General features: G+C 70.5%; 57 protein-coding genes (2 of these 57 running past the window's edge). 30 read left to right on the forward strand and 27 right to left on the reverse strand.

Annotated elements, in window-relative coordinates; genetic code table 11:
- On the forward strand, positions 1 to 468 hold the 3' end of the coding sequence (locus tag ACFS27_RS19105; RefSeq protein ID WP_377185983.1) for a tetratricopeptide repeat protein. Its footprint begins 2,436 nt before the window's first position; 468 of the gene's 2,904 nt are visible here — the last part of the coding sequence; the start codon falls outside the window, past its left edge; its stop codon occupies positions 466 to 468.
- Between the two features lie 10 nt (positions 469 to 478).
- Here the strand turns inward: ACFS27_RS19105 and ACFS27_RS19110 are convergent, their stop codons facing one another.
- The 6 genes from ACFS27_RS19110 to ACFS27_RS19135 all read right to left on the reverse strand — a co-directional run bounded on the left by ACFS27_RS19110 (position 479) and on the right by ACFS27_RS19135 (position 6,257).
- The gene (locus tag ACFS27_RS19110) at positions 479 to 1,279 is read right to left on the reverse strand and encodes a protein phosphatase 2C domain-containing protein (RefSeq protein ID WP_377185985.1); all 801 of its coding nucleotides are present in this window, start codon (positions 1,277 to 1,279) and stop codon (positions 479 to 481) included.
- 9 nt (positions 1,280 to 1,288) lie between these two features.
- Positions 1,289 to 1,885, reverse strand: a complete 597-nt coding sequence (locus ACFS27_RS19115) for an NUDIX domain-containing protein (protein WP_377185987.1) — start codon at positions 1,883 to 1,885, stop codon at positions 1,289 to 1,291.
- Between the two features lie 280 nt (positions 1,886 to 2,165).
- On the reverse strand, positions 2,166 to 3,959 hold the full coding sequence (gene ggt, locus ACFS27_RS19120; protein ID WP_377185989.1) for a gamma-glutamyltransferase: 1,794 nt from the start codon (positions 3,957 to 3,959) through the stop codon (positions 2,166 to 2,168).
- A gap of 164 nt (positions 3,960 to 4,123) precedes the next feature.
- On the reverse strand, positions 4,124 to 4,729 hold the full coding sequence (locus tag ACFS27_RS19125; protein ID WP_377185991.1) for a response regulator: 606 nt from the start codon (positions 4,727 to 4,729) through the stop codon (positions 4,124 to 4,126).
- A 116-nt stretch (positions 4,730 to 4,845) separates the two neighbouring features.
- Positions 4,846 to 6,108, reverse strand: a complete 1,263-nt coding sequence (locus ACFS27_RS19130; protein WP_377185993.1) for an NAD(P)/FAD-dependent oxidoreductase — start codon at positions 6,106 to 6,108, stop codon at positions 4,846 to 4,848.
- An 89-nt stretch (positions 6,109 to 6,197) separates the two neighbouring features.
- On the reverse strand, positions 6,198 to 6,257 hold the full coding sequence (locus ACFS27_RS19135) for a hypothetical protein (protein WP_377191090.1): 60 nt from the start codon (positions 6,255 to 6,257) through the stop codon (positions 6,198 to 6,200).
- Positions 6,258 to 6,582: 325 nt separating this feature from the next.
- Here ACFS27_RS19135 and ACFS27_RS19140 point away from each other — a divergent pair, with 325 nt between their 5' ends.
- Both ACFS27_RS19140 and ACFS27_RS19145 read left to right on the forward strand, forming a co-directional pair.
- Complete coding sequence (locus ACFS27_RS19140) at positions 6,583 to 7,317, forward strand: 8-oxoguanine DNA glycosylase OGG fold protein (protein WP_377185995.1); 735 nt, start codon at positions 6,583 to 6,585, stop codon at positions 7,315 to 7,317.
- A 52-nt stretch (positions 7,318 to 7,369) separates the two neighbouring features.
- Positions 7,370 to 8,266, forward strand: coding sequence for a hypothetical protein (locus ACFS27_RS19145; protein ID WP_377185997.1), 897 nt, complete (start codon positions 7,370 to 7,372; stop codon positions 8,264 to 8,266).
- An 82-nt stretch (positions 8,267 to 8,348) separates the two neighbouring features.
- Here ACFS27_RS19145 and ACFS27_RS19150 read toward each other — a convergent pair whose 3' ends face one another.
- From ACFS27_RS19150 to ACFS27_RS19160, 3 genes are all read right to left on the reverse strand, one after another.
- Entirely contained in the window at positions 8,349 to 8,876 is a 528-nt protein-coding gene (locus ACFS27_RS19150; RefSeq protein ID WP_377185999.1) for a DUF1062 domain-containing protein, read from the reverse strand.
- 217 nt (positions 8,877 to 9,093) lie between these two features.
- Complete coding sequence (locus ACFS27_RS19155; protein ID WP_377186001.1) at positions 9,094 to 9,864, reverse strand: glycerophosphodiester phosphodiesterase; 771 nt, start codon at positions 9,862 to 9,864, stop codon at positions 9,094 to 9,096.
- Positions 9,855 to 11,105: a hypothetical protein gene (locus ACFS27_RS19160; protein ID WP_377186003.1), complete on the reverse strand. Its 1,251-nt coding sequence runs from the start codon at positions 11,103 to 11,105 to the stop codon at positions 9,855 to 9,857. Before ACFS27_RS19160 ends, ACFS27_RS19155 begins: the two co-directional genes overlap by 10 nt.
- Before the next feature lie 134 nt (positions 11,106 to 11,239).
- On the opposite strand from ACFS27_RS19160, the gene ACFS27_RS19165 reads away from it, so the two are divergent.
- Positions 11,240 to 12,037, forward strand: coding sequence for a hypothetical protein (locus ACFS27_RS19165; protein WP_377186005.1), 798 nt, complete (start codon positions 11,240 to 11,242; stop codon positions 12,035 to 12,037).
- 75 nt (positions 12,038 to 12,112) lie between these two features.
- On the opposite strand, the gene ACFS27_RS19170 is transcribed toward ACFS27_RS19165, so the two are convergent.
- Complete coding sequence (locus ACFS27_RS19170; RefSeq protein WP_377186007.1) at positions 12,113 to 12,619, reverse strand: HAD domain-containing protein; 507 nt, start codon at positions 12,617 to 12,619, stop codon at positions 12,113 to 12,115.
- Positions 12,620 to 13,469: 850 nt separating this feature from the next.
- The gene (locus ACFS27_RS19175) at positions 13,470 to 13,889 is read right to left on the reverse strand and encodes a cupin domain-containing protein (protein WP_377186009.1); all 420 of its coding nucleotides are present in this window, start codon (positions 13,887 to 13,889) and stop codon (positions 13,470 to 13,472) included.
- Positions 13,890 to 13,954: 65 nt separating this feature from the next.
- Between ACFS27_RS19175 and ACFS27_RS19180 the strand changes: the two genes are divergently transcribed.
- Positions 13,955 to 15,784, forward strand: coding sequence for a calcineurin-like phosphoesterase C-terminal domain-containing protein (locus ACFS27_RS19180; protein WP_377186011.1), 1,830 nt, complete (start codon positions 13,955 to 13,957; stop codon positions 15,782 to 15,784).
- Between the two features lie 105 nt (positions 15,785 to 15,889).
- Here ACFS27_RS19180 and ACFS27_RS19185 read toward each other — a convergent pair whose 3' ends face one another.
- Positions 15,890 to 16,228: a nucleotide pyrophosphohydrolase gene (locus tag ACFS27_RS19185; protein WP_377186013.1), complete on the reverse strand. Its 339-nt coding sequence runs from the start codon at positions 16,226 to 16,228 to the stop codon at positions 15,890 to 15,892.
- Between the two features lie 85 nt (positions 16,229 to 16,313).
- Between ACFS27_RS19185 and ACFS27_RS19190 the strand changes: the two genes are divergently transcribed.
- From ACFS27_RS19190 to ACFS27_RS19210, 5 genes are all read left to right on the forward strand, one after another.
- Complete coding sequence (locus ACFS27_RS19190) at positions 16,314 to 16,745, forward strand: ArsR/SmtB family transcription factor (RefSeq protein ID WP_449301674.1); 432 nt, start codon at positions 16,314 to 16,316, stop codon at positions 16,743 to 16,745.
- A complete protein-coding gene (locus ACFS27_RS19195) occupies positions 16,742 to 17,320 on the forward strand; it encodes an SRPBCC family protein (protein ID WP_377186017.1) in 579 nt (192 codons plus the stop codon). Before ACFS27_RS19190 ends, ACFS27_RS19195 begins: the two co-directional genes overlap by 4 nt.
- Positions 17,317 to 17,724, forward strand: a complete 408-nt coding sequence (locus ACFS27_RS19200; protein WP_377186019.1) for a VOC family protein — start codon at positions 17,317 to 17,319, stop codon at positions 17,722 to 17,724. Before ACFS27_RS19195 ends, ACFS27_RS19200 begins: the two co-directional genes overlap by 4 nt.
- Before the next feature lie 200 nt (positions 17,725 to 17,924).
- Positions 17,925 to 20,435: a beta-L-arabinofuranosidase domain-containing protein gene (locus ACFS27_RS19205; RefSeq protein ID WP_377186021.1), complete on the forward strand. Its 2,511-nt coding sequence runs from the start codon at positions 17,925 to 17,927 to the stop codon at positions 20,433 to 20,435.
- Between the two features lie 176 nt (positions 20,436 to 20,611).
- On the forward strand, positions 20,612 to 21,340 hold the full coding sequence (locus ACFS27_RS19210) for a DUF998 domain-containing protein (protein WP_377186023.1): 729 nt from the start codon (positions 20,612 to 20,614) through the stop codon (positions 21,338 to 21,340).
- Here the strand turns inward: ACFS27_RS19210 and ACFS27_RS19215 are convergent.
- The 6 genes from ACFS27_RS19215 to ACFS27_RS19240 all read right to left on the reverse strand — a co-directional run bounded on the left by ACFS27_RS19215 (position 21,283) and on the right by ACFS27_RS19240 (position 27,795).
- Entirely contained in the window at positions 21,283 to 22,239 is a 957-nt protein-coding gene (locus tag ACFS27_RS19215) for an ASCH domain-containing protein (protein WP_377186025.1), read from the reverse strand. The two genes, ACFS27_RS19210 and ACFS27_RS19215, sit on opposite strands and share 58 nt — an antisense overlap.
- Positions 22,240 to 22,303: 64 nt before the next feature.
- Positions 22,304 to 22,921, reverse strand: coding sequence for a histidine phosphatase family protein (locus ACFS27_RS19220; protein WP_377186027.1), 618 nt, complete (start codon positions 22,919 to 22,921; stop codon positions 22,304 to 22,306).
- 26 nt (positions 22,922 to 22,947) lie between these two features.
- The gene (locus tag ACFS27_RS19225) at positions 22,948 to 24,012 is read right to left on the reverse strand and encodes an ABC transporter ATP-binding protein (RefSeq protein WP_377186029.1); all 1,065 of its coding nucleotides are present in this window, start codon (positions 24,010 to 24,012) and stop codon (positions 22,948 to 22,950) included.
- Complete coding sequence (locus ACFS27_RS19230; protein WP_377186031.1) at positions 24,009 to 25,742, reverse strand: ABC transporter permease; 1,734 nt, start codon at positions 25,740 to 25,742, stop codon at positions 24,009 to 24,011. The genes ACFS27_RS19225 and ACFS27_RS19230 overlap by 4 nt, the downstream gene beginning before the upstream one ends.
- Positions 25,739 to 26,911, reverse strand: a complete 1,173-nt coding sequence (locus tag ACFS27_RS19235) for an ABC transporter substrate-binding protein (protein ID WP_377186033.1) — start codon at positions 26,909 to 26,911, stop codon at positions 25,739 to 25,741. Before ACFS27_RS19235 ends, ACFS27_RS19230 begins: the two co-directional genes overlap by 4 nt.
- A 56-nt stretch (positions 26,912 to 26,967) precedes the next feature.
- Positions 26,968 to 27,795 carry a MurR/RpiR family transcriptional regulator gene (locus ACFS27_RS19240; RefSeq protein ID WP_377186035.1) on the reverse strand — a complete coding sequence of 276 codons (828 nt, stop codon included), beginning with the start codon at positions 27,793 to 27,795 and terminating at the stop codon, positions 26,968 to 26,970.
- A gap of 174 nt (positions 27,796 to 27,969) precedes the next feature.
- Between ACFS27_RS19240 and ACFS27_RS19245 the strand changes: the two genes are divergently transcribed.
- Entirely contained in the window at positions 27,970 to 28,431 is a 462-nt protein-coding gene (locus tag ACFS27_RS19245) for an NUDIX hydrolase (RefSeq protein ID WP_377186037.1), read from the forward strand.
- Positions 28,432 to 28,446: 15 nt separating this feature from the next.
- Here ACFS27_RS19245 and ACFS27_RS19250 read toward each other — a convergent pair whose 3' ends face one another.
- Positions 28,447 to 28,977 (reverse strand): hypothetical protein, encoded by a 531-nt coding sequence (locus tag ACFS27_RS19250; RefSeq protein ID WP_377186039.1) that lies wholly within the window; start codon positions 28,975 to 28,977, stop codon positions 28,447 to 28,449.
- Positions 28,978 to 28,979: 2 nt separating this feature from the next.
- Positions 28,980 to 30,836, reverse strand: coding sequence for a polymorphic toxin-type HINT domain-containing protein (locus ACFS27_RS19255; RefSeq protein ID WP_377186041.1), 1,857 nt, complete (start codon positions 30,834 to 30,836; stop codon positions 28,980 to 28,982).
- Positions 30,837 to 31,053: 217 nt separating this feature from the next.
- On the opposite strand from ACFS27_RS19255, the gene ACFS27_RS19260 reads away from it, so the two are divergent.
- Entirely contained in the window at positions 31,054 to 31,569 is a 516-nt protein-coding gene (locus ACFS27_RS19260; protein ID WP_377186043.1) for a GNAT family N-acetyltransferase, read from the forward strand.
- A gap of 12 nt (positions 31,570 to 31,581) precedes the next feature.
- Here ACFS27_RS19260 and ACFS27_RS19265 read toward each other — a convergent pair whose 3' ends face one another.
- Complete coding sequence (locus tag ACFS27_RS19265) at positions 31,582 to 32,703, reverse strand: GTP-binding protein (protein ID WP_377186045.1); 1,122 nt, start codon at positions 32,701 to 32,703, stop codon at positions 31,582 to 31,584.
- A 132-nt stretch (positions 32,704 to 32,835) separates the two neighbouring features.
- Between ACFS27_RS19265 and rpmB the strand changes: the two genes are divergently transcribed.
- Genes rpmB through rpmF form a run of 6 tightly spaced genes read left to right on the forward strand, consistent with a single transcriptional unit; the run spans position 32,836 to position 34,260 of the window.
- Complete coding sequence (rpmB, locus tag ACFS27_RS19270) at positions 32,836 to 33,072, forward strand: 50S ribosomal protein L28 (protein WP_108496538.1); 237 nt, start codon at positions 32,836 to 32,838, stop codon at positions 33,070 to 33,072.
- The gene (gene rpsN, locus ACFS27_RS19275) at positions 33,072 to 33,377 is read left to right on the forward strand and encodes a 30S ribosomal protein S14 (protein WP_377186048.1); all 306 of its coding nucleotides are present in this window, start codon (positions 33,072 to 33,074) and stop codon (positions 33,375 to 33,377) included. Before rpmB ends, rpsN begins: the two co-directional genes overlap by 1 nt.
- A 52-nt stretch (positions 33,378 to 33,429) precedes the next feature.
- Positions 33,430 to 33,552, forward strand: coding sequence for a type B 50S ribosomal protein L36 (gene ykgO / locus ACFS27_RS19280; protein WP_377186050.1), 123 nt, complete (start codon positions 33,430 to 33,432; stop codon positions 33,550 to 33,552).
- 16 nt (positions 33,553 to 33,568) lie between these two features.
- Positions 33,569 to 33,880: a type B 50S ribosomal protein L31 gene (locus tag ACFS27_RS19285; protein WP_377186052.1), complete on the forward strand. Its 312-nt coding sequence runs from the start codon at positions 33,569 to 33,571 to the stop codon at positions 33,878 to 33,880.
- Positions 33,880 to 34,047: a 50S ribosomal protein L33 gene (gene rpmG / locus ACFS27_RS19290; protein WP_377186054.1), complete on the forward strand. Its 168-nt coding sequence runs from the start codon at positions 33,880 to 33,882 to the stop codon at positions 34,045 to 34,047. The genes ACFS27_RS19285 and rpmG overlap by 1 nt, the downstream gene beginning before the upstream one ends.
- 42 nt (positions 34,048 to 34,089) lie before the next feature.
- Complete coding sequence (gene rpmF, locus ACFS27_RS19295; protein ID WP_377186056.1) at positions 34,090 to 34,260, forward strand: 50S ribosomal protein L32; 171 nt, start codon at positions 34,090 to 34,092, stop codon at positions 34,258 to 34,260.
- Positions 34,261 to 34,365: 105 nt separating this feature from the next.
- On the opposite strand, the gene ACFS27_RS19300 is transcribed toward rpmF, so the two are convergent.
- Together ACFS27_RS19300 and ACFS27_RS19305 are read right to left on the reverse strand one after the other, a co-directional pair.
- Positions 34,366 to 35,649, reverse strand: coding sequence for an ATP-grasp domain-containing protein (locus tag ACFS27_RS19300; protein ID WP_377186058.1), 1,284 nt, complete (start codon positions 35,647 to 35,649; stop codon positions 34,366 to 34,368).
- Between the two features lie 277 nt (positions 35,650 to 35,926).
- On the reverse strand, positions 35,927 to 37,387 hold the full coding sequence (locus tag ACFS27_RS19305) for an MFS transporter (protein ID WP_377186060.1): 1,461 nt from the start codon (positions 37,385 to 37,387) through the stop codon (positions 35,927 to 35,929).
- 182 nt (positions 37,388 to 37,569) lie between these two features.
- On the opposite strand from ACFS27_RS19305, the gene ACFS27_RS19310 reads away from it, so the two are divergent.
- The 4 genes from ACFS27_RS19310 (at position 37,570) to ACFS27_RS19325 (ending at position 41,093) form a co-directional block, all read left to right on the forward strand.
- Entirely contained in the window at positions 37,570 to 38,082 is a 513-nt protein-coding gene (locus ACFS27_RS19310) for a PadR family transcriptional regulator (RefSeq protein WP_377186062.1), read from the forward strand.
- Positions 38,079 to 38,915 (forward strand): alpha/beta fold hydrolase, encoded by an 837-nt coding sequence (locus ACFS27_RS19315; RefSeq protein WP_377186064.1) that lies wholly within the window; start codon positions 38,079 to 38,081, stop codon positions 38,913 to 38,915. Before ACFS27_RS19310 ends, ACFS27_RS19315 begins: the two co-directional genes overlap by 4 nt.
- Complete coding sequence (locus ACFS27_RS19320; protein WP_377186066.1) at positions 38,912 to 39,715, forward strand: alpha/beta fold hydrolase; 804 nt, start codon at positions 38,912 to 38,914, stop codon at positions 39,713 to 39,715. Before ACFS27_RS19315 ends, ACFS27_RS19320 begins: the two co-directional genes overlap by 4 nt.
- A 226-nt stretch (positions 39,716 to 39,941) precedes the next feature.
- Entirely contained in the window at positions 39,942 to 41,093 is a 1,152-nt protein-coding gene (locus ACFS27_RS19325) for a sialidase family protein (RefSeq protein WP_377186068.1), read from the forward strand.
- Positions 41,094 to 41,195: 102 nt separating this feature from the next.
- On the opposite strand, the gene ACFS27_RS19330 is transcribed toward ACFS27_RS19325, so the two are convergent.
- Complete coding sequence (locus ACFS27_RS19330) at positions 41,196 to 42,266, reverse strand: LacI family DNA-binding transcriptional regulator (protein WP_377186070.1); 1,071 nt, start codon at positions 42,264 to 42,266, stop codon at positions 41,196 to 41,198.
- Positions 42,267 to 42,406: 140 nt separating this feature from the next.
- Between ACFS27_RS19330 and ACFS27_RS19335 the strand changes: the two genes are divergently transcribed.
- The 7 genes from ACFS27_RS19335 to ACFS27_RS19365 all read left to right on the forward strand — a co-directional run bounded on the left by ACFS27_RS19335 (position 42,407) and on the right by ACFS27_RS19365 (position 50,703).
- Positions 42,407 to 43,648, forward strand: a complete 1,242-nt coding sequence (locus ACFS27_RS19335; protein ID WP_377186072.1) for an amino acid ABC transporter substrate-binding protein — start codon at positions 42,407 to 42,409, stop codon at positions 43,646 to 43,648.
- Positions 43,649 to 43,652: 4 nt separating this feature from the next.
- Entirely contained in the window at positions 43,653 to 44,537 is an 885-nt protein-coding gene (locus ACFS27_RS19340; protein WP_377186074.1) for a branched-chain amino acid ABC transporter permease, read from the forward strand.
- Positions 44,538 to 44,646: 109 nt separating this feature from the next.
- Positions 44,647 to 45,624, forward strand: a complete 978-nt coding sequence (locus tag ACFS27_RS19345) for a branched-chain amino acid ABC transporter permease (RefSeq protein ID WP_377186076.1) — start codon at positions 44,647 to 44,649, stop codon at positions 45,622 to 45,624.
- Positions 45,621 to 46,388: an ABC transporter ATP-binding protein gene (locus ACFS27_RS19350; protein WP_377186078.1), complete on the forward strand. Its 768-nt coding sequence runs from the start codon at positions 45,621 to 45,623 to the stop codon at positions 46,386 to 46,388. Before ACFS27_RS19345 ends, ACFS27_RS19350 begins: the two co-directional genes overlap by 4 nt.
- On the forward strand, positions 46,378 to 47,166 hold the full coding sequence (locus ACFS27_RS19355; protein WP_377186080.1) for an ABC transporter ATP-binding protein: 789 nt from the start codon (positions 46,378 to 46,380) through the stop codon (positions 47,164 to 47,166). The genes ACFS27_RS19350 and ACFS27_RS19355 overlap by 11 nt, the downstream gene beginning before the upstream one ends.
- Before the next feature lie 104 nt (positions 47,167 to 47,270).
- On the forward strand, positions 47,271 to 48,269 hold the full coding sequence (locus ACFS27_RS19360; protein WP_377186082.1) for a ThuA domain-containing protein: 999 nt from the start codon (positions 47,271 to 47,273) through the stop codon (positions 48,267 to 48,269).
- Positions 48,270 to 48,360: 91 nt separating this feature from the next.
- Complete coding sequence (locus ACFS27_RS19365; RefSeq protein ID WP_377186084.1) at positions 48,361 to 50,703, forward strand: PQQ-dependent sugar dehydrogenase; 2,343 nt, start codon at positions 48,361 to 48,363, stop codon at positions 50,701 to 50,703.
- Positions 50,704 to 50,746: 43 nt separating this feature from the next.
- Here ACFS27_RS19365 and ACFS27_RS19370 read toward each other — a convergent pair whose 3' ends face one another.
- On the reverse strand, positions 50,747 to 51,607 hold the full coding sequence (locus tag ACFS27_RS19370) for a phosphotransferase enzyme family protein (protein WP_377191092.1): 861 nt from the start codon (positions 51,605 to 51,607) through the stop codon (positions 50,747 to 50,749).
- A gap of 124 nt (positions 51,608 to 51,731) precedes the next feature.
- On the opposite strand from ACFS27_RS19370, the gene ACFS27_RS19375 reads away from it, so the two are divergent.
- Positions 51,732 to 53,501, forward strand: coding sequence for an ABC transporter ATP-binding protein (locus ACFS27_RS19375; protein WP_377186086.1), 1,770 nt, complete (start codon positions 51,732 to 51,734; stop codon positions 53,499 to 53,501).
- Between the two features lie 7 nt (positions 53,502 to 53,508).
- Here ACFS27_RS19375 and treZ read toward each other — a convergent pair whose 3' ends face one another.
- Together treZ and treY are read right to left on the reverse strand one after the other, a co-directional pair.
- Positions 53,509 to 55,338 (reverse strand): malto-oligosyltrehalose trehalohydrolase, encoded by a 1,830-nt coding sequence (treZ, locus tag ACFS27_RS19380; RefSeq protein WP_377186088.1) that lies wholly within the window; start codon positions 55,336 to 55,338, stop codon positions 53,509 to 53,511.
- Positions 55,335 to 55,848 carry the end of a malto-oligosyltrehalose synthase gene (treY, locus tag ACFS27_RS19385; protein ID WP_377186090.1) on the reverse strand. 2,033 nt of this gene lie beyond the right edge of the window, so 514 of the gene's 2,547 nt are visible here — the last part of the coding sequence; its start codon lies beyond the right edge, outside the window; its stop codon occupies positions 55,335 to 55,337. The genes treZ and treY overlap by 4 nt, the downstream gene beginning before the upstream one ends.

Here is a 55,848-nt window from a genome sequence, read left to right on the forward strand (position 1 = left end):
CTGCATGAGGAGGCCCACGAGATCTGGCTCCGGCTCGCCACCCGGAACCCGGTCCGCTTCGAACCCGGACGCGCGCGCTCCCTGACCAACCTCGGAACCGCGTACGCGGACCTGGGCCGCGTGGAGGAGTCCGTCCGAGCCCACGACGAGGCCATCGCCGCCTACCGAGACCTCACGCAGAAGTATCCGAGCCGGCGCGAGCAGAACCTCGCCTGGAGCCTCGGAAGCTCCGCGGCCTCACTCGCACTGTGTGGACTCGACGATCTCGCGCAGGAGCAGTTCGCCGAGGCGGTCGCGCTGTATCGGCGCCGTTATGAGACGGGCATGCGGGCAGTTCTGTTCGTCACCGCCTACCGGTCCACCTTGAACGGGTACGCGACCCTGCTGGCCAGCGCCGGACAGCATGACCGAGCCCGCGCGCTCCGGGACGATGCCGAACCGATCGATCAGTTCCTCACCGACGTCTGACCTCCGTCGCTCACGTCAGCGGCACGACGACGAGAGTCTTGTCGTCGTGCCGCTTCGAGCGCGCCCACTGAAGCCCGTCCGGGTCGGCGGCCTCAGCGGCATGCAGGTCGTGGAGAACCCTGTCCGGGCCGTGGTCCACAGCCTCGGTGTAGAGGTCCCACCACGTCTCGGCCCGGGGATGCCGGACAGGGTCCACGCCGTCCGTCGCGAGCAGCAACGCGGTCACTGCGGTGCGCTCGACCGTGCCGACGACACCGTGGTAGGCGGCGTCCGGATCCGTGCCAGCCACGTAATAGCCGCCGGGCCGGTTGCGCCACCGTGCCTGCTCCTTCTGAAGTTCGATGAGCAGATCACGATGCGCCTCGTCGTAACCGTGTCCGCGCGCGAGGCGAGCGCGGTACTCCTCCCGCTTCTGGCTGACGGCGTCGCCGACCTCGTCGTCGAAGTAGACGGACTCGGTCCCGTCCCTGTGCAGCACGGCGATGGTGCTGTCGCACAGCGCATAGGTCTCGACGGCGTCCCCTGACCAACGTGCCACCGTCACCGTGCACGTCGGGCTCGTCTCGGGGACGAGCTGGTCCGCGTCGCGGACCTCCGCGATGGCGCCCGCGACCAGGTCAGGGATCGGTTCGCCACCAGGAAGCGTGCGGGCGAGGACCTCGCCGATGCGGCCGGCGAACCAGCCTGGATCGTGCGAGCGGTCCCCCGCGACCGATGTGGCACCGTCGAGCACAACCGCGAAGCCTTCACCGACCATGTAGCGGTCCTGGTTGTGGGAGTTACCGGCGAGGGTTCCTGCGAGCAGAGTCACCCGCAGACCCTAGACGGTCGCGAGATCCCTGGTCGAAGAAACTACAGGCTCGGGTAGTGACTGCTCCACGGGCCTCGGTTCCCCCCTGTCGCAGAAGACAGTCACGTACGCCGGCGGCGTCGCTTGAGCTGCCCGAGCCACTTGAGACGCCGCTTGAGACGCCTGGGCCGCGTCAAACGCGACCCTCAATCTCAACGCCAAGGGCCCGCTCGTCCGCTGGCTGGCTTCGTCGACCGACAGCAGCCTCACCGATCGGACTTCATTCTGATCGGCGCTGCCAAGATGCTCACGCTCGGATTCGCTCAGTGATCCCCCGTCAAAGATCCAGAGCAGCCCTTCGGGCACTCCATCTGGCGTGCGAGGAACGTAGTCAACAAGGAGAACCGGCATATTTTCCCGAACCAGGCCGAGCTCTTCCTTCAGCTCGCGCTCGGCAGCAAACCACGGCGACTCGTCCGCCTCCACCACTCCGCCTGGAATCTCCCAAGCGTCCTTGTAGGTCGGTTCGACAAGAACGATCTCGTCCCCATAGCGAAGGAGCACGCCTGCTGCCATTCTCTTGTGCGGCAATTTCCGCAGGTACTCCTCGCGGGCAAGATCTTTCACAGGGGTTAATGCACCACCCACTGTCCGCCACCGCAACTTGGGACCAGGGCCGCGCACCATCAAGAGACGCGGTGGCGCCAGTCGAGCACGGCTCGACGGCTCAGTCAGGCGTCTCAGCCAACCCATGAAGCGCGCGAGCGTCGCGGGGGGAATCTCTCGTGAGAGTTCAACCACCTGCATGAAGATACTCCCCCATCGGCGCCTCCGAGACCACCGGCCTGACGAATTCAGGAACGACGTCGCCGCAGGTCAGTCCCGGTATCTCGAAGGCGCCGGAAGATCACCGCCCCCCGATACTCCCGTCCCGCCGGTAGTCGGCCCCGCCGACCAGCCCCTCCGACGTCACCTGGATGACGCTCAGACCGCTGGCCTGCTCCGTCACCGTGACGGGATGGCCCCGAGCCTCGAGCGCAGCCCGCAGCGCCGCGACGTCGTAGTCCAGCGTCACGCCAGGGATCGGCGGCTCCAGCGCGGTCGAGCCGTTGTTGTTCTGGACGTGCGGCACGTTGATCGCCTGCTGCGGATCCAGCCCGAAGTCGATCACGTTGACGATCGACTGGGCCGTGTAGCCGATGATCCGGGAACCGCCCGGGGAGCCGGTGACCAGTTCCAGCGAGCCCTCGGCGTCCCGCACGATCGTCGGGGACATCGAGCTGCGCGGCCGCTTGCCGGGCTGCACCCGGTTGGCGATCGGCGTGCCCTCGGCGTCGGCCGCTGCGAACGAGAAGTCGGTCAGCTCGTTGTTGAGCAGGAACCCGCCGCCGTCGACCATGACGCCGTTGCCGAAGCCGCTCTCGACTGTGGTGGTCATCGACAGGGCGTTGCCGTACCGGTCGACGACCGAGACGTGGCTGGTACCCGACTCGTTGGACTCGGTCTGCGGCGCCGTCGGGTCGAACTCCCCCGGCGGGATGCCTGGCTCGGCGGTGCCCATGTCCTCGTCGGTGATCAGCCCGGCCCGCTCGGCGAGGTAGTCCGGGTCGAGCATGCCCTCGGCCGGCACGGTCACGAAGTCGGCGTCGCCGACGTAGAGGTTGCGGTCGGCGAAGGCCAGCCGCCCGGCCTGGGCGAAGAGGTGCACCGCATCGGGGTCGAGCGGGTCGTCGCCGAGGTCGAAGTGCTCGAGGATGCCCAGCATCTGTCCGACTGCCAGCGCGCCGGAGGACGGCGGGCCCATGCCGCAGACCTCGTGGCCGCGGTAGTCGCTGCACACCGGTGACCGCTCGGCTACCTCGTAGTCGGCCAGATCCTCCAGGGTCATGTCACCGGGGAGGTGCGGGTCTCCCTGGACCGCCTCGACGACCGCCTCGGCCAGCTGGCCGGTGTAGAAGCCCTCCGCGCCCTCGTCGCGCAGCGTCTTGAGGGTGTCCGCGTAGTCGGGGTTGCGCATCCGGGTGCCGCCGGGCTTGGCCGCGCAGTCGGTCTCCGACCCGTTGGTGTAGTACTCGAACGCGACCGGGTCGCGGAAGAAGAGCCGGTCGCTGCAGCTGTCGTTGTTGGCCAGGTAGGAGTCGACCAGGGCAGCGGTCCGGTCGGTCATCTCATACCCGCCCAGCGCCAGGCGCAGCCCCGGCGCGAACAACCGCTGCCAGGGCAGCGCGCCGTGCCGGGTGTGGATCTCCTCCATCAGCGCGGGCGTACCCGGCACGCCGGCCGACAGCCCGCTCTGCCAGGCGTCGGTGAACGACAGCCCGGCGAACCGGTCCTCGGTCGCGGCCAGAGGCGCCTTCTCGCGGCCGTCGTAGGTGGTGATCTCGCCGCTCGCGCCGTCGTGCCACACGACGAACGCGCCACCGCCCAGGCCGCTGGACTGCGGCTCGACCAGACCGAGCACCGTCTGGGCCGCGACGGCCGCGTCGGCGGCGGTCCCGCCGTTGCGCAGCACCTGCTCGCCTGCCCTGGTCGCCAGCGGGTTGGCCGTCACCACCATCTCCTGAGCGGTGGTCACCGCCTCTGGAACGGGCACCGCCTCCGGAACCGTCTGTTGCTGCGCGGCCACCGGTGCCGCGGCCGTCGCGGCCAGGGCCACCGCCACGGTCAGCGCGCCCAGGCCTCTCCTCGATCGAACTCGCATGGGTTCCCCTCTCCAGCGGGTGGCGAGCTGATCACGAGGTGAGGGCCTCGGCTCTCCACGTTGGAGAAGAACCTAGATGTGTGGCGCCGACGAAAGATCCTCCCGGAAGGATGATGCGCCGGCGCGGTGCTGGTGGTCGGTGGCGCCTCCGGGGTGGAGCCGAATCACGGGGCCAGCTCGACGAGCAGATCGCGCCGGGTATCGACTCGCAGCTTGCGAAGGACGCTGCGCATGTGGGTCTTGACCGTCGACACCTCGATCGTCAGGCGTGCCGCGATCTCCGGGTTGGTCAGACCGTCGACGACCAGGCCGAGGATCTCTTCCTCGCGCTCGGTGAGCGGTTCCACGGCGTCGAAGCTCGCGGCTACGGCCAGGGGCACCGGGCCGGTTCCCACGAACAGCGCCTGCCGGCCGGCCTTCACCTGCTGGAGGGCAGCGATGAAGACGTCGCTGGTTGCGGTCTTGCTGATCAGCGCGTCGGCGCCGGCCAGCATCGCGACCTGGACGTCGACCGTCCTGGTGAAGGACGTGAAGACCACCACCCGGGCGCTGCACACGCTCTTGATCGACCGGCAGAGCTCGATGCCGCTGCGGGTGCCCCCGAGCCTGACCGGCACGACCGCCACGTCCGGCTGCAGCTCGCGAGCGCACTGCAGGGCCTCTTCCGCGGTCGCCGCCTCCCCCACCACGTCGATCGTGGGGTTGCTGGTGCAGATGGCACGCAGGCCGTGCAGCACCACGGGGTGGTCTTCCACCAACAGGACCCGCATCCGAGCGTTCATATCCTGTGCCCTCTCTCTGGATCAGGCCCTCGTGCTGCTCGCCGGAGCATAGCCGCTGCACGGTTCTTCCGCCCTCGAGCGATGACCTGGCTGCGCGGCAGAGATCAGGTGGGGCTCAACGCGCGGTGGTGCCTCGCCGGCCGGCCGTCGTACCGGTCGGGGCTCAGCCATGCGTCCTCGGCCGGCTCGACGTCGTCGACGATGGCCTCCGTGATCATCCGGGCGGTGACCGGAGCCAGGACCATCCCCCACATCCCGTGCCCGGCGGCGACCGAGAGATTCTCCACCGCCTTCGACCGGCCGATGACCGGCACCCCGTCCGGGGTGCACGGCCGCTCGCCGGCCCAGCGGTCGATGACGGCGGCCCGCTCCAGCCCTGGGAGCACGCGTGCGGCCACGGTCTTGAGGGCTTCCGCTCGGCCCGGATCCATCGGCCTGCGCTCGTCCCCGAACTCGATCGATCCGCACACGCGGACCCGGTCAGCGAGCGGCGTCACGACGACGCGGTGCTCCTTGATGCGGACAGGCATCGCCGGGGCGTGATCACCGGCGGCGACGTCGATGACGTAGCCCCGGCCACCACGCAGCGGAAGGTTCAGACCGACCTGAGCCGCCAGCGTCGCTGACCCGAGCCCGGCCGCGAGGATCACGTGGTCGGCGAGGAGGGTCGTCCCCTCCGCCGCGACCCCGACGACCCGCCCGTGCTCCGTCAGCAACTGCTCGGCCGACATGCCGAAGAAGACGTCGGCGCCTCGGCGGGACGCGTCGTCCAGCATGGCCTTGACGAAGCTGCGGCTCTCCAGCGTCCACTCCTCGGTGTGGTGGGCACCCGCTGCGACCGGCGCCAAGGCCGGTTCGATGGCTTGCAGCCGTTCGAAGGAGAGCAGGTCGGCACGACGGCGCCGCGGTGAACGGAGGTAGACGTCGATGGCCCCCGTCTTGCGCAGCGTCGGGCTGAGGCCCTCGTCGGCCAGCAGGCAGTGGAGCCGAGTGCTTTCGGCCGCCAGCCTGCTCAACCGCTCCCCTGCCAGGTGGGCACGCCGAGGGGTGGCCGATGCCATCAGACTCCCGGCCCACGAGAGGATGCTCGGATCAGGCTGCATCCTGACGGCCGGCGGGCGGCGAAGCATCTGGATCGGGGCCTCGCGGAGCAGTGCGGGCGTCGCGAGCGGCGTCACATGGTGTGGCGCAACGATCGCGGCGTTCGCGTACGAGCAGCCACCGCCGATCCCGGGCGCGCGATCGATGAGCACGACCCTGACGCCGCGGCGGGCTAGCTGTTGAGTGATCATTGCTCCCACCACGCCTGCGCCGACGACGACGCAGTCGACGCGATGGACACGCGGCACGGGACTGTGGGACGCCATGCCCCGACCGTAGATATCAGGTACCTGCCAGCGCCTCCTCCCTCAGTGGGGAGATTTCTGAACGACGCGTCGCGGAGCGGCTGGTGCGCTCAAGTGCCTTCCGCGAGCACCACACGAAAGGTTGCTCCGTCGAAACGGTGCTTCGCCACGGCTTGGTACGCGGGGCTGTCGTACCACGTACGCGCCGAGGATCTTCGCTGGATGCCCCTCGAACGTCTTTCCGACGTTCTTCAGGTACTCGAGCTCGGACTGGTCGTGCGTGCCGTCTTTGTGGAACACGATGTATGCACTCATTGCGAAGCCCTTTTGAACGAGATCTCAGGCAGAATATGGGCGGGCACGGCTGGCCGATGGACCGTTTCTTTCCTACCGGCGATGAGCGTAGCGCCTGGTCACAAGAGAGCTCACGGCATCACCGGGTTATTTCGGGCTGCGCCAGCACCCTACGGTCAAATCGTCCGCTAGCCTCGCGAGATGGCACCCATTCCGCCCGCCGACCTGCGGCTTCCTGCTGACGTCACCGCCGACGTGGTCGACCGCAGGACCGGCATCTTCGACCACGGGCCCGCAGCTGCGAATTTGGCACTGCCCTGGTGGAACCGAACGCTGACGGATGCTGGTCTCGGCCGGTTCGTCGTCACCGCAGATCCGAACGGCACCGCTGAAGTTCAGCTGACTCGGGGGTCCCTGTTCAAGCTTGCAGACACCATCGGGCCAGATGCCGACGATGATGCCTACCTGAACCTGCTGTGGCACGTCCTGGCCTGGGGCTCCGGACCCAGGATCCGGAACAACCGGCGACGTATCGCTGCGTTCATCGACCCGGCTCATGCACGAGCGAACGTCGCACTTCTTCGGCAGTCGGTGGAACACGCCCGATCCGGTAACACTGCTGATTCCTACCGGACACTGGTCCGACCCGGACGGGCCTCGATCCCCTATCTCGGCCCGTCGTTCTTCACCAAGTACCTCTACTTCGCGGGAAACGGTGCAGCGTCACATGCCTGCGTCATTCTCGATGCGCGTGTCGCGACGCGCCTCCACCACGCGGGCTGGCGCAGCCTGCCACCTCGGCGCATGAACTGGTACACCGACACCTACGTCGCCTACTGCGAGCTGCTCGCGCGTTGGGCCGATGAGCTCAGCACGTCGGCAACGCCTGTCGCTCCCGACCAGATCGAGCGTGCGCTGTTTGGCAACTCCGCCTGACAGCTCACGTTCGATGGTGCCTGGCTAACGGTGCCTGACTACCCTCACCACCGTGCCCCTGCCCGACACCATCACCCACCGCCTCATCCAGGCCCGTCTCCTGCTGAACAGCGACCGAGGCCTGGCGATGAACCACCAGGTCTGGGGCCCAGCCACCGAGCCGCCCACCACCATCCACCCGGACCACGCAGACGTCCTCCTAGTCGCCAACGGCTTCGTCCTCGGCGTCGTCCGCCTGAACGACGGCCCCTGGCTCCCGGACTGGAACCCCTTCGCCGCCCTTCCACCGGGCCGGGACACGCCGCCAGGAACCTGGTACGTCGTCGGCGACGTGCACGACGTCGACCTGCTCGTCCTGAACGAGGACGACGGTTCCATCTGGCTGGTCGACGGCGAACCCGGCGGCCACTGGCCGGACGGCACTGCCTACCGCCGCCTCGCCGACAGCCTGGCCACATTCCTCCAGGACTTCGTGGTCGGCCACAGGTACCGCGAGCTGAGCGAGCTTCCCGACGACGACTGGGCACACGTCAACACCCGGCTCGACGAGCTGCAACCCCTCGTGGAGTACGTCCGCTACGAAGCTTCCACGCCGACCCGCCGGATGTCCTACCCCGGCGTCGTCGCTCTGGCCAACGGCCTTGCCCACTCCAAGCGGCTGACGCCCGAGGACCAAGCCTGGTGGCACACCCACAACGACCTGTTGAACGGCACCTACCCGGACCTGACTGCCGCGGACACGCCCACCTACGACCGCGAGCGCCATCCGGACGCCCGGACGTACTTTCGCGCCGACGCCAGGGACTTGCTCGGCATCATGCGCGGCTACCTCGAGCTGCTGGACCGGTACGACGTCGGCTGGCGTGAGGTCCGCACCTACGACCCGGGTCGCATCCTGTACGCCGACGCCGTCCAGGTCGTCGCCGAGCCGTGGGGCACCACCTGCTGACCCCGAACGGGTCGCCTGAAAGGCGCGCGGACACGGCCTGTCCGGCGGATCATGCCGGACAGGCTGCGTTCCCGACGGAGGTTCAGCGCTTGAGCGTGAAGGTGAAGGCGCCGGAGAGCTTGCCATTCAACCGGACTGCCGAGACAAGCTTCCCCGCCACAAGCAGCCTCTCGACCTCACCCCGCGAGAGACCGCAACCTTCAGCGATCAGTCGCACCGGCCGGACAGGGATCCGCGCCGCGAAACGGACCGAGACGTCGATAGCCTCGTGGTCCAGGTGATCCGATCCGCCGGTGTCGAGTCGCCAGGCACCGTCCCAGTCGAGGGTGATGCGATTGCGGCGCTGCACGGCCGAATCCTGGAGCAGTTCAGCAATCAGGCCAGGGTCGTTGTTGTGCAGCCGGTCCAGTAGCTCAGGTTGTATGGAACGCACATTGGCCCGTTCCAGAACCGTGAGTTTTGCGGTTTCCTCGCAGACGGTACAGAGCGCGAGGAGCCAGGCGTCGATGAGCTTGTGGTGTGCGTTGACGCGGAATCTTCCGCTTGCCCGAAAGCGCTCAGACTCGCATCGGTGACAACGGCGGCGAACGAGCGGCAGGCGGGTGGGCACGACTGCCCAGTTTTTGAGCATAGAAGTACACCGGTCTCAGTGAGAGGTCCGCAGCAAAAAGGTGCGCGGCGCACATGCGCGACGCGCGACAAATCAGCACTCGGGAAATCTCACAGGGTGTACAACGGGACGTCCTCGACTCGACGGCTTGGTTCGGCAGCACGCTAATGGCGCACGGCAGCGCTGATCCACTGCTTTTCGAGCGCCCCGACGGGGACTAAGCAGCTTTGACGAGCCCGATCGCCCGCTCCGGATAGTTGGTCGTCACGAGCCATGCAGCATCGGGTGCCAGCCAGTACGCGAGTGCCTCCGGCTCGTCCACGGTCCACACCAGCAGCGGCAAGCCCCGTCGTCGTGCAAAACGCGCCACCGTGTACCGGGCGATCCTCTGGTGGCAGACGACGAGGTTCGCGCGCGAGCCACGGATACGCGCCCCGGGGAAGAACTCCGACAGCCGGGTCCGCACAGCCTCCACGATGGACATCTCCGCCGTGTCCCGCCCGAGGGAGAGCCCGACGAGCAGGTCGAGTCCGGCGGTGTCGGCCCAGTCGCGCACTGCCCGCACTGACTGGTCCTCGAGAGTCGTGATGATGAACTGGCCGGCTCCGAGAATTTCCAGAGCCTGCTTCGCTGCGGCCACTTCATACGTACTCTCGGGGTTCCCGTACGCGGACTCTGGCGAGACGAACTTGAGGTCGATGTGCGCGTGCTTCACGCCCTTGAGCGCGGCGAGCACGTCGTCGTAGCGCATGAAGTGGTCCGCCATGCCGGAGAACTGCTCGAACGTCAGGTCCACCATCGGGACGCGACGACCGTCGAGCTCCACGAAGTCGTCGTGGAAGAGCACGAACGTGCCGTCGCCCAGCCGCTGGACGTCGAACTCGACGTAGTCCACGTCGAGAGTGAGCGCCCTGTCGAGCGCGGCCCTGGTGTTCTCGAGGTCCAGGTCGCTGCCGGCCCCGCACCGATGCGCGCTGATCATCGCCATGTCGTGCTGTCCCCGTTCTTGGTACGGAAGTACTGCCTGAGCGTCATCGCGGCGATCGCCCCAGCGGAGGCCACCGCCAGCGCCCACACCAGACCGTAGACCGTGAGGTCGTAGATCGATCGTTCCGCGGGAATGGTGGCCTCGCTGGAGACGCCGAAGTACGAAAGGAGCAGCGCGACCGGGATCGCGATCCCGGATGCCATGCCGACCCCGAGCTGCCATCGGCGCTCACGCGTGTCGGCGAGCTTGGCCGCACGCAGCTGGATGTCGGCGAGGCTGGAGCCGATCACGTCGCTGAGCGCGTCCATGAGTCCGACCGTCGAATCGGTGAGCTCGCCGAGCCGGAGCGCCTCGGCGAAGCTCGTGCGGAAGCTGTCGATCACCAGCTCGGGCATGAACAGCCCGTCGGCATAGCCCTGTACATCGAGCGCCATGATGGTGCGCTGCCTGCGGACCTCCCTGGCGACCTCGCTCAGTCGTTCCGCGTCGTCCCAGATACCAGCGGCCTCGTCCCGAGTGCGTGATCCCTGCAGCAAGTTCTCGATCTTCGCTCGCGCATGGCGCGCCCGCCCGACGGCGAACAGCAGCTCGCACGCGGTGAGCCGCACGGTCATCGCCGTCGCCCCGCTCTGTCCACCAAGGACGACGACACCGCGCCCGTGACCGGCGAACGCACCCGCCAACGAGTTGAGCGCAGCCGGCATGTGGGCCGGGACGCCGCCGTCGGGCAGCCGCTCAGCAGTGCGGTAGATCATCGCGACGGCGTCCTTGCTGGGCTCGCCCATGTCGGTAGCCAGCCCCGCGGCGTCATCGAGCTCGACGAACTGCAGGACGTCCTGGTCCAGCCGGGGTGCCCGGTCGAGGCCGGCCTTGCCGACGAGCCAATCGACCAGCGCAACGCCGTCGAACGACAGCGAGGTCCGTTCATGGCAGAAGATCGCCAGGTGGTTCGCGACCTCGTGCGGGGACGGGTCGTCGAGCTCGTACGACAGGTGCAGCTGTGCAAGGGACGCCTCGTCCGACCAGAGGCGTGCGGTCATGTCGAGCGGAGCAAGGGTGGACTGCCTGGAGGTGACCAGAACCTCGCGGTGCTGGCCGAGGTTCGTGATCCTCAAGGCGTCACCCGGGCGGTTCACCAGGTGCGGAGTGAACCGCCCGAAGTCATAGGCCTCGGTCAGCGGGACACCGTCGGGGACCGTCGGGAACGCACGGAACGTGAAGATGTGCACGATGCGAGCCATAGGCGGCATCGTGCCACCTGACAGGCCTGGGGGAGCGAGTTTCGTGCTCAGCAGCGCGAGGTCGCCCGGTCGGTGCAGGACAGGATCAGGCGGCGCGACCAGGCCACGCACCGGACACCACCTATGGTGCGAGCGTGACACTGCTGCTGAAGCTCCTGCTGGCGCCCGCCCTCGTCGTCGGCTCGTCGCTGGCGGGCCGCCGTTGGGGTGCCCGGATGACCGGCGTGCTGGTGGGGCTGCCGATCGTCGCGGGTCCGATCCTCCTGATCGCCTGCCTGGACCACGGCACCCGGTTCGGGGCCGCCGCTGCCTCGTCCGCGCTCCTCGGTCTCCTGACGCTCGCCCTGTTCGCGGTGATGTTCGCATGGTGCGCACGGAGAGTGGGCTGGCTAGGTTCGCTCGGCATCGCCTGGTCCGCGTGCCTGATCGCGGACCTGGCTCTCGCCCGGCTGACGGTGCCACCCGTGGTGGGCTTCGTGCTGGTGCTCGCGGGGATGTGGGCCGCGTCCCGAGCCATGCCGCCAGACGGCGGTCCGTGGGACTCGCGGCCCGTCGTGGCCTGGCCGTGGTGGGACCTGCCCGGACGGGCGGCGGCGACCGCCTTGCTCGTGGTGGTGGTCACCAGCCTGGCGGGTGCCCTGGGGCCGGGCATGACCGGAGTGCTCGCGCCGTTCCCGATCGCTTCGAGCGTGGTCGCGGCGTTCGCGCTGGCCCAGCGTGGCCCGACGGAGACGGCACGTCTCCTGCGTGGCGTCCTGGCCGGCCTGCTCGGCTTCGCGTCGTTCTGCCTCCTGGTCTCGCTGCTGGTGGTTCCGCTCGGCACGGGGGCGGCGTTCGGCATCGCATCGGCCGCAACCCTCGTCATCCAGCTCGCCTGGCAGTGGTTGCTCCGACGCCGACCGAACGGGGACGGCCGAGCGCGCCGCCGGTGACGGCGACACCGTCGGACCGGTTCTGGCCGGCCGGCGACGCCGTCGGGCGGAAGCCTTCCTTACGACGCCTCCGGGTCAGCGCTCGAGCTCCCGCACCCACTCAGCGATCCCGACCAGGTCGTCGGCCGTGACCCCGACGTCCGAGTCGACCTTGTGCAACAGCGCCGCCCCAGGATGTTCGGCCTCGACGAACCACCGGTCCGCCTGCCCGATCACGTCGTCGACCCACACGAACGGACGGCCGTCCGCGATTCGCACCAGCGCCTTCGTCTTCCACTTCAGGCGGTCGTGCCCGATGTCGCCGGCGTAGGCGGGCAGGTCGGCAACCGGCAGCCGCGGCAGGTCGAGCAGCGGCGCGATCACCTCGTTGGCGTCGTCCATCCACGCCGTCGCCCACACCAGGTCGCAGCCGAGCCCGGCCAGCAGCGGACCGAGCCCCCGGTCGACCCGCGCCAGGTGCGGGTTCGACGACGCCGTCCACAGCTCCGGGGCGTCCGGGACCACCGGCATACCGGGCCCGCCGAACGGCAGGAGCGTCCCGTCGACGTCGAGGAACAGGAGCGGCCGCGGCGCATCGGTCATCCGGGCACGATATCGAGCGCACTGGTCGTCCAAGAGCACTCCGACGTTCGGACACACGTTCAGCAGGCACGGCGCCGGAAAGAAGATGACAGAGGAATGATCAAGGACGCCTACCCGATCTTGGAGACACCCTGATGGCCTTTCGCGTCGCGTACGACTCCGGTGCTCTTGAGAACACTGGCCACTCATTCGACCTGACCTATGACTACGAGAGCCTTGTCATCGAGCTCTGCCAGGTCCTCGCAGAGGGTTCTCGCCGAACGGTGACAAGCTGACGATCACCTGCTCATCCCGACCCGCGTGGGTACCCGATCCGGCGACTGAGCACATCGGCCACGGTCCGTTACTCCAGATGCTCAGGAAGCTCGCGGCAGACTTCGCGCTCGGAGCACGAACGGTCGACCCAGCCGTCGCTGCCATCGAGCCGTTCGATCAGTGGCTCACCTGGGCAGACGCTGGGACAACCGGAAAGCACTGACCGGCCTGTCCACCGCCAAGAACTGCTTGGCATCGCCGTAGCGACCCAGATGTGATCGCCCCCCGATTCTTGACAGGACGGTCGGGGACAAGGCCTGTACACGCAACCTCAGCGGGCCCGGACGAACTGCAGCTCGTTGCCAGGGTGGCCTTGCGTCCGTCCGTTCCGAACCCCCACGGCGCAGTTCTGACAGTACTCAGATCGGTACGCGCAAATGTGCAGGTCATTCGGACGCGCCGTATTGGTGTGACGACCGGATTTGCTCCCGGCGGGACCCGCCTCACTGGCGTTATGTTTCCCGCGCGAAGAAGGGGTGGCATGGCTGGCCTACGCGACTCTCAGTGAGCGCACTACCGCCCTCGCCGAGCTGTCTCACACAGAACGTCCCTCGGTGACCACCTTGTCGTCGATCGCGGGACCGCGAATGGTCAGGCCCCGTGCTGGGTACTGAACAGCGACCAGAGCATGGGAGACGCCCGCACCGACGGTGACCGCCTCCCCGGCCCCCACCGTGATCCGCGATCCATCGATCTCCAGGTCGATGGCGCCCTCCAGCACGACGTAGACCTCGTCGCTCGCCCGGTGGAGGTGAGTTCCGTCGTCGCCGAAAGGTCCATCGACGCGCCAGTGCAAGACCTGTAGCCGGTCCGAGCAGAAGCCCTCGTCTGACGGCGGCCGAGGGCCGGCGATCACCGTCAGCCGGCCCTCCAGCGAAATCTTGCTGAACGACATCCGGGCAGTCTGACAGGTCAAATTCACCCAGCAATCAACAGAAAGCCGGGTCGGGTTCACGCGTGATCGTCAGAGTGCGACCTGCCGGCCGTACGGGCCGGCCACGCTATATCGAGGAGGTCCCCGTGAATCCGCTGTCCGGATCGCACCCCCGCCCCCCACGTTCGGCTCGGTTGGGCGTCGGCGCCCTGATCGTCACCCTGTCCGGCGCTCTGCTGGCACCGGTGGCCAGCAGTGCCGCACCCGCGAACAGCACGGCCCCGCAGGCGTCGTCGGCCACGGAGGGCTGGAACGAGACCGCCTACCGCGGTGGCGTCGACGTCTTCGAGGGCTCCGACGCGGACCGGAAGACCGTCACGGGCACCGTCTTCGTGGACCGGAACCGCAGCTCGGACCAGGACGGGAACGAGCGCGGCCTCGCCGGCGTCTCGGTGTCCAACGGACGTGCGGTGACCACCACCGACAGCAAGGGCCGCTACGAGCTGCCGGTCGAGGACAACATGACCGTCTTCGTCACGCAGCCCCGTGGCTACCAGGTGCCGGTCGACGACGACAATGTCGCCCAGTTCCACTACCACCACCTGCCCGCCGGCTCCCCCGAGCTGCGCTACGGCGGCCTGGAGCCCACCGGCCCGGTACCGGACGAGCTGAACTTCCCGCTCACCGCCAGCACGGAGACGCGCACACCCGAGCAGCACTGCGCGATCGGTGCCGACGTGCAGACCTACAACGCCAAGGAAGCCGAGTACGCCAGGGCAGGCGTCTTCGCCGACCTGGCCGAGCGTGACGACTACGCCGGCTGCGGCGCCCTCTTCATCGGCGACGTGGTGGGCGACGACCTGTCGATGTTCGACGAGACGCGCGACCTGACCGGGACGCTCAACGGTCCGGCACGGTTCCTCCCCGGCAACCACGACCTCGACTTCGACTCCCCGGCCCGGGAGCACAACTTCGACACCTTCCGCGCCCAGCTCGGCCCGGAGTACTTCTCCTACGACGCCGGCAAGGCGCACGTCGTGGCCCTGAGCACGATCGAGTACCCGGGCACCACGAGCAGCTACACCTACGGCCTCGGCGAGCGGCAGCTCGAGTGGCTGCGCAACGACATCGCGGCCGTGCCGGAGGACCGCGCGATCGTGCTGGCCGGGCACAGCCCGCTGCTGGAGTTCTGGTACAGCGACTCGCACCGCACCAAGCAGCTGCAGGAGATCTACGACATCCTCGAAGGTCGCGAGGTGATCTCGCTCGGTGGGCACACCCACATGTCGGAGAACCTGCGCGAGGGCGACCTGATGGCGGGGTGGAAGGACCTGCTGGGCGAGGACGGCCTCCCGTTCACGCACCTCACCGTCGGGGCCGTCTCGGGTCACTGGTACGCGGGTCGGCAGCTCGACGCCGGCTACCCCACCTCCGTCCAGCGGGACGGGACGCCTCCTGGTGTGCTCACCCTGGACATCAAGAACACGGAGATCACCGAGCGTTACACCGTCCGCGGTGACGACGGCGCGCACCAGCTGTCGCTCGGGCTCAACACCCCCCGGTACCGCGACTGGTTCACCGCGAACAGGAGCAAGGTCGGCTCGGCGCCCGAGCTGGCCGAGCCGCTCTCCGTGTCCAGGGACGAGCTCGCCGGGACCTGGCTGACCACCAACTTCTGGATGGGTTCCACCGGGTCGACCGTGCAGGTGCGGGTCGACGGCGGCAGCCCCGTCGAGGCGGAGCGCACCCAGCAGCTGCGGGGCGAGGACGTGCGCATCGGCGCCGAGTGGTCCGACCCGACGGCCAACCTGGAGACGCTTCCCCACGGGGGCGGCCTCGTGGAGCGGACCATGCACCTGTGGCGGCTGGAGCTGCCCTCCGACCTGGCTGTCGGTGCGCACACCGCCGAGGTGACCGCCACGGACGTGCATGGCCGGGAGTTCACCGAGTCGGTGACCTTCGAGGTCACCGAGTGACGGTCGCTCTCAGGTCATAGCCCTCTGCAGTGCCGACGCCCCCTGGCCATCCCGGCCAGGGGGCGTCGTCGGCGCGGCCCACCCCGTCGCGCCTGTGCGACGAGCTCAGGATTCCTCCGACGACGGCGGGAACCGCCCGTCGTTCCTCGTGATCTTCGCGTGCCCCGCCTGGATCAGGTCCACGCCGCAGATGTCGGCGAGCTGGACCAGGTACAGGAAGACGTCGGCGAACTCTTCCTCGATCCCGTTCCGGGACTCGGGGTCGGCCAGCTTCGCGTGGACCTGGTCGTCGGTCAGCCACTGCATCTCGGCGAGGAGCTCACCGACCTCGCCGCCGAGCGCCATCGCGAGATTCTTGGGCGTGTGGAACTGGCCCCAGTCGCGCGCGACCGCGAAGTCGCGAAGCCGGTCGCGTACGGACTCGATCGTGGCGTCGTCGTTCATGTGGCTCATGATGCCCCGGCCATGGATGCCCCCTTGACAGGTCGCACCCGAGCGAGCAACCATCACCATATGGTTATGAAACTAGATGGTTATGAGCACCGCGACCGCTGAACGGCTCGACGCCACCTTCGCAGCCCTCGCCGACCCGACGCGCCGCGCCATCGTCGCCCGGCTCGCCGCGGGTGACGCGACGGTCACCGAGCTGGCCGCGCCGTTCGCCATCAGCCAGCCCGCCATCTCGAAGCACCTGAAGGTGCTCGAACGAGCGGGACTCGTCACCCGGACCCGGGAGGCGCAACGCCGACCGTGCCGCCTCGAAGCTGGGCCGCTGCGCGACGCCACCGCGTGGCTCGCGAACTACCGCGACTACTGGGGCGAGAGCTACCAGCAGCTCGACGCGCTGCTCGCCGACCTCACGGCCGACGCCGACGCCACGGCCGCCACCGGCCCTCCGGCCGCCGGGGAGAGCACGCCCGACGACGAGGCGGCCGCTCCCCCACCGGACGGCTGGGCATGAGCACCGACCAGCGCCTGCACATCACCGCACCGGGCGACCGCGAGATCGTGATGTCCCGGACGTTCGACGCCCCCGCCGGCCTCGTCTTCGACGCGCTGACCACACCGCACCTGCTGGCCCGGTGGTACGGCGCGCGCGGCTGGCGGCTCGCCGACTGCACGGTCGACCTGCGCGTCGGCGACCGCTGGCGGTTCGTCTCCCGCGGCCCCGACGGCGCCGAGATGGCCCAGTCCGGCACGTACCGCGAGGTCGAGCGGCCGTCCCGGCTCATCTACACCGAGACGTTCGACGACCAGTCCTACCCCGGCGAGACCTTGGTGGCGCACAGCCTCACCGAGGCTGCCGGCACGACGACGCTGACGAGCCACCTGCTCTACCCGTCGCCGGAGGCGCGCGAGATCACGCTCCGGTACCCCATGACCCGAGGCGTCGGCCAGTCGTACGACCGGCTCGACGCAGCCCTCACCGAGATCGCCCACCCCCGAGCCATCCGGCCCGACGTCATCCAGCCCGACGTCATCCAGCCCGACGTCATCCAGCCCAGCGTCACCCACCCGCAGGAGGAGCAGCCATGAAGTGGACACTCGAAGTCGTCGTCGTCCCGGTGTCCGACGTCGACCGCGCCAAGGAGTTCTACAGCGACAAGCTCGGCTTCCAGGTCGACCACGACACGAAGATCGGCGAGGGCCGGCGCATCGTCCAGCTGACGCCGCCCGGTTCGGGATGCTCGATCGTGATCGGCGAGGGAGTCGTGCCGCCGATGACGCCGGGATCGCTCAAGGGCCTCCAGCTCGTCGTCAACGACGTCACGAAGGCTCAGGCCGAGCTGGCCGAACGGGGCGTCGAGGTGAGCGACGTCCAGGTTCTCGGCGAGAACCCGTCCCCCACGCCGGAGCCGCTCGACAACGTGGGGTTCTGCTTCTTCACCGACCCCGACGGCAACGCCTGGGGGGTCCAGCAGATCTCGGCCCGCCCCTGACCGGTGCCGGCCCTCCTCCACCCTGGCGTGGAGCCGGGCCGGCCCGAGGCTGTCCAGGCTGCCCCATTTGCGAACTGGCGATCCACGCCCGTATGTTAGCGCTCACATCGATGGCGATGTTTCTCTTCGACGACGAAGGAGCCAGCATGCATGGTGTTCTGCCCACTCGGTCCGGACCTGATCGGCGACAGATTCTGCAGGTGGGAGGGCTCGCCGCCGCGGCGATCGCCCTGACCTCAGCGCCCGCCTCGGCCCTCGGCCGCGACAGCGCCGTCTCTCCGCAGCCCGGCCAGCGGGTGGTGCCGGCCGGACGGCTCTCCGAGGTGTCGCTCCGCGACGTGGCGCTGCTCGACAGCCGCTACCGGCAGAACATGGAACGCACCGTCGCATACCTGCGGTTCGTCGACCCGGACCGCATGCTGCACACGTTCCGGACCAATGTCGGGCTGCCGAGCTCCGCTGAGCCGCTGGGCGGCTGGGAAGCCCCCGACGTCCAGCTCCGTGGGCACTCGACCGGGCACCTCCTGTCCGGGCTGGCGTTCGCCGCCGCGAACACCGGCGACGCCGACCTGGCCGCCAAGAGCCGCTACCTGGTCGCGGAGCTCGCCACCTGCCAGGCCGCGAGCCCTGCCGCCGGCTACACGTCCGGCTACCTCTCGGCGTTCCCTGAGGAGGCGTTCGTCGGCATCGAGGCCGGCCGTAACTTCTGGGCGCCGTACTACACGATCCACAAGATCCTTGCCGGGCTCGTCGACCAGTACGTCCACCTGCAGAACGAGCAGGCGCTCACGGTTGCCGAGGGCATCGCGTCCTGGGTCGACGCCCGCATGACACCCCTGGCGGACGACCACCGGCAGCGGGTGCTGAAGATCGAGTTCGGCGGGATGAACGAGTCGCTGGCGGATCTCTACGCCATCACGAAGAACCCCGACCACCTCCGGCTCGCGCAGCTCTTCGACGAGGCGGTGTTCTACGACCCGCTCGCCGAGGGGCGCGACGTGCTCAGCGGCCGCCACGCCAACACCGACATCCCCAAGGCGGTCGGCGCCGTCGCCGAGTACGTGGCGACGGGCGACACCCGCTACCGCAAGATCGCGTCCTTCTTCTGGGACCAGGTGGTCCACCACCACAGCTACGTCATCGGCGGGAACAGCAACGCGGAGTTCTTCGGTGAGCCGGACCAGGTGGCGAGCTTCCTGGGCGAGAACTCCTGCGAGAACTGCAACAGCTACAACATGATCAAGCTCTCGCGGCGCCTGTTCCTCCTCGACCCCAGCCGCTCCGACTACATGGACTACATCGAGTGGACCCTGCTGAACCAGATGCTCGGTGAGCAGGACCCCGACTCGGAGCACGGCTTCGTCACCTACTACACCGGGCTGTCCGCCACCTCGAGCCGCAAGGGCAAGGAGGGCCTCGACAGCGCCCCCGGTTCCTACAGCAGCGACCACGACAACTTCTCCTGCGACCACGGCTCCGGCATGGAGACCCACACGAAGTTCGCGGACAGCATCTACTTCACCGAGCCCGACGCCGTCTGGGTCAACCTCTACATCCCGTCCGAGCTGCGCTGGCGCGACGGCACCCTGCGTCTGCGGACGAGCTACCCGTACGACGAACGGGTGGTGCTCGACGTCGAGACGTCCGGCCGGTTCGCGATCAAGCTACGCATCCCGTCCTGGGTCCGGGGGCGCAACGCGGCGGTCGTGAAGGTCAACGGGCGCGTCGAAGAACGGTCCACCGGCGGAAGCTACGTCACCGTCGAGCGTTCCTGGCAGCGCGGCGACCGGGTCGAGGTCCAGCTCCCCATGGACGTCACCTGGCTGACCGCGCCGGACAACCCGGCGGTGCAGGCCGCCACCTATGGCCCGCTGGTGCTGGCCGGCCGGATGGGCACCGACCCCCTGCCGACGATCCCGGTCGTCGACCCCGGCACCCTGCTGCCGCGGGGCGGCCACGACTACACCCTCGACGTCGACGGGCGACAGGTGGTGCTCTCACCGTTCCTCGACGTGCACCACGAGCACTACAACGTGTACTGGGCGGTCCCGCCCAAGAAGCAGGGACCGAAGGTCATCGCGAGCTACGGCTTCGACGAGCGCGACGGCACGGCACGCGAGGCACGACGCCGTCGGGCGGACGCCGAACTCGTCGACGGCGCGGTGCGCGAACCGCGCGGCGGCGGGAACGCCGTCCTGCTAGACGGCGCCGGTGGGCACGTGCGGCTGCCGGAAGGCCTGCTGTCGGGGCTCCAGGAGCTCACCGTCTCGGTCTGGACCCGGGTGGACGTGCTCGTCAACAACTCGCACGTCTTCAACTTCGGGTTCAACCCCAACAGCTACTTCTTCCTGAACGTGCGCACCGGAGCCAACCGGGCGCGTGTCGCCCTCAAGCTCTCGGGCATGGAGCGCGAGGACTTCATCGACGCCGACGGCCCGTTGCCCGAGGCGCGATGGACGCACGTCGCCGTCACCCTGGGCCCGGACGGCGGACGGTTCTACCTCGACGGCTCGCTGCGGGGCCACAACGCGGCGTTGCAGATGTCGCCGTTGCTGCTCGGCGCCACCCAGCACAACTACCTGGGCAAGTCCCAGAGCCCCAAGCACCCGTACCTGACCGGGGCGGTGGACGACCTGCGCATCTTCGGCCGCGCACTGGACGATGCCGCTGTCCAGGGACTCTTCAGCGGGACGAACGGGCGGGACCGCTGACTTGCGCCGCATCCTGCTGACCGGCTGACCGGCTGACCGGTCGCGCCGGCCGCTCAGCGAGTGGCCGGCGCGACCGCCACGGGCGGCGCAACCGGCGCCGGACGGGGGACAGCCCCACTCGTCCGCGGCGGCGTGCACCATTCCGGGCCGAGGCGCCCGGAACCTACGTTCGAACCATGGAGATCAGATCGTCACGCCCGCTCCCGAGGCCGGCGCTCTACCTCGCCGGAGCGGCGCTCCTGACCCTGGTCTGCGTGCACGTCGTCCCCGGATCGGGCGGCGTCCATCCGGTCCGCGACCTCATGTCCGAGTACCCGGTGCGCACCGTGGAGGCAGGCGTGGCGTACACGCTGGCGCTGCTGGGCGCGAACGTCGCCGTCGTCCTGCTGGGCGCGCACTGGGTGCGCGACGGGCTCCTGCGCTCCCGGCCCGTCGCGACGACGCTCCTGGCGCTGTGGTGTGTCAGCCTGCTCGGGCTGACCGTGTTCCTCAAGGACCCCGCCGGAAGCGCGGCCACCTGGTACGGCACCGTGCACCTGGTCTGCACGGTCGTGAACTTCGTGAGCCTCCCCGCACTCTGCGCGCTGCTGTGGTGGCGACACCGCGGTGAGGACCGCTGGCGGGCGCACGCGACGACGGTCGGCGTCGTGGCCGGTCTCATCGTGGCCTGTGTGGTGCCGTTCGCGGTCGTCCTGCTGGCCCGCAGCGAACCGGGGACGCTCAGCGACGGGGCGCTCGGACTGGTGGAGCGGTGCGTGGTGGTGCTCGACGTCGTGGCGATCGCGGCGCTGGCCCGGTGGTCACGGGCCGGCGACGGCCCGGTCGATCCTGCTGAACCGGAACGAGCTCAGGCGACCCGGAAGCGCACGAAGTCGACCATGTCGTCGTCGACGATGTCGGGGTAGTAGTACGTCCGCAGGGCGCTGCGCAGCTCGTCGGCGGTGCAGTCCTCCTGGGCGGCCTGCGCATCGGTGATGTCGGCGAACCGGACCTGCTCGACCGACTCGACGACGCCGGGCAGGGACCGGTACCGGTCGTCGAAGTCGAACAGGAAGGTGGCCGGCCCCGGCGCGGAGGGGTCGTTGAAGCGGGTGGTCGCGGTCTTGACGCCGTCGACCACGTTCTCCCAGTGCCCCGGAGAGAACCGCAGCAGGCGCGGCGGGTCCGCGTCCGGGTGCCGGGACGGGTACGGGAGCAGCTCGCGGGCCGGGACGGAGGACGCCTCATCGCCGTCCGGCACGATGACGCGGCAGTCCGGCTGCTGGTCGAGCAGCACCTGGCGGCATCGTCCGCACGGGGGCATGACGCCGCGGTTCTGGTCACCGGCCGCGACGATCAGGGCGATCGGGCCGGCACCTGCGGCCGCCGCCACCCCGAGCGTGACGAGCTCGGCGCACGGGCCGCCCGTGAAGTGGCCGACGTTCACACCGGTGTAGATGTCGCCGCGGACGTCCATGACGGCGGACGCGACCGTGTTCACGTAGCTGCCGTCGGCCGGGAGGCGGGAAGCGGTGTCGAGCGCCGCGTCGAGGAGGCGTTGCTCGGAAGCGATCAGCATGGGAGGACCCTGGCACGCCCCGTCGCCACGGGTCGAGGTCATTTTCGCCCGGTCCACGCCGAAGGCGACCACGATGGCCGCGACCATGGCCCTCGGCGCACTCGTGGCCGCACCGGCGGCGACGGCGTCAACACCCGAAGGTGCCGCACCGGGCCTGGACCGGGTGCTCGGGGAGGTCGCCGACGCCGGGTTCAGCAACGTCGAGCTGTACAGCCAGCCGTACGACCTGCCGGTCGAGGAGCTCAAGGCACTGCTCGACGAGCACGGCCTGCGTGCGGCGTCGAGCCACACCGCCCGGCCCGCGCCCCGGTCACCGGATGTTGAAGTGCCGCAGCCGCGCTCCGTCCACACCGCTCGGTCCGTTGTCCGGTGCGGCTGCCGTGGGGACGTCGAGCACCGTGAGGCTCGGCGCCGCCACGGGCTCGAGACGTTCGGCGGTGAGCCCCACGCACGCGGCGAGCACGGCGCGGATGGTGCCGCCGTGCGTGACCACGAGCACCGGACCTGGCGCTGCCGCCGTCGACGTCACCGCGGCGACGACCCTGGCCCGGATGCTCTCCCGAGACTCGCCGCCGGGCGGGATGATCGCGCCGGCGCGCCAGCGGGCGTAGTCGTCGCCGATCTCGTGGGGCGTGAGCCCTTCCCATTCCCCCAGGCCGTGCTCGGTCCAGCCGTCCTCGATCACGGGCTCGAGCGCCCTGCCGACTCCCGCATCGCGCAGTGCCGTGGAGAGCAGTGCGGCGGTGCTGCGGGTGCGGCGCAGCGGAGAGACCACGAGGGACCGAGGCGCCCAGGCCGCGATCGCGGGGCCGAGCGCCGCGACGTCGCTACGGCCGGTGTCGGACAGGTCGATGTCGGTGCGCCCTTGGAGGCGCCGGTCGTGGGTCCAGCTCGTTGCTCCGTGGCGAACCAGCAGCAGCGTGGTCACGCCCGGACTCGTCCGGTCCCCCGGGTTCACAGCCGCCCGCCTTCCGCGTGGAACAGCGCGGCCGGGACATCCGGGAGGCGCAGCCGTGTCGCCTCCCCCGGCATCGCGGACCGGTCGCTGACCACGGTGATCCGGTCACGCTGCTCGTGGCCGGACCCGACATGCCCTGTCACGAGGTGCACGCCGGCGGCCGGCGTGGACTCGACGATCTCGAACGGGAAGGTTCCCTCGGGATCGAGCATGACGTCCTGGGGCCGGTACATCGCGTGCGCGGGCGACGACCCGGCGGGAACCGCCGCGATGGGGACCCCGCGGTGCACGAAGGACCCGGCGTCGGCATGGCCGGACAGGAGCACGGCTGGAGGGCTGCCGAGGAAGGAGGCGACGAACGCCGTCGCGGGCCGCTCCAGCAGCTCCGCCGGTGTGCCGAACTGCTCGACCCGTCCGTCGTTCATCACCGCGATGTGGGTCGCGAGGGCGAGGGCTTCCACCTGGTCGTGCGTGACGTACACGCTCGTGGCGTCGTTCTCGCGATGCACCCGTCCGAGCTCGGCGCGGGTCTCGACGCGGAGCCGGGCGTCGAGGTTGGACAGCGGCTCGTCGAACAGGACCACCTCGGGTCGCGGGGCGATGGTGCGAGCGATCGCCACACGCTGCTGCTGCCCGCCCGAGACCTGCGCGGGCGAGCGGTCCGCCAGCTGCGTGATCTCGAGGGACGCCAGGACCTCGTCGACCCGCGCGGTGCGCTCCGCGCGGGACCACCCGGCCACCGAGAGCGGCCATTCGATGTTCTGCCGCACGGTCATGTGGGGCCACAGCGCGTAGCTCTGGAACACCATGCCGAGGTGGCGCTTCTCGGGCGGGAGGCTGTAGGCGCTGCCGCCGTCGGCGACGACACGGTCGCCGAACCGGATGACGCCGCTCGTCGGCTCGTCGAGGCCGGCGAGCATGCGCAGCGTCGTGGTCTTGCCGCAGCCGGACGGTCCGAGCAGCACGACGAACGCGCCGGAGGGCACCTCGAGCGAGATGTCGCGGACGGCGGCGGACGAACCGAACCTCTTGCCGAGGCCCTGGATGCTGATGGTGGTCACGAGGTGCTCCGGTCGGTGCGGTCGCCGAGTCGCCGGGCGAGCAGGGTTGCTGCGACGGAGATGACGGCGATGATGAGGGTGATGGCGTTGGCCTGCTGCGTGAAGCCCTCCGAGGCGTACCGGAAGGTCATCATCGACAGCAGCGGGGTGGCCGGCGTGACGAGAAGCACGACCACGGAGAGGTCGCGCACCATGGTCACGAAGACGAGCACTCCCCCGTTGGCGAGCCCCCGGGAGACGAGCGGCACGGTGATCCGCCCGAACCGGCGCGGACCGGACGCACCGGTGAGCACCGCTGCCTCGTCGAGCTCGGCAGAGACCTGCCCGAACGAGGTGGTGGCCGTCTGGAAGGCGAAGGGCAGGCTGGCGGCGATCCCGGCCAGGACGAGGATCGCGAACGTGCCGTAGAGCGATCCGAACGGTCCGACGGGCGCGCCGAACTGGGCGATGAACGCCGCACCGAGCGCGACACCGGGGATGAGGAAGGGCACGTAGCTGAGCAGCCCGATCAGGCTCTTGACGCGCGGGGCACCAGGCAGGTGCCGCACGACGTACGCGGCGAGAGCGCCGATCAGGACCGCACCGAGCGCGACGGCCACGCCGAGACCGATCGTGCCGCCGAGCGCCTGCACCACGATCGGGTCGCGCAGGATGCCGCGCATCCCCTGCGAGATCGACGGATCGGAGGCCCCCGTCCAGTAGTGCAGCGTCAGCCCACCGTCCAGGCTGTTGGTGCGCCGCAGCACCGTGCTCACCGCAAGGACGATGCCGGGCAGGATGGCCGTGGCCGCCACGATCGCCCAGGCCGCGACGGCCAGCGGCAGACGCCACCCGCCCGTGCGGGTGGTGCGGGCCCGGGCCGCCTTGCCGGTGATCGTGGAGTACGAGCGGTTGCGGGTGATCCGGTTGCCGGCGAAGAGGATGACGGCCGCCACCAGGACGAGCAGGATCGACAGGACGTACCCGCGCACCTCGTCCCCGGTGGAGATCGCGCCGTACAGCCTCGTACTGAGGGTCTGGAAGCGGACCGGCAGGCCCAGCAGAGCCGGCACGGCGAAGTTCGACACGCCCTCGGCGAACGCGAGGAGGAATCCGGACACGACGGCGGGTGCGACGGCCGGGATCACGATGCGCACCGCGACCCGGAGCCGGGACGCGCCCGTCAGCTCGGCCGCGGCGACCAGGTCCCCACCGACGTTGGCCAGAGCGGCCGCTGCGACCACGAAGCTCAGCGAGTAGTAGTGCGCGGCGAGCGTGAGCACGACGGGCACCGGGCCCCAGGCGAGCCAGTCGGGAACGGCCAGGCCCAGCGAGGTGAGCAGGCCGGGGCTCCCGCCGATGTGGTCGTTGCGGAAGACGCTCTCCCAGGCGAGCGCGATCGCGAAGCTGGGCAGCGCGAACGGGATCGTGGCGAAGACCCCGATCACCTTGCGTCCTGGCACGTCGCTCATGACGACGACCCAGGCGAGGAACGCGCCGAGCAGGGTGGACAGCAGACCGGTGCCGAGGCCGACGACGAGCGATCCGCCGAGCGGCTCCCAGAACAGCGCGCTCGACATGGGGCTGGCGAGCACCTCGGACCAGGTGTGACCGGCGCCGTCGGACAGGGTCGCGCGCACCAGACCGAGCAAGGGCAGCGCGACGAGCGTGATCAGGACGGCGAGCACGGCGACGGTCAGCCACGTGAGCGGCCGGCGCGTCGCCGCGCTCGTGCGCGCGACGAACGTCATTGGATGGTCAGGAGGAAGTCGGCGACGGCGCCACGGCGCTCCGCGGAGGTCTCCGCATCGATCTGCCAGGCCCCCAGCTCCTCGAGCGGGAGGGCGTCGGCCGGCGGTGTGACGTCGCTGCGGGTCGGGTAGTCGCCCGCGACGTAGAACGGCTCGAAGCCCGTGCCGCCCGTCTCCGTGTCGTCGCCCATCATGTAGTCGATGAGCAGTCGCGCGGCGGCCGGGTTGGCGGCGTTCGCGGTCGCGCCGAGGTAGGCGGGAAAGACGATGCCGTTGGACGGGGCGACGCCCGAGGCCACCTGCAGCGCCCAGTCCTCGTCCTCGTTGTCGCGGCGGTCGGAGTACGAGGTGAAGCCGACCGGCGGGTCGTCCTGACCGACGACGCCGACGGCGGCGTTGACCGTGTCGGTGTCGTCGACGAGCACCGCTTCGTTGTCGTAGAGGTCCTTGAGGAACTGCAGCCCCGCGTCAGGCACGCCGTCGTCGAGCACGAGCTCCTCGCCGAACTGGTCGGCATAGGCGGCGGCCATCTCGTCGGCGCGGAGCGACAGCTCGGTCGCGAGGTCGAGGTAGTCGCCACGCACGTTCGGGTCGACCAGCACGACCTTGCCTGCCCAGCTCGGCTCGGTCAGCTGCCAGAGGTTCGAGACCGGCGATCCGTCGGGGTGCGCCTCCTCGTTGTACATGAGCACCTTGGTGGAGAGGCGGTTCGCGACGAGCGGCTCCCGGTACTCCTCGGGCAGGGCGTCGGCGAGGCGGGCCGGCAGGTACGGGACGAGCACCCCGTCGGCGAGCAGCTCCGTCACGACGACGGGAGCGTCCGAGACATAGGCGACGTCGGCCGTGCTGGTGCCGGCAGCATGCTCGCTGGCGAGCCGGGTGATCAGCTCGCTGGAGGAGATGTCGCTCGCGACGACGTCGATGCCGGGGTACTCGGCCTCGAACGACTCCTCGATGGCGGCGATGCGGCTGGTGAACGCGTAGACGACGACCTGCCCTTCCTCCTGTGCGAGCTCGACGAGCTCGTCATGACCGAGAGAGCCCCAGTCGGTCGTGTCGTCGGTGCCCGCGCCGGCACCGGGAGTGGTGCAGGCAGCGAGGCCGAAGCAGAGGGTGAGAGGCAGCAGAGCCGCCAGCGCGGGACGGACACGCGTACGGAGAGCGGGCATGGGTGATCCTGTTCTGTCGTTGCCCGGCACACGCCGGGCGGGTCGTACGTGGGAGGTCAGCGGGCGAAGCGCTCGAGGAGCGCGCCGAGGTGGTCCAGCGAGCCGATGGACTGTTCGGGGGCTTGCCGCGCGATCGTCAGGACGAGCGCATTGGCGATGGCCATCGGCACCGTCAGCGACAGGTAGTCGTCGCCGCCGCGAGGCGCGGCGAGGATGACGTCGGGCTGCGGGGTGAGAGTGAGCAGGGTGTCGGTGATCAGCGCCGTGAGAGCGCCACCCGAGGCAGCGATCTCGAGCACCGGGGGCAGCGCGGACGGCACGCGCCGGAACGCGCAGGCGAGCAGCAGGTCTCCCGGCTGCAGCGCGGACAGGCGCTCGGCGAGCTCGCGATCGGCGCCGGTGAGCAACGTCGAGCGCCTGCCGAACCGGCGCAACCTCCGAGCGAGCAGGTCCGCGAGCACTGCGGCATTCCCGTGGGCGAACAGGTAGACGTGCCCGGCCGCCACGATCCGGGCGGCAAGGTCGTCCAGCTCGGCCTGGGTGACGTGCTGCGGCAGCGCGGAGAGGGCCGCCACCTCGTCGTCGACGAAGCCGCGCAGCACGTCGTCCGGATGCCGCTCGAGCAGGCCGCGCACCCGCTGCGACGGTCCGTCGCCGGCGAGGTAGTCCTGCCGGAGCGCGTCGCGCAGCTGCGGGTAGCCGTCGAAACCCAGCCGCTGCGCCATCCGGGTCGCCGCGGACTGGTGCAGCCCCAGCGGCTCGGTCAGCTCGGCCGCGTACCAGAACGCCGCTTCCGCTGGCTGAGCCTGCAGCACGGCGACGAGCCGACGGTCCGTGGCGGTGAGCCGATCGCCACCCGCCTTGACCAGCTGTGTAATGAGCACGCCGTCACGCTAGATGCAAACTCACTTGCATTGAGCGCAAGTGGTGCACGTTCATGTGCTGTTCAGCAGACTGCCGGGCCGCCGTCACCCAGGCGGGCTCCAGGCCGGCCGTCTGGAATCCTGATGGGGCCAGCGCGCAGCGACAGCGACCCGACGAAAGGTGACAGGAGCACGATGCTCAACCCCCGCTCCCCCGGCGAGCCCTACCTGATCGAGCGCGACGCCGGCTACTTCGAGTACCAGCTCCCGGTCTCGCTCAAGGCGGTCATCGGCTGGAAGGGCCGGCTCCCGCTCCTGCGCAACGAGCGCGACGAGTGGGAGCTCCCCGGCGGCAAGCTCGAGCCGGGCGAGGAGCCCGCCGCGTGCCTCGCCCGCGAGATCCGGGAGGAGCTCGCCTGGGACGCCGCCGTCGGCGAGCCCTTCCACACCTGGGTCTACCGGGTGTTCCCGGACCGCCACGTCTTCGTCGTGACGTTCCTCGCGACGTACGACGGCGATGCCACGCCCGCCTACAGCGACGAGCACAAGGAGCTGGTGCTCGTCACGCCCGGCGAGGCCGCCACGCTGGACCTGCCAGAGGGGTACCGGACAGCGATCCGCCGGGCCGTGGAACGAGGGCACTTCCGGCGGGGCTGAACGCCCTCGCAGAAGTCAGGCGTCGTAGCGCCGGAACACCCTGTCGGTACGCAGGAACGTCTCCGAGAAGAACGCACTGCGCACCTCGCCGGTCAGGACGCCGACGAGGAAGTCGGTGGCAGACATGTCGAACCGCTCCCAGCGGTCACCGTCAGCGTCTGCGACATAGACCGGGAACTGCTCGGCGCTCACGTTCGGTGACTGCCTCCAGTAGAGGCGCTCGCCGTTACCCGTTCCGGCCCAGACGACCAGTCGGTCGTCGTCGACCCAGTCCTCCGGCGGCTCCGTGTCCCCGTCCTCCCAGAACGCCTGGAGCTCGTTGAAGACACCGGGTGCCTTGAGAAGGTTCTGGTCCTGGTACCGGGCATCCGGTGCATAGAGCCGGATGTAGTCGAACCAGACCCCGTCGCCGCCGGCGTCGATCAGCTTCTGGTAGTCGACAGGTATCGGAGCCTCGATCTGGCGCTCGGCGCCCGCCCAGTCGAAGGCCGTGCCACTCGGAACCAGGTTCCCGGCCTCTGTCAGCTGTTCGATGTTCGTATTCATCGTCACTTCCCCATCGATCCGAATCGCAGTCCGTTGTCATCCTTCGTCAGGCCCACAGCATCGCGGATGTCGCCGTAGTTCTGAAGGTCGGGCTTGTTCTCGAGGACGACATCGAGCTTGTACCCGTTCGTTCCGTCGGCACGAAAGTGGATCTCGACCGGCACGGGATCCGACCCCTTGTACTTGGGCGTCACCTTGTAGGTGATCTCGGTGCCGTCGGGCGCGGTCTTCAGCACCCGCTTGACCTCGTTCTCGATCCCCTTCTGCCAGGAGTTGTTGACAGCGGGAAACTCCGGGACGAAGTTCCTGATGTTGTCGTTCGCCCCGCCGAGCTGTGCACCGAACAGGTGGCCGTTCTCATGCTTCGCGGAGTCGTAGCCCGCCGGCGTCCTGCTCGGGTTTGTCGGTTCGCCGTTGAGCGGCTTCTTCAGCTTCGCCTCGATCCCGGTCGCCCGGTTGTGCCGGTCCAGGGGCTTGTACTTCGGATTGCCCGGTGTAGCAGTCGTCTTCATCGATCGAGGAGTCGCGCCACCCTTGCGAATGGGAGAGTAGGGCGCCTGGTGGCCAGCATTGTGGACCAGGACTGGCGTGTTGCCTGCCTGGACGTAGTAGTTGCTGTGGGTCTCGACGTGGAAGTTGTAGACGGTCTCCGCGTCCGCCTCGTCCCGGACTTCTGTCTCGATGGCTTCGACCGGGACCGTCGTCCCCTCCGGGGTGACCAGGAGGTCGCCGACCTTGAGGAACGCGGCGTCCAGCCAACCGCGTCCGTGGACCATGAAGGGGTGCTCCGCCGTGGTCGAGACCACGGACCCGTTGACCGTCAGGTGGAGCAGCTCGGTGGTGGTCCGCACGAAGGTCTCAGTGACCAGCTGCAGCTCGTCCGTGCCGGTAGCCAGGTCACGTGCCCACACCTTGTCGCCGACCCGGACGTCCTCGATCGCACGGTCGCCGTCGGGAGTGCGGACCAGGGTCCCGGCGACGAAGCACTTGCCGAACCCGAACTTGCACGACTTGCCCAGGGCCCCCTTGCTGATCCCCTTCGCCAGCCCGGTCGCAGCCTTCGCCGCAGCACCCAGCCCGATCAACGACAGAGCGGCGCCCGCGATCGCGAGCCCGGCTTCGGCCCAGGACCGTTCACCGGTCGCGGCCAGCGTGATGTTCGCGACCGCGCTGACGATCGCCGCGACCGCGGCGATCACGATCAGCACCCCGGCCAGGGCGGTACCGACCACGGGGATGAACGCGACGATGATCGCGAGGATCCCGGCGATGGTGGAGATCATGTCGGCGATGTCCGCGATCGCGGCGACGAGCTTGGAACCCCAGTTGTCCCACCACCCGTCGTTCAGGTCGTCGGAGGAGGTGATCTCCTCGATCCGGTCGATCGCATGCTCCGCCGCCCGGTCCCGGTCCGAGACCGCGGACTCCACCGTCGACTTCGCCGAGGAGATGATCCCGGCGGCCTGGTCCGCGTCGCCGCCGGCCTGCTCGGCCTTCTGCTCGTACTCCCGCTTCTCGGTCTCGTCCTTCGCACTGTCGGCCAGGTCCTGCCACCGGTCCTTGGACCCCGACGCGGCCTGCACCTGATCCTGCGCATCGCGCGCCTTGTCCAGGGCGGCCAGGGTCTCGGACTGCACCCGCTCCAGGGAAGACGCGTACCCGACCAGGGCTTCGCCGGCGGCGACGTACCGGCCGTGCGCCTTACGAACCTCGCCGATGGTGTCTTCCTTGGTCGCCATCAACGCGTCCACCGCCTGGGAGATGGTCCCGTCCACGTCCAACCGGGACATCGAGGAGGCGGCACTGTCGATCGACTCAGCGACCTCCAGATACTCCTGCCCACCCGAGAGGACCAGCACCGGATCACCCGGAGTGGGATCGGCATCCAAACCGACCGGAGACCAATCAGACGGCCTCATACGCACCTCTCCTGCCCGACATGAACGGCATTCCCGAAGAGTCAGAATAAGGGAGAACGCACAGGTCAGACAGCAAAATAGGCACGAACCCGGAGACATCCGTCCCGTCCCGAACCGCCGAGCGCCAGCACCTCCGACGTCGGATACCTTGAGCCCCGTGCCCGACCTCTTGATCGCCCCGCGCCACGCCGCCCACCTCGACCGGGTGGCAGAGGCGCTGTGGCTGGTCCATGAGCGCGACGGCTACCCGATGGTCTGGCCCGACGACCCGACCGCCTGGCTCACGCCTCCCGGCACGATCGACGGCTGGGTGGCTCTGGCCGACGGCGAGATCGTCGGCCACGTCATGCTCATCGACGGCGGCAAGGTCGAGTTCGCCGCGGAGCTGGCCGAGGCCGCCGGTGTCCCCGTGACGGGGCTCGCGGGGGTGAGCCGCCTGTTCGTCACCCCGGCGGCGCGCGGCACACGGGTGGCCGCCGCCCTCCTGGAGCGGGCCGAGGACATGCCGGCCAGGCGCGGTCGCCGCCTCGTGCTCGACGTGGTGGACGACGGCGGCCCCGCGATCCGCCTGTACGAACGGCTCGGCTGGGTACGCGTGGCAGCGGGCCCGGCGAGCTGGACCGACCCAGCCGGCGTCCGCCCACGGGCCGCCGCCTACCTCTGCCCCCGCTGACCCTTTGAGGGATCAGACGGTTCGCGCGCCCAGCCAGGGCGCCAGGTGATCCTCGCGCCACAGCCACTCGACGCCGGCGGCCAGCTCGTCGGGCGTGCACAGCGCGGCATGGAACGCCTCGCGCAGCTGCTGCCGGTCGTCGGCCACTCCCACCACCACGATCCGTGTGTGCGGCGCCGTGCCCGCACAGACCTCCAGCCACGGACCCAGGTCGGCGACCGCGAGCTGCCCGCCCGCGCCGTCCCACAGGCAGGCGAGGCCGGGCCGGTCGGCGACATGGAACACGCCGCGGGCCCGCAGGCCGCCCGTGCTCAGCTCCTCGATGCGGTCCAGCAGCCGCTCCGGGTGGAACGGCAGCGGCGAGCGCAGCTCGAGCGTCCAGCTCCGGTCACCCGGCGCGCCGCCCTGACCCTTGATCACGCGAGCGCCCAGCGGGTGGGCCCTGCGCTCGGCGTGGGCCGGCGAGTGCGTGGCGGCCGCGAGGTCTGCCTCCGACAGCGCGTGCAGGCCGTCGACGCGGCGCGTCCCGGCACCGCGCAGGCGGTCGAGCAGGCCTGACGTCGTCGCTGACAGCGGCTCGCTCCCGCCGACGACCACCAGGTCCGCCTGCTCGATCTGCGCCGCGAGCGCCTCCCCGACCGAGCGTTCGTCGTCGGCGGTGAGCTCGAGGCCGCGTTCGACGAGGGTGGCGTCGCCGAAGAGGTCCTGCTGGAGCGCGTCGGTGTCGACGATGGTGAAGGAGGTGGCGACGCGCGTGTGCTCGAGGGTGCCGCCTGGCGTGGCCGCGGCGGCGAGGGCGCGGGCGGCGGGCAGGGGTTCGGCGCTGACGGGGAGGGCGAGCAGGACGTGGGTCCAGCGGTCGTCGTGGGCAAGGCGGGCGATGGTGGGGACGGCGTCCTCGCGGACGGCGCAGGAGAGGCAGGCGTGCTCGAGCGGCACGAGCACGTCCTCGATGACGCCGGTGGCGTCGAGAACGACGCGCCGGAGGTGGTCGGTGTGGATGTCGTGCCGTACGGCGACGACTCCTGGGGCGTCCATGAGAAGGCCGAAGAGCGCGGAGTCGCGCAGCACGGGGTCGCTGGTGGCCAGGACGCTCACCGGGATGATTCCGCGGCTGTCTCCGGTTCGATACATGCTGCCTCCTCGCCCGGGACCGGCCTGGCCAGCCCGGAATAATTGATAACCGTTCTCAGTTCTGGTTCACTGTAGCGCGATATGAGAATGGTTCTCACCAGCGGCGGCCAGTCCGTCGCAACAGGAGGTCATGTGTCAGCCAGATGTCAGGTGCTGGGCACCGTGCCGGGGTTCGGCCACTCGGTCTCGCACTCCCACGTGCGCACCAAGCGCCGGTTCAACCCGAACATCCAGAAGAAGCGCTACTGGGTTCCGTCGCTCGGCCGCAACGTCACGCTGCGCGTGAGTGCCAAGGGCATCAAGACCATCGATCGCCGGGGCATCGACGTGGTCGTGGCCCAGATCCTCGCCCGAGGGGAGAAGGTCTGATGGCCAAGAAGTCGAAGATCGCCGCCGACGCCCGGCGCCGCGAGGTCGTCGCCCGCTACGCCGAGCGACGCACCGAGCTGCGGGGCATCATCCGCAACCTGGAGCTGCACCCCACGGTGCGCGCCGCCGCCGTCAGCGAGCTGGCCAAGCAGCCGCGTGACGCGAGCCCCACGAGGCTGCGCAACCGCGACGTCGTGGACGGCCGGCCCCGTGCGTACTCGCGCAAGTTCGGCCTGTCCCGCATCCGGCTGCGCGACATGGCGCACCGGGGCGAGCTGCCCGGGGTGACGAAGTCCAGCTGGTGACCGCCGGCTGGCGAGGCACCCGGCGTCAGGTTCAACATCGAAGGAGTGGCACATGAAGGTTCGCGCGTCCCTGCGTTCCCTGAAGAGCAAGCCCGGCGCCAAGGTTGTGCGCCGGCACGGCAAGACGTTCGTGATCAACAAGCTCAACCCGCGCTGGAAGGCGCGCCAGGGCTGAGCGAGAGGAGCCAGTCATGAAGAACATCCACCCCACCTACGGCCCCGTGGTGTTCCGGGACGCGAGCGCAGGATTCACGTTCCTCACCCGCTCCACGCTCGCGGCCGACACGGACTCCGGGCCCGGGCGCCCGACGGCCACCATCGAGTGGTCCGACGGCAACACCTACCCCGTGGTCGACGTCGAGATCAGCAGCGCGAGCCACCCGTTCTGGACCGGCTCGGCCCGCGTGGTCGACACCGCAGGGCGCGTCGAGAAGTTCCGGCAGCGGTACGCCAAGCACGGCAACAGCACCAGCAACACCGACGACAGCAAGGGCGGTAACTGATGGCCTCGCGCGTAGACCTCCGGCCGATCATCAAGCTGCGCTCGACGGCGGGCACCGGGTTCACCTACGTGACCCGTAAGAACCGGCGCAACGACCCCGACCGGCTCGTCCTGCGCAAGTTCGACCCCGTGGCCCGCCAGCACGTGGACTTCCGCGAGGAGCGCTGACCTCAGCGCTCCCGACGGAGCGCCGACAGAAAGGAGGCCGCCGTGGCGGTCCCCAAGAGAAAGATGTCCCGGTCGCGCACGCGGTCCCGCCGCTCGCAGTGGACGGCCCAGGTGCCTGAGCTCGTCCTCGCGACCACCGTGGACGGGCGCCAGGTCAAGGTCCCGGCCCGGCTGGTTCCCGCCGTCCGGCGCGGACTGGTCGTCCCGGACTGACACCGCCCGCACCCGCAGAACGACCCCGCGGGACGACCCCGCGGGACGACAGACGCCCCGGCGCGCACAGCGCCGGGGCGTTTGTCGTGGGCGTGATCGTTGCGGCTATGCGTCCGTTTTAGCCGCAACGGTCACGCCCACAACCACGATGTCCAGGCTTGAGGCCAGGGCGTCGGACCACGTCTTCGCCTGCTGGCCCGTGGGGTCCCCGACCAGGACGTGGCCGATCCGCTCGTTGTTGTCCCCCGGCCGCACCACGCGACCGGCCGACGGCGTCTCGTGGCTGAGCACGCGGTCGTCGTCGGCCAGGCGCTGCGCGCCCCGCACCTCGCGCACGACGCCGTCGGACGCCGGCAGCAGGAACGTGACCGCTGCGCTCGCCGCGACCGCCGGACCGGGCACCGGCTCGCGGCCCAGCGCCAGGTCCACCAGGACCTGCAGCGGGTTGAAGCCCGTCACCAGGCGCACCAGCTCGAAGATGTAGCCGCCGCCCTGGCGTGGGTTCAGCTCGATCAGCCGGGGCCCGCCCGCGGTGACCCGCACCTCCGTGTGGCTGATCCCGTGCGTGAGCCCGACGGCGCGGAGCACCCGCACGACGTGGCGCTCGATCGCGTCGCGCTCGTCGGGCGCGAGCGGGGCCGGGAACAGGTGCCCCGACTCGACGAACCCGGAACCTCCCTCGACGCCCGGCTCGGCCACCGACTTCGCGGTGATGCCCAGCACCCGCGTGACGCCGTCCCGGGTCACCGACTCCACGCTGTACTCGGGCCCCTCCAGCACGCGCTCGAGCAGCGCGAGCCGCTCCAGCGGCTGGTCCCTGGTGTTGCGCTCGGGCGCGGTCGCCTCGGCGAACGCCACGGCGAGCCCTGCCTCGTCGGCCACCTTGCGCACGCCGGTCCCGGAGTTCATGTCGACCGGCTTGACCACCAGCGGGTAGCCGAGGTCGGCCGCGGCCTTGTGCGCCTGGTCCCAGGTCGCGGCCACCGCGAACGGCACGTCCGGGACCCCCGCGGCCGCAAGGACCTGGCGCACCAGGTGCTTGCGCGTAGCGGTCCGCAGCACGTCAGCAGGCGCACCGGGCAGGCCCAGGTCCTCGGCGACCAGCGCGACCGCCGGCAGGTAGTAGTCGCAGGTCGTCAGCACGCCGTCGATCCGCCGTCGGGCCGCCACCGCGCGAGCCGCGGCGAGCAGGGCGGCGGCGTCGTTGGTCTCGGCCACGACCACCTCGGCGGCGAGCGCCAGCACGGGATGCGGCTCACCGCCGGGCAGGCGGTACAGGTCGGGGTCGCGGGTCACCAGGACGTACCGGTGGCCGCCCTCGTGCAGCAGGGGCGGGAGCATCAGGCCGGTGGACTGGAGCCAGCTCTCGATCATCAGCAGGTCGGCCACGTCAGCACGCTCCGCGAACGATAGTCGTTCTCAACATGGCGCCCAGCCTGCCACGGATCGCGTGGAGGTTCTTGTCCGCGCAGGGTCATTGTGTGATGGACGTGGCCCTGCCGGGCTGACCCCGTCCCGGGCGACACTCGTGTCCGGGAAACAGTTGGTCCCGGACCCCTGTTGCCCGGAGTCGACAACGTCTACGCACAGCAACACACTCCGAATCCGTGGCGTCTCCCCCGTACCCCCCGAGCCGCCGGAGCCACGCCACGGGTCGGAACCCGCGCTACAGGACCCCGTCCGGCAACGAGGGGCGCTCGTCCTCCCCGAGCCTCGGCCGCGGGATGAGCAGCGCAAGGACCGTGCACACGAGCGCCGCGAGGAGGCCGAACAGCAAAGCGGTCCGGAACGCGTCGTCGGACGGCACCGGCACCCCGTCCAGCTCGGCACCTCCCGCGGCGAGCACACCGCCCACGACGGCGGCGGCCGACGTCGTGCCGAGGGACCGCATGAGGGTGTTGAGCCCGTTCGCCGCGCCCGTCTCGCGCGCGGGCACGACCTGCATGATCAGTGCGGGCATGGCCGCGAACCCCAGGCCGATGCCGATGCCGACCACGATGTTGACCACCAGGACGTGCCACACCTCCAGGTCGACGGCGACGGCGATCACGTAGGAGAGCGCGATGATGGCCGACCCCGCCGCCAGCAGGGGCTTGGGGCCGAAGCGGTGCTCGAGCCGGCCCGCGACCGGCGACATCGCAAGCATCGCCAGACCGGCGGGCATGAGGATCAGGCTCGCCTGCATCAGGCTGAGCCCCAGCCCGCCCGCCTCGGCCGGCAGCTCGAGCAGCTGCGGGAACACGACCTGCGACGCGAACAGGGCGAAGCCCATCGCTATCGAGGCGAGGTTGGTGAACAGCACGGTGCCCCGCGCCGTGACCCGCAGGTCCACGAGCGGAGCGTCGATCCGCAGCTCGTACCAGCCCCACACGAGGAGCACGGCCAGGCCGCCGAGCAGCAGCCCGAGCGTGCGGGGTGACCCCCACCCCCAGTCGTTCCCCCGCGAGACCGCCAGCAGCACCCCCGTCAGGCCGACGGCCAGGCCGATCACGCCGACCACGTCGAGCTTCCCGCCCGCCCGCATCGTGCTGGCCGGCACGATCCAGGCCACCAGCACCAGCGCGAGCAGACCGATCCCTGCCGCCACCCAGAACATGACGTGCCAGTCGTAGTGCTCGGTCACGAACGCACTGATCGGCAGGCCGAGAGCACCGCCGACGCCGAGCGTCGCACTGACCATCGCGATGCCCGACCCGAGCCGTTCCTTGTGCAGCACGTCGCGCAGGATCGAGATGCCGAGCGGGATCACGCCCATGCCCATGCCCTGCAGGCCGCGGCCGACGATCAGGAGCACCACGGACGACGACAGCGCGGCGACGACCGAGCCGAGGACGAGCAGGCCGAGCAGGGCGAGCGCAACGGTCTTCTTGCCGTACATGTCACCGAGCCGCCCCGATATGGGCGTACAGATCGCCGCGACCAGCAGCGTCACCGTGATGGCCCAGGCGGTGACGTCGCGGGACTCCCCCAGCAGGAGCGGCAGCTCCGACTGGATCGGCAGCAGGATCGTCTGCATGAACGACGCCCCCATACCTGCGAACGCGAGAACCGCGATCACCAGGCCCGGCCTGGGCACGTACGTGAGCCGGGAGCGATCCTGACCGCCGGGCGGAAAGCTGAATCTCATGGGTGGCAGACGTTCCTTCGATGCGGTGGTGCCCCGTCGCGCGCGGAGGTCCGCAGCACGGGCACTGCCAGGGCGGAGACACCTGCACCCTACATAGTTGCCCGCGCGAACGATGTCGCACCGCCGAGCGGCTCAGCGTTCATATATGCACAGTCTCATATATGTGTTGTAGGGTATGAGGCATGGCACTCGACGCCCTGATCCTCGGCCTCCTCGACCTGAAACCCATGACCGGCTACGACCTCAAGAAGACGTTCGACGGCACCGTCGCCCACTTCTGGTCCGCCGATCAGGCCCAGATCTACCGCACGCTCGCCCGGCTCGAACGCGACGGTCTCGTCGACGTCCGGGTCATCCCGCAGCCCGGCAAGCCCGACCGCCGCGAGCACCGGCTCACCGACGAGGGCCGGGCCTCGCTGACGGCCTGGCTCCGCTCCCCGCTGCCCGACGACCGGCCACGGGAGCCGTTCCTCGGCAGGCTCTTCCTCGTCGGCAGGGAGAACGACCCCGAGCTGGTCCGAGTGCTCCTCGCGGAGCGCCGGGACGCAGCCCTCCGCCTGCTCGCCACGCTGGAGGGCATTCCGGTCCACGATGGCGACCTGGCCACCCGGCTCCGGTCGGCGACGCTGCGCAACGGCATCCGCGAGGTCCAGGCCGAGCTCACGTGGCTCGACGAGCTGGAGGCAGCCCTGTGAGCGCCGCGACGAACCGCCCCACGAGCATCCATCTTGTCGAGCAGCGCCCCGACGCCGACGAGTCGGTCCTGTTCCTGCACGGCGGGAACGTCGCCGGCTGGTCGTGGTCCGAGCAGGCCAAGGCGCTCTCCGACCACCACGCCCTCATCCCGGACCTGCCCGGGTTCGGCGCCTCGGCACAGCACCCGTGGACCGACCTCTCGACGACGGTCGACGAGCTGGCAGACCTCGTCCGCGAGCGGGCCCACGGCGGGCGGGCCCACCTGGTCGGGATGTCGCTCGGCGGCGTCGTCGGGACGGCCCTCGCGGCGCGCCACCCGGACGTGATCCGGAGCGTCTTCGTGACCGGGGCGATCTTGCGCGGCGTGCAAGGGTTCACCCGCTGGGCGGGGCTGGCGCAGATCCGCTTCTTCGGCAGCCCCTGGTACTGGAGGACGACCGCCCGGATGTACCGCCTGCCACCGGACGCGATCGACCTGTTCGTCACGACGGGGCTGGGGATCGATCGCGACTCGGTCCGCCGGATGGTCCCGCAGCTCTACGACGGCGTGCCGGCCCGCGACCTCGACGGGCTCCGCCGGCTGACCGCCCCGATCCTCGCGATCGTCGGCGAGAAGGAGTCCCGGACCTTCCGCGACGCGATGGACGAGGTGACCTCCCGCGTGCCCCATGCCGTAGCGCGGCTCGCACCGGGCATGCACCATGTCTGGGACGTCGAGGACCCGGACCTGTTCCACACCACGCTCGCCCACTGGCTGGCGACGGGTGAGCCGTCCCCCGCCCTGCTCCCGGTCGGGACGCGGCGACGAGGGACACCGGAGGCAGCGCTGTGAACCTGCACGTGGCCGAGCTGCACCCCGCCGCCTCCGAGACGGTGCTCTTCCTGCACGGCGGGAACGTCGCGGGCTGGATGTGGACCGAGCAGGCCGCAGCACTTACGGACCACCACGCGCTGGTCCCGGACCTGCCCGGCTTCGGCGCATCGGCGGGCCGCCCCTGGACCGATCTCATGACGGTGACCGACGACGTGGCCGACCTCGTCCGCAGCCGGGCCCACGACGGACGCGTGCACGTGGTCGGGCTGTCCCTCGGCGGTGTCCTCGGGACACTGCTCGCCGCCCGCCATCCCGACGTGGTCCGCAGCGCGTTCGTGACGGGCGCCGCGCTGCGCGGCGTCGGGCGACTCACCCGCTGGAGCGGGCTGGCACAGGTGTCGTTCTGGTCGAGCCCCGGGTACTGGAACGGTCTCGCCCGAGCGTTCCGCCTGCCTGCCGACTCCGTCGACGCGTTCGTCTCGACGGGCCTCGGCATCGACCGCGACTCCGCCCGCCGGATGATGGTCCAGGTCTACGACGGTGTCCCGGCCGCCGACCTCGACGGGCTCCGTGACCTCCGGGCGCCGATGCTCGCGATCGCCGGCGAGAAGGAGCCGCGGACCGTGCACCGAGCACTCGACGACATCGTCTCCCGTGCGCCCCACGCCGTAGCCCGGCTGGCACCCGGCATGCACCACGTCTGGAGCGCCGAGGACCCCGAGCTGTTCCACGACGTCCTGGCCCACTGGCTGACGACGGCCGAGCCGTCCCCCGCCCTGCTCCCGGTCGAGCCGCACAAGGAGGGCACGCCAATTTAGCCACTTTGCACCTTTCCTTGACGTCTCGCTGGGCTCCAAGCAAAGTTAGCGGCGCTGACCTGCACATTCTGCCAGGTCAGCTCCTTCCGATGAGGTCAGTGAGGAATATCCCATGACGTTATCTCGACGAACGTTTCTCGGTGGAGCGGCCGGCGTAGCCGCACTCGGGCTCACAGGCGCGGGGGTGATGTCGCCGCAGCAAGCGTTCGCCCTCGACCCTGACGGGATGGAGAGCAAGATGCTCTTCGGGGACGCACAGGCCGGAGCGGCGTCCATTCCCAAGCCGAGCGGGGACGGCAACTACCACACGTGCCGCATCCCCTCGATCCTCGCGATCCCAGGGACCAACGTGGTCATCGCGATCGTGGAGGGCCGACCGAACGGCAATCTTGATGCCAGCGGGAACTTCAATCTGCTGATCCGCCGGTCGACCGACTCCGGGCTGACGTGGAGCGTCGCGACCGAGCTCGCCGGGGCAACCCTCTATGCCTGGACGAACCCCACCCTGGTTCACGACGGAACGACGGGCCGGCTGTACTGCTTCATGCTGCGTCGGCAGCCGGGCTCGGCCTACCAGGACGACCCCAAGGTCTTTCTGGCGACTTCGGACAACAACGGCGCCACCTGGACCACCCCGGTAGTGCGCAACGATCTGAACCGCCGGTCCGAGAACGGCACCCCGACCAACGACTTCATCGGCCCCGGCAACGGTATCCAGCGCGCCGACGGCACCCTCGTCGTCCCCGCGCGCGGGCGTCTGATCATCAAGGAGCCAGGTGGTGACTGGGCCGGGCATCGCATCCCGAACGGGCTTGCCGGTGGACCGTACGGCGAGGGGACGGTCGCGGAGCGCCCCGACGGGCAGCTGATCCTGAACTATCGCGCCCTCGACTCGGAGGTCCTGAACGGCGGCACCTTTCCGAACACACGTCGGATCGCCATCGGGAATCCCGGGGACTGGCAGCGGTTCGGCCAGGAGTACTGGCGCGCCCAGATCATCGACCCCGGTGCCCACGCTGCCCAGATCTCCCACACCATCAATGGCGACCGGCACCTCATCCACCTGAACTCCGCTAGCCAGCAGGACAACAATCGCTACCAGATGAAGCTGCGCGCTAGCATCGACGGCGGCGAGACGTGGCCCAACGCCTACGAGCGGTTGCTGAGCGACGACCCTCTGGCGAGCGAAGGAAACCGGGTCGGCGACCTGCGTGAGGGCGGCTACTCGGCATTGACATCTACCGGTAGCGGCATCGTTCTCGCGCTGGTCGAGGCACGCCGGGTCCAGACCGCCAACCCGACGATCAGCCAGCTCAACAGATCGCCCTGCGCCGTGGTGCTCCGACGGTTCGCTCCGAGCTGGCTCGTCCCAGCCTGACGCACGGCACCTGAGGACAGTGTTGCTGTGAGTAGACAGCGCCTACTCACAGCAACACACCCACGATTCGTGGTGTCTCCGTGCCGATTCCAGCCGAACGCGTCAGCCCCACGCGCGCCCCGCGTCAACCCCGGACGTTCGACCCCGCGCCCGCGCCGTCGAGGCCCGCACCATCAGCTGCTGCTCCGCCGTCCTGCGCCGGGCGCGCGCGGCCCGCGGCAGCAGCGCGAGCTCGAGCGCCTGGCGCCCCATCTCCTTCATCGGCAGGTGCACCGTCGTCAGCGCGGGCGACAGGTGGCCGGCGACGCTGACGTCGTCGAACCCGGTGACCGACACGTCACCGGGAACCGCGATGCCCCGCTCCCCCAGCACCGACAGCACGCCGACGGCCATGTCGTCGTTGAGCGCGAGGATCGCCGTGACGTCCGGATGCTCGTCGAGGATGCGCCGGGCAGCCTCCTTGCCACCGTCGAGCGTGAACTCCGCTTCGACCACGGGCAGGTCGCGCAGCGTCAGGCCGTACGCGCCGAGCGCCTGCTCGACGCCGGCGAGCCGGTCGGCCATCGTCGCCAGTCCCCGCGCCCCGGCCGTGACACCGATGCGCCGGTGCCCGAGCCGGAGCAGGTGCTCGGCGATCGCGCGGCCGCCCTCGACGTTGGCAGGCACCACGGCGTCGACCCCGAGCTGGGGATGCCGCCCGATCACGGCGACGCGCCCGCCGGCCGCCTCGAAGCCCTGCACCTCGCCCTTCATCCGTGCCTGGATGTCGCGGTCCAGATGCCCGGACCCGGCAACGACGATGATCCCGACGCGGGCGTTCACGAGCGCCCGCAGCTGCGCCACCTCGGTGAACGGGTCCCGGCCGGTATGACAGATCTGCACCATGCGCCCGTGCGTGCTCGCGACCTCCAGCACGCCGCTGGCGATCTCGGCGAAGTACGGGTCGCCGATCTCGTGCACCACGAGCCCCACCCCCGGGCTGGCGCCGCTTGCGAGTGACCGCGCGTGCACGTTCGCCACGTAGCCCAGGTCCGCTGCCACGGTGCGCACGCGTTCGGCCAGTGCCTCGGACACCCCGGCCGCCCCGGAGAGGGCGCGCGAGGCGGTGGCGATCGACACGCCTGCCTGGTCGGCGACATCGATCAGGCGCAGCCCGGCGGTGTGCTTCGGCATGAGGCCTCCTCGCCACGGATGGTGCACGGAACTGATGGATCAGAACTTATGGATCAGGCCAAGACCCTTGTCACCAAGGGTCCCAGGTTCCTAGAGTGCCGTAAGCGGTTACGGAAGCGCTTGCCACAAAGGAGTGGACCATGAGAGCAACCCGACGCCTGACGGTAGCGGCTGTCGCCGCCACCACGGCGCTGACCCTGTCCGCCTGCCTGGCGAGCCCCAACCAGGGCGACGACCCGGGCGGGGAGTCCGCAGGCCCCGACGACCCGATAGTCATCGGCGTCTCCCTGCCCCTGACCGGTGACTTCGCCGAGCCGGGCAAGGGCGTGCAGCGCGGCTACGAGGCCTGGGCAGCCCACGTGAACGAGAACGGCGGGCTACTGGGCCGCCAGGTGGAGCTCATCATCGTCGACGACCAGTCCAACGCCGACCGGGTCGCCTCCGACTACGAGCGCCTGATCAACCAGGACGGCGTCGACCTGGTCTTCGGGCCGTTCTCGACCCGGCTGGTGGTGCCTGCCGCACAGGTCGCCCAGGACTACGGGTTCCTCTTCGTGGAACCGGCCGGTGCCGCCGCCGAGGTGTTCGAGCAGGGCTTCGACAACCTGTTCTACGCCGCGCCCGCCATCGCCGACGACCACTACAACCACCTCGCCGAACACATCCTCGCCCTGCCGGAGGACGAACGGCCCGAGACGATCGCCGTCGCCTCCATGGACGACCCGTTCGCCCAGGGCACCGCCTACGGCCTGCGTGACGCGCTGGCCGCCGAGGGCATCGAGGTGGTGGTCGACGAGGTCTACCCGCCGAACACCACGGACTTCAGCGGCATCGCGGCGAAGATCGCGGACTCCGAGGCCGACCTGCTCGTCGTCGGGTCGCAGTACCAGGACGGCGTCAACCTCGTCGTCGCGCTGCAGCAGCAGGGCTACCAGCCCGAGATGGCCGCGATCTCCGGCGCCCCCACGAACGCCGAGTTCCCTGCCGCCATCGGCGACAAGACGGAGGGCATCCTCGCGCCGACCGGCTACACGCCCGATGCCCCGTACCCCTCGAACGAGGAGTTCGTAGCGGCGTACACGGAGGAGCACGGCGCCGAGCCCGCGGAGGACGAGGCGAACGCCTGGACCACCGGCCAGGTGGTGGCCGCTGCGGTCGAGGCCGTCGGCTGCGCCGACGCGTCGCCCGAGTGCCAGCAGCAGCTCATCGACTGGCTGCACGAGAACGAGGTCGAGACCGTGGTCGGCCCGCTGAGCTGGGACGCGCAGGGCCGCCCGCAGAGCGCGCACCTGATCCAGCAGTACGTCGACGGCGAGATCACGATCGTGCTGCCGGACGACGTCAAGGAAGCCGACCTCGTCCACCCGAAGCCCGAGTGGTGATCGCATGACCGGTGCCCTGTTCGCGCAGAGCCTGGTGCTGGGCATCCTCCTGGGTGGGCTGTACGCCCTCCTGGCCGCCGGCCTGACGCTGTACTTCGGCGTCATGCGGGTGGTCATGATCGCCCACTCCGCGTTCCTGATCCTCGCCGCCTACCTCGCCTGGTACTTCCACGAGCGCTCGGGGCTCGACCCGCTCCTGTCCCTCGTCATCACGGTGCCCCTGTTCTTCGTGGTCGGGTACGGCATGCAGCGGTTCCTGGTGTCGCGGCTGCGGCCCATCAGCCTCACCACCATGTCGGTACTGCTGACCTTCGCCGTGGCGCTGACCATCGAGGGCCTGCTCGGCTTCGTGTGGACAGGGACGCAGCGCCGGATACAGCTCGAGTACTCCGGGGCGAGCGTCGAGGTGGCCGGCGTGAGCATCGCCGTCGTCAAGCTGATCGCGTTCGCGCTCGCCGCGGTGTCGCTCGGGGCGCTGTACCTGATCCTGCGCAAGACCTCCTTCGGCCGGGCGCTGCGGGCCACCACCCAGCACCCTGAGGCCGCGCGGCTGATCGGCATCGACACCGACCGGGTGGCCGGCCTCGGGTTCGGGCTGGGCCTTGCGACGGCCGCCGTCGGCGGTACGGCGCTCGCGCTCGACTACACGATCTACCCGTCGCTGCACTGGCACTGGATCGGGCCGCTGATGGCGATCATCGTCGTCGGCGGGCTGGGCAGCATCCCGGGGGCCGCGACAGCGGCCATGCTGCTCGGCGTGGCCGCGAGCCTGCTGCAGGTACCGCTCGGCACGACCTGGGCCCAGACCGTGTTCTACCTGGCCCTGTTCGTGACCCTCATGATCCGCCCGCAGGGATTCTTCGGAGGTCGCCTTGCCCAGAGATTCTGAGCCGACGACGTCGGCTCCCCCACCACCGGCGCCAACACCGGCACCAGCGCCGCCGGCGAAGCGGCGCGACCTCGCGCGGTGGGCCCGGATCACGGGTCTGCTCGCCCTCGTGGCATTCGTCCTCTTGTTCCCCTCCCTCGCGGCAGACCCGTTCATCCTGTCGGTCGGCGTGGTGATCCTGAGCTACGCGGTGCTCGCGACGTCGTGGAACCTGGTGGGCGGGTTCACGGGCTACATCTCGCTGGGGCACGCCGCCTACTCGGGGCTCGGCGGGTACGCGACGGCGCTCCTGATCCTCCGCACCGGGCTCGACCCGTGGCTCGCGCTGATCGCGGGCGGCCTGATCGTTGCCGTCATCGCGGTTCCCGTCGGCATCGCGTCGCTGCGCGTGCGGGGCGCGTCCTTCGTGATCGCGTCCATCGCGCTGGTGCTCATCGTGCAGCTCGTGTTCCAGAGCTGGCACACGTTCACCGGCGGCTCGAACGGGCTGCGGGTGCCGCGGCCGTTCGGCACCGACGTGCTGCGGCCCGAGCAGCACGAACGCTTCTTCTACCTGCACGCGGTGCTCCTCGCGCTCGCGCTGCTGACCTGGTGGCTCATCGAGCGCTCCCGGCTCGGCGCCGGGCTCAAGGCCATCAGGGAGGACGAGGACAAGGCGCAGGCGCTCGGCGTGCCGACCTTCGCCTACAAGCTCACCGCGCTCGTGGTGAGCGCGTTCTTCACGGCGCTGGGCGGCGGGTTGTACGCGCTCTGGTTCGGCTACCTGGACCCGATCTTCCAGTTCTCGATCCTGATCGGCAGCTACATGGTGCTCATGTCGCTGCTCGGCGGCGTGCGCAGCCTGTTCGGCCCGCTGCTGGGGGCCGTCGTCGTCGGCTACGCCGTCGAGGTGTTCAAGTCCCAGTACGGCGACACGCAGCTCCACCTGGTCGCCACGGGTGTGCTGCTCGGCCTGGTCGTCCTGTTCATGCCCGACGGCGTCATCCCCGCCCTCACCTCGGCCCTGAACCGGCGCCGTCAGGCGGCGTCGATCCGCGAGGTGAGCGCGGAGGAGCTGGCGAACCAGCGCGAGGAGGCGGCCCGATGACCGGTTCGACGAGCAGCTCGACGAGCAGCGAGACGGGCTCCGTCACGACGCGGGACCTGACCAAGTCGTTCGGCGGCGTCCGCGCGATCGACGGCGCCTCCGTCGCCTTCCACGAGGGCGAGATCAACGCCCTGATCGGCCCCAACGGCTCCGGCAAGACGACGTTCTTCAACTGCGTCACCGGCATGATCCGGCCCGACAGCGGCACCGTGTCCTACCGGGACCGGGACGTGACCGGGCTGGCACCGCACCGCATCGCGCGGTCCGGGATCGGCCGCAGCTTCCAGCTCTGCCGCATCTTCCCGCGGCTCACGGTGCTGGAGAACATGCTGGTCGCCGTGCAGCCGCACGGGCTGCTGCAGCGCCTGCGCGGCTCGCGCAACCCCGCCGACATCGCGCACGCCCGCGAGCTGCTGTCCCGGGTCGGCATCGACCACCTCGAGCAGTCAGAGGCCCGCGACATCTCCTACGGCCAGCAGAAGCTGCTCGAGCTCGCCGGGGTGCTCATGGGCGACCCCCACACGATCATGCTCGACGAGCCCGCCGGCGGGGTGAACCCCGCGCTGGTCGACCGCATCGCCGACCTCGTGCGCGAGCTCAACGCCGAGGGCCGCACCTTCATCATCGTGGAGCACAACATGGAGCTGGTCATGGGTCTGAGCGACCACGTCGTCGTGTTCGACCGGGGCCGGCCCATCGCGCAGGGCACCCCCGCCGTCGTGCAGGACGACCCCCACGTCCTGGAGGCATACCTTGGCGTCTGAACCGACCACCGGACCGCCCACCGGACCGGCACCCGCGCCCGCGGCCGAACCCCTGCTCCGCCTGGTCGACGTCCAGGCCGGCTACGGCCGCGCTGCCCTGGTGCTGCGCGGGCTGTCCGTCACCGTCGCGCCGTCCAGCGTGGTCTGCCTCGTGGGCCCGAACGGTGCGGGCAAGTCGACGGTGCTCAAGGTCGCCAGCGGTCTGCTGACGCCGCGCGCCGGCCAGGTGGTGGTCGACGGCGTCGACGTCACCGGGCGCACCCCGCAGCAGCTCCTGGCCGCAGGCCTGTCCCACGTGCCGCAGGGGCACAGCGTCTTCCCCGAGATGACGGTCGCGGAGAACGTGCTGCTCGGCGCCTACACCGTGCACGACCGTTCGGTGATCGCCGAGCGCACCGACTTCGTCACGGAGCTGTTCCCGCTGGTCGGCGAGCGCTGGGCCGCCCTGGCGGGCGCGCTGTCGGGCGGGCAGCAGAAGCAGGTCGAGTTCGCCCGCTCGCTCATGGTGCGGCCCAAGGTGGTGCTCCTGGACGAGCCGTCCATGGGGCTCGACCCCAAGGCGACGGCGATCGTGTTCGAGCAGGTGCAGCGCATGCGCGACGCCGGGACGGCCGTGCTGCTCGTGGAGCAGAACGCGCGGCGTGCGCTGGAGGCGGCCGACGTCGGCTGTGTGCTGGACCTGGGCACCGTGCACATCACGGGCCCGGCCCCCACCCTCCTCGCTGACCCCCGTCTGGCCCAGCTCTACCTGGGCGGCCGCCCGAAGGAGGTGCCGTAACCCTTGCTTGTGGGCGCGATCATTGCGCCTATAACGGACGCGTAGCCGCAACCATCGCGCCCACAGCACACAGCTTTCCGGTGGCAGTTCAAAGGAGAACCGTCATGTCGCTCAGAACCATGCTCGGAAAGTCGCTCGGCGGTGCGGGACAGGTCGTGCTCGGCCTCGCCATCCTGGCCGCACTGCTGGCCGGTCTGCACCTCGCGCCGACGGCACGGAGCGGGCCGCCGTCGGCCCCGGACCGCCAGAACACGTACCAGGACAAGCTCGCCGACTACGGCGTCTGCCGGGGCACCGACCCGGCCTGCTACAACGACTGGGACCTGCCGCGGGCCGACGACGGCGTCGTGCGCGTGCTGGTCCTCACCGCGACGGGCAGCTCCCGGCACGCGCACCTCGGGCCGCTCCTGCCCGCCGGGCTGAACCCGCCGCTCACGTCCGCGCACGTCGCACAGAACGCGGTGGTCCGCTGGGGCCAGGAGCACGGGTTCGACGTCGACTGGACCGAGGACGTGCGCCAGCTCGACGCCCCGGCCAAGCTCGCGCCGTACGACGCCGTCGTGTTCCTCAGCAACTCCCGCACCATGCTCGACGACGCGTCCCAGACGGCGCTGCTCCAGTACGTCCGGTCGGGCGGCGGCTTCGTCGCTGTCCACAACACGCTCGGCGCGATGTACCACTGGCCGTGGTTCCAGGGCCTGCTCGGCGGGACCCACTTCTACGACCACGGGCCGCACCGCGACGGGCAGGTCGTGACCGTCGACCGGCGCGACGCCTCGACGCGCGACCTGCCCCGCCGGTGGGACTTCCGCGACGAGTGGTACCACCTCGAGCCGTTCCCCACGGGCGTGCGGTTCCTGGCCGAGGTGGACACCGGAACCATCGGTGACCACACGGGGTTCAACGGGCACCCCGGGCACGAGGACGACCATCCCGTGTCGTGGTGCCAGTACTACGACGGCGGCCGCGCGTGGATCACCACGCTCGGCCACGACCCGGCGGCCTGGACAGAGGACTCGGCGCTCGCGGGTGCCGGGTCGTTCGAGGCACACGTGGTGGGCGGGATCCTCGGTGCGGCCGGGGCACGACCGTTCTGCCGGTGACGCCGGGGGTCTCGACAGGCTCGACCGACGAGGGCCGGGCTCGACCGACAGCTGCACTCCGCAATGACGACGACGACATTCAGGAGGCACCATGAGCAAGCGACGATGGCGGTCGGCGGTGGCCGCGGTGGCGATCACCGCTACCGCGCTGGCCGGGCTGACCACGGCGACCATGACGATGGCGACGACGACCGCGGCGGCCGAACCCGGCCCGATCGCCGACCCGGCTCCGGAGGAGATCCAGTCCACGCTGGGCCTCGTGCTGGAGGAGTACGCCCAGTTCCCCAAGACCGAACCCATCCCTGCGCCCACCGACCGGCGGCTGATGCGGCACGCCCGCATCAACGGGCTCGGCGAGCTGCCCGACGGGTCGGGCCGCACCTACGTACCGGACCTCAACGGCCCCCTCTACCTCGTCGAGGACGGCGAGCCGCAGGTCTACCTCGACGTCGCGGCGGAGTTCGCGCCGGAGTTCTTCTCGGGGCGCGGCATGGGCAGCGGGTTCGGGTTCGCGACGTTCCACCCGGACTTCGAGGACAACGGCACCTTCTACACGGTGCACACGGAGCGTCCCGGCAACGCGGGGCCGCCGCCGGACCCCACGACGTACCCGCCGCAGAACCCGACGTTCCTGCACTCCGTGGTGACCGAGTGGGTGGCGGACGACCCGGCCGCCGACAGGTTCTCGGGGACGAGCCGTGAGGTGCTGCGCCTCGGCTTCGCCGGCCAGATCCACGCGATCCAGCAGATCGACTTCAACCCGACGGCGCGGCCAGGGGCGGAGGACTACGGCCTGCTCTACCTCGCCGTGGGCGACGGCGGCCGTGGCGTCGGGACCGGTATCCCGCAGGACATGGGCACACCGGCGGGCAAGATCCTGCGCATCGACCCGGCCGGGAACGACGGGCCGGGCGGAACGTACGGGATCCCGCCGTCGAACCCGTTCGTCGGGACGCCCGGTGCGCTGGGCGAGATCTATGCCGTCGGCATGCGCGACCCGCACCGGTTCAGCTGGGACAAGCAGGGTAGGCGCGGCGACACCCGCATGTTCCTCGGCCACATCGGCGAGCACGCGATCGAGGCCGTCTACGACGTGCAGGCGGGCGACAACTTCGGCTGGGGCGACCGCGAGGGCAAGTACGTCTTCGACCCGGCCGACCGCTGCAACCTCTACCCCCTCCCGGAGAACGACGCCGAGCTCGGCTTCACCTACCCGGTCGTGGCGTACGATCACGACCCGCCGCCCGGCTGGCCGTGCACGTCGGACAGCGGCTACGCGATCAGCGGCGGGTTCGTGTACCGCGGGCACGACCTGCCGGCCCTTGACGGCAAGTACCTGTTCACCGACCTGGTCGAAGGGCGGGTGTTCTTCGCCAAGGAGTCACAGATGCGGCGCGGCGGGCCGGAGGCGCAGATGTACGAGCTCGCGCTCTACGACACCGACGGCACCCGCAAGCGGATGCCCGACTTCACCGGCGACGAGCGGGCCGACCTGCGCATGGGCCGCGACCGCGCGGGCGACCTCTACCTGGTCGCCAAGGCGAACGGGAAGATCTGGAAGGTGGTCGACACGATCAGCGCGCCCGTGCCGCGGGACGTCACCCGCTCGCTCGAGCCGAACCAGGTGAGCCTGTACGACTTCGAGCACCCGTTCCAGCAGGACGGTGCGGTGGAGATCGACCGCGGCGCGTCCCGCACCTACCTGAACCTGGTCAACGGCGGCGAGGGCATGCGCGTGGCCGACGGCGCCCACCCGGGCAGCAACAACTCCATCCAGCTCAAGCAGGTGAACCCGTCGGCCGCCGGCAACGACGACTGGAAGGCGGGCATGTTCGACGCCGACGGGGTGGACACCTTGTCCGCCCTGAACGGCGTGGACGGGATCACGGTGATGGGCTGGGTCAAGATGACCGGCCAGAACCCGAGCCCGAACACCACCACCGCCAACCCGGACGACCTCTACAACGCCATCGGCCTGGCGGGTGTGCTCAGCGGCGACTCGGACGGGCACGGCGTGCGGGCGCTCCTGGAGATCATCCAGGTGGACGGCGAGCTCCGGCTCGTCGCGCTCGGCCGGCGGGTCGACGGCGGCGCGTCGCAGACCTTCGCCGCACACGAGGACTGGCGCACCCTGCTGCCGCAGGACGAGTGGGTGCACCTGGCCGCGACGTTCGACTACACAGAAGGAAAGATGGCGCTGTACCGCAACGGTGAGCGCGTGCCGGGCTTCTACGTGGTCGACGGCGACCCGTGGCAGGTGGACGGTTCGGGCTCCTCGGCGACGACGCCCCGCGGGATCAAGATCGGCGGCAGCTTCCCGCAGGACACGCAGGAGCGGAACCCGTGCAACTGCAGCATGGACACGATCCAGCTGTTCGACCGCGCGGCCACGGGATGGGAGGTGGCGGCCCAGTACCGCCAGATGACCCGCTGACTGTGACTGTGACTGTGACTGTGACCGAGGGTGGCCGGCGTTCCTACGGTTCGTCCGGCCGCCCGATCACCGTGTCGAGCGTCGGCCACGGAGGCCCCTCCCGCAGCACGCGGAGGAGCTCCTCCCCGAACTGCCTCCCGTCGGGGAACTGGTCGCCGGCATCCCAGCGCCACGCGGCGACCATCGCGAGGACGAGCTGCCTGCACTCGTCCAGCAGCCCGTGGTCGACGCCGGGGTAGTGCGCGCAGACCGCCTCGGGAACGTGTGCGAGGTCGAACTCGACGGGCCCGCGGCAGCACGTCTCGAGGTCGATGAACAGTGGACCGTCCTCCGTGCCGAGCACGTTACCCGGATGCGGCTCGCCGTGGACCAGCTGCTCCGCGGCGCCGCGGTCCGCGATCGCCCGTCGCAGGCGTGCCAGCCTGCCGCCGAGGAACGCGCGGTCCGCGTCGGCGAGCTCCGGCGAACGTTCCGGGTCGGCGACGATCTCTTCCGCCTCGGTGACCCGGTCCGTGAACCGCGGGCTCGGCAGATCGACCGTGCGCATGCCGGCGTGCAGCTGCTCCAGCGCCCTGGCGTAGTCGACCGGTGCGAGGTGCGGCGTCACGGGCTCGTAGTAGGTCCACAGCGTCACCGCAAAGCCGTCGCGCGTGTACACCTGCGCGCCCGCCCGCGGTTCCGACCGCCCTGCCGGGCTTCCGGCGTCGGCGAGCCGCTGGGCGAGGTCGACCTCGAACCGGGCGACCTCCTGCCCCACGGGGGCGACCCGGGCGACGACGTCGCACGGCGTCAGCCGCAGCGCCAGCTTGTTCGAGTTGTGGAGGACTACCGCGTCCTCCACCAGCAGGTCGAGCGACACGGCGACCGAGGTCGCAGCCTCGATCGCACGCGTGACGTCGGTCATCTTCACCGTCGAAGCGTGCCACGGACCAGCAAGGACAATTTCGCCGTCGGTGTCGCGGGCAGGATCGGCACCCGGCGCCGGCCCACCGGAGCACCTGGTCCCGTAGCGGCATAGCATGTGCGCCATGGCTGCCGAGAAAGCGCTTACCTCCGAGATCCGCATCGACAGCTCGCGACCCGCCCGGTCGATCCTGCGCCTCCTCGCCCGGCGCCCGGGCCGGATGTCGCTGGCGATCGGGGCGTTCACGCTCAAAGAGATCCCGATGTGGTTCCTGCCGGTCGTCACGGCGTCCGTCATCGACATCGTGGCCACGGGCGGCCCCGTGCGCGACGTCCTGATCTGGTTCGCGATCGCTGCCGCCCTGCTGCTGCAGAACTTCCCGAACCACCTCGTCTACACGCGCAACTTCATGACGGTGGTGCGCGACACGGGCGCCGGCCTGCGCAACGCGCTCGCCGCGCGCCTGCAGAGCCTGTCGATCGGCTACCACACGCGGGCGAGCTCGTCCGTGGTGCAGTCCAAGGTGGTGCGTGACGTCGAGAACATCGAGGTCATGCTCCAGCAGGTCACGCACCCCCTGCTCTCGTCGCTCATGGTGCTCGCCGGGGCCCTGACCATGACCGCCGTCAAGGTCCCCGAGTTCCTGCCCGTGTACCTGCTGGCCGTGCCGCTCGCGCTCGGCATGCGCTGGGCGACGGCGCGCCGGTCCCGCGACCGCAACGAGCACTTCCGCCGAGAGGTCGAGGGCTTCGCCTCCCGGGTGGGCGAGATGGCCTCGCTCATCCCGATCACCCGTGCCCACGGCCTGGAGCAGACGGCGGTCACGCGCCTGGCCGCCGGGGCCGACGGCGTGCGCCGCGCCGGCCTGCACCTCGACATGCTCAACGGCCGCGTCGCGTCGCTGTCGTGGGTGACGATGCAGCTGCTCGGCGTCACGTGCCTCGCGCTCGCCGCGATCTTCTCCCTGACGGGCTTCCTGCCGGTCACGCCCGGCGAGGTGGTGCTGCTGTCGAGCTACTTCACGCTGCTCACCCAGGGCCTGACCCAGCTGCTCATGCTCATCCCGGTCACGGCGCGCGGCATGGAGTCCGTGCGCTCGATCGCCGAGGTGCTGGAGGAGCCCGACCTCGAGGAGAACGCGGGCCGCCGCACCGTCGACGTCGTCGAGGGCGAGCTCACGCTGGACCACGTGCACCACCGCTACCCGGGCTCCGACGACGACGCCCTGCACGACGTGACGCTCACCGTCCCGGCGGGCGAGACCGTCGCGTTCGTCGGCTCGTCCGGGTCGGGAAAGTCGACGCTGCTGAACCTGGTGCTCGGCTTCATCCGCCCGACGTCGGGGCGCGTGCTGGTCGACGGCGCCGACGCCCAGGAGCTCGACCTGCGCACCGTGCGCAGCCATGTCTCGGTGGTGCCGCAGGAGTCGGTGCTGTTCGAGGGCACCATCCGCGACAACGTCACCTACGGGCTCCCGGACGCGCCCGACGACGTCGTGCGTGCCGCGCTCCGGGACGCCAACGCGCTGGACTTCGTGGACGCGCAGCCGCAGGGGTGGGACACCGTCGTCGGCGAGCGCGGGGCCCGGCTGTCGGGCGGCCAGCGGCAGCGCATCGCGATCGCCCGCGCCCTGGTGCGCGACCCGCGCATCCTGCTGCTCGACGAGGCCACCAGCGCCCTGGACACCGAGTCGGAGACGCTGGTGAAGGAGGCGCTCAGCCGCCTGATGGCGGGGCGCACCACCCTCGTCGTCGCGCACCGGCTCTCCACCATCCGGCAGGCCGACCGCATCGTCGTGCTGGAGCACGGCCGCATCGTGGAGCAGGGCACGCACGACGCCCTGGTCGCGCGTGGTGGCCGGTACGCGACCCTGCACGCCACCCAGGCGAGCTGACTCCCGACTACCCGCCGCCCGCGTCCTGCCGCAGCACGACGACGCCCGGTCCCGGCACCGTCACCGTGGTCGCGCCAGGGAGGCCCTCCGTCCGCGCCGAGCCGGTCCCGAGCAGCACCGCGGAGTCGAGCACGAGCCGCGGTGGCCCGCCGTCGTGCTCGACCACCACCTCCACCGGCCCCTCCCGCAGCGCCAGCACCACGTCGACCCGGCCACCGCCATCGACCGCACCGCGCGTGAGCACGACCGCCCTGTCCTCGAGCCGCACCGTCGTGACCCGCCGCTCCCCCGACACGACCGCCGGCTCGGTGTGCCGGAGCCGGACCAGCGCCTGGTACAGGTCGAGCATCCGGCGCCCGCGTGCGGAGCGGGCCTCCGCCCAGTCGAGCCGGGACGCCTCGAACGTCTCGCGTGCCTGGGGGTCCGGCACCTCGACGTCGGCCCCGTACAGCTCGGCCCAGCCGTGGCCACCGAACTCCTCGGCGCGGCCGCGCGAGACCGCCGCGGCGAGGTCCGGCTCCTCGTGGTCCGAGAAGTACAGGAACGGCGTGGTCGCGCCCCACTCCTCGCCCATGAACAGCATCGGCGTGAACGGCCCGAGCAGCACCGCCGCCGCGCTCACCGCGAGCGCCCCGGGCTCGAGCACGCGGGAGGGCCGGTCGCCGAGCGCCCGGTTGCCGACCTGGTCATGGTTCTGGGAGCAGACGACGAAGCGGCGTCGGTCGAGGTCGGGCGGCACGGGCGCGCCCCAGGGCCGGTCGCGGAAGGTGGACCGGCCGCCGTCGTGCACGAAGGCGTCGGTGAGGGCCTTGGCGAGCGTCTCGGGGGCGCCGAAGTCGACGTAGTAGCCCTGCCGCTCGCCGGTGAGGAGGGCGTGCAGCGCGTGGTGGACGTCGTCGGCCCACTGGGCGGTCATACCGTGCCCGGGGCGGCCCTCGAACGTCTCGCCGGTGGGCGTGACGGTGCGGGGGTCGTTGGCGTCGGACTCGGCGACGAGCGAGAGCGGTCGTCCGATCTCGTGGGCGAGCGCCGCGACGGCGTCGGCCAGCTCGGCCAGCAGGTGTCGTGGCGAGTCGTCGACGAGCGCGTGGACGGCGTCGAGGCGCAGCGCGTCGACGTGGAAGTCGCGGAACCACCGCAGCGCCTTGTCGATGACGAAGGCCCGGACCTCGGCGGAGCCGTCGCCGTCGAGGTTCACGGCGGCGCCCCACGGCGTGTGGTGCCGGTCCGTGAAGTAGGGGCCGAACTCGGCGAGATAGTTGCCGGACGGGCCGAGGTGGTTGTCGACGACGTCCAGGCAGACGGCGAGCCCGCGGGCGTGCGCGGCGTCCACGAAGCGCTGCAGGGCGGCCGGGCCGCCGTAGGGCTCGTGCACGGCCCAGAGTGCGACGCCGTCGTAGCCCCAGCCGTGCTCCCCGCCGAACGCGGCGACCGGCATGAGCTCGACGACGTCGACGCCGAGGTCGACCAGGTGGTCCAGGCGGCCGATGACGGCGTCAAGGGTGCCCTCCGGCGTGAAGGTGCCGACGTGCAGCTCGTAGGTGACGGCGCCGAGCACGTCGCGGCCGGGCCAGGCGGCGTCGGTCCAGGGGTGGGCCGCGGCGTCGAACGTGCGCGACGGGCCGTGCACGCCCGACGGCTGCCGGGGGCTGCGTGGGTCGGGGCGCGGCGGGCCGCCGTCGAGCGAGAACGCGTAGTCGGTGCCCGGGGGCACGGGGCGCGGTGACGCCCACCAGCCGCCGTCGTAGGCGGTCATGGGTTCCGTGGTGCCGACGGCCGGGAGGACGAGGTCGACGCGGGCCGCGCGCGGTGCCCAGACGCGCGGTGGCGCGGTCACGCGGTCGCTCCGTCCGCCGTCGCCCGGCCCCCGGGGGCAGGACCGGCGGGTTCCGCGACGAGCAGGGCGACGGGCCAGGAGCCGAGCAGCTCGCCGAGGAGCGCGGCGCCGCCGTCGACGGGCGAGCCAGTGAGCACGGACCGCCACGCCTCGCCCGCGTTCGGCTCTGGCAGCACGACCGTCGCCTCTGCCAGGCCGGGCGCGTCACCGAGCCGTGTCGCGACGACCGCGACCCGCGGACCTGCCGCGTCCGTCCGGGCGAACGCCAGCGCGCGGCCCGTGGTCACGGGCAACGGGTCGTAGCCCGCGTCCTCGCCGACGAACGCGCCGGGGTGGGTCCGCCTGACGCGCAGCGCGGCGGCCGTGAGCGCCAGCTTCTCCTCGGCGAGGCCCGACGGGGCGCGGCCCGCGTCGAGCGCGGCGAGCGTGGCAGCGAGCGCCTCCAGGTCGACGGGGCGCCGGTTGTCGGGGTCGACCAGGGAGGTCCCCGTGACCTCGGTGCCCTGGTAG

Source organism: Promicromonospora vindobonensis, from assembly GCF_042685865.1.
Classification (GTDB): Bacteria; Actinomycetota; Actinomycetes; order Actinomycetales; family Cellulomonadaceae; genus Promicromonospora; species Promicromonospora vindobonensis.

What these genes read in the sequence shown, in the direction of transcription:
- ACFS27_RS19235 (WP_377186033.1), bottom strand. Translation starts at nt 26,911, where the DNA reads ATGCCCGCTCTCCGTACGCGTGTCCGTCCCGCGCTGGCGGCTCTGCTG.
- ACFS27_RS19140 (WP_377185995.1), top strand. Translation starts at nt 6,583, where the DNA reads ATGGCACCCATTCCGCCCGCCGACCTGCGGCTTCCTGCTGACGTCACC.
- ACFS27_RS19375 (WP_377186086.1), top strand. Translation starts at nt 51,732, where the DNA reads ATGGCTGCCGAGAAAGCGCTTACCTCCGAGATCCGCATCGACAGCTCG.
- ACFS27_RS19185 (WP_377186013.1), bottom strand. Translation starts at nt 16,228, where the DNA reads ATGAACGACGACGCCACGATCGAGTCCGTACGCGACCGGCTTCGCGAC.
- ACFS27_RS19190 (WP_449301674.1), top strand. Translation starts at nt 16,314, where the DNA reads ATGGTTATGAGCACCGCGACCGCTGAACGGCTCGACGCCACCTTCGCA.
- ACFS27_RS19325 (WP_377186068.1), top strand. Translation starts at nt 39,942, where the DNA reads ATGGAGAGCAAGATGCTCTTCGGGGACGCACAGGCCGGAGCGGCGTCC.
- ACFS27_RS19285 (WP_377186052.1), top strand. Translation starts at nt 33,569, where the DNA reads ATGAAGAACATCCACCCCACCTACGGCCCCGTGGTGTTCCGGGACGCG.
- ACFS27_RS19330 (WP_377186070.1), bottom strand. Translation starts at nt 42,266, where the DNA reads ATGCCGAAGCACACCGCCGGGCTGCGCCTGATCGATGTCGCCGACCAG.
- ACFS27_RS19155 (WP_377186001.1), bottom strand. Translation starts at nt 9,864, where the DNA reads ATGGCGATGATCAGCGCGCATCGGTGCGGGGCCGGCAGCGACCTGGAC.
- rpsN (WP_377186048.1), top strand. Translation starts at nt 33,072, where the DNA reads ATGGCCAAGAAGTCGAAGATCGCCGCCGACGCCCGGCGCCGCGAGGTC.
- ACFS27_RS19310 (WP_377186062.1), top strand. Translation starts at nt 37,570, where the DNA reads ATGGCACTCGACGCCCTGATCCTCGGCCTCCTCGACCTGAAACCCATG.
- ACFS27_RS19210 (WP_377186023.1), top strand. Translation starts at nt 20,612, where the DNA reads ATGGAGATCAGATCGTCACGCCCGCTCCCGAGGCCGGCGCTCTACCTC.
- rpmG (WP_377186054.1), top strand. Translation starts at nt 33,880, where the DNA reads ATGGCCTCGCGCGTAGACCTCCGGCCGATCATCAAGCTGCGCTCGACG.
- ACFS27_RS19170 (WP_377186007.1), bottom strand. Translation starts at nt 12,619, where the DNA reads ATGACCGATGCGCCGCGGCCGCTCCTGTTCCTCGACGTCGACGGGACG.
- ACFS27_RS19335 (WP_377186072.1), top strand. Translation starts at nt 42,407, where the DNA reads ATGAGAGCAACCCGACGCCTGACGGTAGCGGCTGTCGCCGCCACCACG.
- ACFS27_RS19245 (WP_377186037.1), top strand. Translation starts at nt 27,970, where the DNA reads ATGCTCAACCCCCGCTCCCCCGGCGAGCCCTACCTGATCGAGCGCGAC.
- ACFS27_RS19370 (WP_377191092.1), bottom strand. Translation starts at nt 51,607, where the DNA reads ATGACCGACGTCACGCGTGCGATCGAGGCTGCGACCTCGGTCGCCGTG.
- ggt (WP_377185989.1), bottom strand. Translation starts at nt 3,959, where the DNA reads ATGCGAGTTCGATCGAGGAGAGGCCTGGGCGCGCTGACCGTGGCGGTG.
- ACFS27_RS19305 (WP_377186060.1), bottom strand. Translation starts at nt 37,387, where the DNA reads ATGAGATTCAGCTTTCCGCCCGGCGGTCAGGATCGCTCCCGGCTCACG.
- ACFS27_RS19365 (WP_377186084.1), top strand. Translation starts at nt 48,361, where the DNA reads ATGAGCAAGCGACGATGGCGGTCGGCGGTGGCCGCGGTGGCGATCACC.
- ACFS27_RS19340 (WP_377186074.1), top strand. Translation starts at nt 43,653, where the DNA reads ATGACCGGTGCCCTGTTCGCGCAGAGCCTGGTGCTGGGCATCCTCCTG.
- ACFS27_RS19360 (WP_377186082.1), top strand. Translation starts at nt 47,271, where the DNA reads ATGTCGCTCAGAACCATGCTCGGAAAGTCGCTCGGCGGTGCGGGACAG.
- ykgO (WP_377186050.1), top strand. Translation starts at nt 33,430, where the DNA reads ATGAAGGTTCGCGCGTCCCTGCGTTCCCTGAAGAGCAAGCCCGGCGCC.
- ACFS27_RS19250 (WP_377186039.1), bottom strand. Translation starts at nt 28,977, where the DNA reads ATGAATACGAACATCGAACAGCTGACAGAGGCCGGGAACCTGGTTCCG.
- ACFS27_RS19350 (WP_377186078.1), top strand. Translation starts at nt 45,621, where the DNA reads ATGACCGGTTCGACGAGCAGCTCGACGAGCAGCGAGACGGGCTCCGTC.
- ACFS27_RS19200 (WP_377186019.1), top strand. Translation starts at nt 17,317, where the DNA reads ATGAAGTGGACACTCGAAGTCGTCGTCGTCCCGGTGTCCGACGTCGAC.
- ACFS27_RS19230 (WP_377186031.1), bottom strand. Translation starts at nt 25,742, where the DNA reads ATGACGTTCGTCGCGCGCACGAGCGCGGCGACGCGCCGGCCGCTCACG.
- ACFS27_RS19265 (WP_377186045.1), bottom strand. Translation starts at nt 32,703, where the DNA reads ATGTATCGAACCGGAGACAGCCGCGGAATCATCCCGGTGAGCGTCCTG.
- ACFS27_RS19195 (WP_377186017.1), top strand. Translation starts at nt 16,742, where the DNA reads ATGAGCACCGACCAGCGCCTGCACATCACCGCACCGGGCGACCGCGAG.
- ACFS27_RS19160 (WP_377186003.1), bottom strand. Translation starts at nt 11,105, where the DNA reads ATGGCTCGCATCGTGCACATCTTCACGTTCCGTGCGTTCCCGACGGTC.
- ACFS27_RS19130 (WP_377185993.1), bottom strand. Translation starts at nt 6,108, where the DNA reads ATGGCGTCCCACAGTCCCGTGCCGCGTGTCCATCGCGTCGACTGCGTC.
- ACFS27_RS19125 (WP_377185991.1), bottom strand. Translation starts at nt 4,729, where the DNA reads ATGCGGGTCCTGTTGGTGGAAGACCACCCCGTGGTGCTGCACGGCCTG.